This is a genomic window from Megasphaera cerevisiae DSM 20462 (assembly GCF_001045675.1).
GTDB classification, from domain to species: Bacteria; Bacillota; Negativicutes; order Veillonellales; family Megasphaeraceae; genus Megasphaera; species Megasphaera cerevisiae.
The window spans coordinates 1-49,680 of sequence record NZ_LEKT01000021.1 but is presented as its reverse complement, the minus strand read 5'-3'; the positions used below and the strand labels follow the sequence as shown (position 1 = coordinate 49,680).

42 protein-coding genes, 1 tRNA gene and 1 other annotated feature are annotated in these 49,680 nt (G+C 45.0%); of the genes, 39 read left to right on the top strand and 4 right to left on the bottom strand.

Annotated elements, in window-relative coordinates:
* Positions 1 to 653 precede the first annotated feature (653 nt).
* The 12 genes from AB840_RS07815 to rsmA all read left to right on the top strand — a co-directional run bounded on the left by AB840_RS07815 (position 654) and on the right by rsmA (position 16,393).
* Positions 654 to 2,084: an amino acid permease gene (locus AB840_RS07815; protein ID WP_048514279.1), complete on the top strand. Its 1,431-nt coding sequence runs from the start codon at positions 654 to 656 to the stop codon at positions 2,082 to 2,084.
* Positions 2,085 to 2,119: 35 nt separating this feature from the next.
* The gene (alr, locus tag AB840_RS07810) at positions 2,120 to 3,328 is read left to right on the top strand and encodes an alanine racemase (RefSeq protein ID WP_048514274.1); all 1,209 of its coding nucleotides are present in this window, start codon (positions 2,120 to 2,122) and stop codon (positions 3,326 to 3,328) included.
* Between the two features lie 116 nt (positions 3,329 to 3,444).
* The gene (locus tag AB840_RS07805; RefSeq protein WP_048514278.1) at positions 3,445 to 4,617 is read left to right on the top strand and encodes a pyridoxal phosphate-dependent aminotransferase; all 1,173 of its coding nucleotides are present in this window, start codon (positions 3,445 to 3,447) and stop codon (positions 4,615 to 4,617) included.
* A 270-nt stretch (positions 4,618 to 4,887) separates the two neighbouring features.
* Positions 4,888 to 5,877 (top strand): Gfo/Idh/MocA family protein, encoded by a 990-nt coding sequence (locus AB840_RS07800; protein ID WP_048514273.1) that lies wholly within the window; start codon positions 4,888 to 4,890, stop codon positions 5,875 to 5,877.
* A 209-nt stretch (positions 5,878 to 6,086) separates the two neighbouring features.
* Positions 6,087 to 7,415 carry a tRNA (N6-isopentenyl adenosine(37)-C2)-methylthiotransferase MiaB gene (gene miaB / locus AB840_RS07795; protein WP_048514272.1) on the top strand — a complete coding sequence of 443 codons (1,329 nt, stop codon included), beginning with the start codon at positions 6,087 to 6,089 and terminating at the stop codon, positions 7,413 to 7,415.
* A 38-nt stretch (positions 7,416 to 7,453) separates the two neighbouring features.
* Positions 7,454 to 10,024 carry a DNA mismatch repair protein MutS gene (mutS, locus tag AB840_RS07790; protein ID WP_048514277.1) on the top strand — a complete coding sequence of 857 codons (2,571 nt, stop codon included), beginning with the start codon at positions 7,454 to 7,456 and terminating at the stop codon, positions 10,022 to 10,024.
* Positions 10,021 to 11,976 (top strand): DNA mismatch repair endonuclease MutL, encoded by a 1,956-nt coding sequence (mutL, locus tag AB840_RS07785; RefSeq protein ID WP_048514271.1) that lies wholly within the window; start codon positions 10,021 to 10,023, stop codon positions 11,974 to 11,976. Before mutS ends, mutL begins: the two co-directional genes overlap by 4 nt.
* Before the next feature lie 6 nt (positions 11,977 to 11,982).
* Positions 11,983 to 12,771 carry a class I SAM-dependent methyltransferase gene (locus AB840_RS07780; protein WP_053078148.1) on the top strand — a complete coding sequence of 263 codons (789 nt, stop codon included), beginning with the start codon at positions 11,983 to 11,985 and terminating at the stop codon, positions 12,769 to 12,771.
* Positions 12,764 to 13,717 (top strand): tRNA (adenosine(37)-N6)-dimethylallyltransferase MiaA, encoded by a 954-nt coding sequence (gene miaA / locus AB840_RS07775; RefSeq protein ID WP_048514270.1) that lies wholly within the window; start codon positions 12,764 to 12,766, stop codon positions 13,715 to 13,717. The genes AB840_RS07780 and miaA overlap by 8 nt, the downstream gene beginning before the upstream one ends.
* A 22-nt stretch (positions 13,718 to 13,739) precedes the next feature.
* Complete coding sequence (locus AB840_RS07770; RefSeq protein ID WP_048514275.1) at positions 13,740 to 14,990, top strand: methionine gamma-lyase family protein; 1,251 nt, start codon at positions 13,740 to 13,742, stop codon at positions 14,988 to 14,990.
* Entirely contained in the window at positions 14,983 to 15,543 is a 561-nt protein-coding gene (gene rnmV / locus AB840_RS07765) for a ribonuclease M5 (RefSeq protein ID WP_048514269.1), read from the top strand. Before AB840_RS07770 ends, rnmV begins: the two co-directional genes overlap by 8 nt.
* On the top strand, positions 15,530 to 16,393 hold the full coding sequence (rsmA, locus tag AB840_RS07760) for a 16S rRNA (adenine(1518)-N(6)/adenine(1519)-N(6))-dimethyltransferase RsmA (RefSeq protein ID WP_048514268.1): 864 nt from the start codon (positions 15,530 to 15,532) through the stop codon (positions 16,391 to 16,393). Before rnmV ends, rsmA begins: the two co-directional genes overlap by 14 nt.
* A 96-nt stretch (positions 16,394 to 16,489) precedes the next feature.
* Here the strand turns inward: rsmA and AB840_RS07755 are convergent, their stop codons facing one another.
* Entirely contained in the window at positions 16,490 to 16,843 is a 354-nt protein-coding gene (locus tag AB840_RS07755; protein ID WP_048514267.1) for a MerR family transcriptional regulator, read from the bottom strand.
* A gap of 174 nt (positions 16,844 to 17,017) precedes the next feature.
* On the opposite strand from AB840_RS07755, the gene AB840_RS07750 reads away from it, so the two are divergent.
* The 6 genes from AB840_RS07750 (at position 17,018) to AB840_RS07725 (ending at position 22,791) form a co-directional block, all read left to right on the top strand.
* A complete protein-coding gene (locus tag AB840_RS07750) occupies positions 17,018 to 17,593 on the top strand; it encodes a TlpA family protein disulfide reductase (protein WP_048514266.1) in 576 nt (191 codons plus the stop codon).
* A gap of 304 nt (positions 17,594 to 17,897) precedes the next feature.
* Positions 17,898 to 19,301, top strand: a complete 1,404-nt coding sequence (locus AB840_RS07745) for a radical SAM protein (protein ID WP_048514265.1) — start codon at positions 17,898 to 17,900, stop codon at positions 19,299 to 19,301.
* A gap of 128 nt (positions 19,302 to 19,429) precedes the next feature.
* Positions 19,430 to 19,506: transfer RNA gene (locus AB840_RS07740), tRNA-Val, on the top strand.
* A gap of 699 nt (positions 19,507 to 20,205) precedes the next feature.
* Positions 20,206 to 20,712 carry a hypothetical protein gene (locus tag AB840_RS07735; protein ID WP_048514264.1) on the top strand — a complete coding sequence of 169 codons (507 nt, stop codon included), beginning with the start codon at positions 20,206 to 20,208 and terminating at the stop codon, positions 20,710 to 20,712.
* A 319-nt stretch (positions 20,713 to 21,031) separates the two neighbouring features.
* Positions 21,032 to 21,853 (top strand): transketolase, encoded by an 822-nt coding sequence (locus AB840_RS07730; protein ID WP_048514263.1) that lies wholly within the window; start codon positions 21,032 to 21,034, stop codon positions 21,851 to 21,853.
* A complete protein-coding gene (locus AB840_RS07725; protein ID WP_048514262.1) occupies positions 21,853 to 22,791 on the top strand; it encodes a transketolase family protein in 939 nt (312 codons plus the stop codon). Before AB840_RS07730 ends, AB840_RS07725 begins: the two co-directional genes overlap by 1 nt.
* 58 nt (positions 22,792 to 22,849) lie before the next feature.
* Here AB840_RS07725 and AB840_RS07720 read toward each other — a convergent pair whose 3' ends face one another.
* Positions 22,850 to 23,743 (bottom strand): DMT family transporter, encoded by an 894-nt coding sequence (locus AB840_RS07720; protein WP_048514261.1) that lies wholly within the window; start codon positions 23,741 to 23,743, stop codon positions 22,850 to 22,852.
* Positions 23,744 to 23,944: 201 nt separating this feature from the next.
* On the opposite strand from AB840_RS07720, the gene AB840_RS07715 reads away from it, so the two are divergent.
* The 12 genes from AB840_RS07715 to sufU all read left to right on the top strand — a co-directional run bounded on the left by AB840_RS07715 (position 23,945) and on the right by sufU (position 35,442).
* On the top strand, positions 23,945 to 25,396 hold the full coding sequence (locus AB840_RS07715) for a nicotinate phosphoribosyltransferase (protein ID WP_048514260.1): 1,452 nt from the start codon (positions 23,945 to 23,947) through the stop codon (positions 25,394 to 25,396).
* 180 nt (positions 25,397 to 25,576) lie between these two features.
* Positions 25,577 to 26,374: an ADP-ribosylglycohydrolase family protein gene (locus AB840_RS07710; protein ID WP_048514259.1), complete on the top strand. Its 798-nt coding sequence runs from the start codon at positions 25,577 to 25,579 to the stop codon at positions 26,372 to 26,374.
* 25 nt (positions 26,375 to 26,399) lie between these two features.
* A complete protein-coding gene (larE, locus tag AB840_RS07705) occupies positions 26,400 to 27,233 on the top strand; it encodes an ATP-dependent sacrificial sulfur transferase LarE (RefSeq protein ID WP_048514258.1) in 834 nt (277 codons plus the stop codon).
* Complete coding sequence (nth, locus tag AB840_RS07700; RefSeq protein ID WP_048514257.1) at positions 27,230 to 27,868, top strand: endonuclease III; 639 nt, start codon at positions 27,230 to 27,232, stop codon at positions 27,866 to 27,868. Before larE ends, nth begins: the two co-directional genes overlap by 4 nt.
* 182 nt (positions 27,869 to 28,050) lie before the next feature.
* Positions 28,051 to 28,446, top strand: coding sequence for a hypothetical protein (locus tag AB840_RS07695; RefSeq protein WP_048514256.1), 396 nt, complete (start codon positions 28,051 to 28,053; stop codon positions 28,444 to 28,446).
* Positions 28,447 to 28,510: 64 nt separating this feature from the next.
* Positions 28,511 to 28,651 carry a six-cysteine ranthipeptide SCIFF gene (gene scfA, locus AB840_RS16035; protein WP_072061798.1) on the top strand — a complete coding sequence of 47 codons (141 nt, stop codon included), beginning with the start codon at positions 28,511 to 28,513 and terminating at the stop codon, positions 28,649 to 28,651.
* 62 nt (positions 28,652 to 28,713) lie between these two features.
* Positions 28,714 to 30,108 carry a thioether cross-link-forming SCIFF peptide maturase gene (gene scfB, locus AB840_RS07690; protein ID WP_048514255.1) on the top strand — a complete coding sequence of 465 codons (1,395 nt, stop codon included), beginning with the start codon at positions 28,714 to 28,716 and terminating at the stop codon, positions 30,106 to 30,108.
* Between the two features lie 372 nt (positions 30,109 to 30,480).
* Entirely contained in the window at positions 30,481 to 31,227 is a 747-nt protein-coding gene (sufC, locus tag AB840_RS07680; RefSeq protein WP_048514253.1) for a Fe-S cluster assembly ATPase SufC, read from the top strand.
* 78 nt (positions 31,228 to 31,305) lie between these two features.
* Entirely contained in the window at positions 31,306 to 32,670 is a 1,365-nt protein-coding gene (sufB, locus tag AB840_RS07675; protein ID WP_407657342.1) for a Fe-S cluster assembly protein SufB, read from the top strand.
* Between the two features lie 11 nt (positions 32,671 to 32,681).
* Positions 32,682 to 33,806 carry a SufB/SufD family protein gene (locus AB840_RS07670; protein ID WP_048514251.1) on the top strand — a complete coding sequence of 375 codons (1,125 nt, stop codon included), beginning with the start codon at positions 32,682 to 32,684 and terminating at the stop codon, positions 33,804 to 33,806.
* The gene (locus tag AB840_RS07665; RefSeq protein WP_048514250.1) at positions 33,769 to 34,989 is read left to right on the top strand and encodes an aminotransferase class V-fold PLP-dependent enzyme; all 1,221 of its coding nucleotides are present in this window, start codon (positions 33,769 to 33,771) and stop codon (positions 34,987 to 34,989) included. The genes AB840_RS07670 and AB840_RS07665 overlap by 38 nt, the downstream gene beginning before the upstream one ends.
* Before the next feature lie 12 nt (positions 34,990 to 35,001).
* On the top strand, positions 35,002 to 35,442 hold the full coding sequence (gene sufU / locus AB840_RS07660) for a Fe-S cluster assembly sulfur transfer protein SufU (protein WP_048514249.1): 441 nt from the start codon (positions 35,002 to 35,004) through the stop codon (positions 35,440 to 35,442).
* A 157-nt stretch (positions 35,443 to 35,599) separates the two neighbouring features.
* Here the strand turns inward: sufU and lgt are convergent, their stop codons facing one another.
* Positions 35,600 to 36,394, bottom strand: a complete 795-nt coding sequence (lgt, locus tag AB840_RS07655) for a prolipoprotein diacylglyceryl transferase (RefSeq protein WP_048514248.1) — start codon at positions 36,392 to 36,394, stop codon at positions 35,600 to 35,602.
* Between the two features lie 129 nt (positions 36,395 to 36,523).
* On the opposite strand from lgt, the gene AB840_RS07650 reads away from it, so the two are divergent.
* From AB840_RS07650 to AB840_RS07610, 9 genes are all read left to right on the top strand, one after another.
* Complete coding sequence (locus tag AB840_RS07650; protein WP_048514247.1) at positions 36,524 to 38,212, top strand: glycosyl hydrolase family 18 protein; 1,689 nt, start codon at positions 36,524 to 36,526, stop codon at positions 38,210 to 38,212.
* Positions 38,213 to 38,300: 88 nt separating this feature from the next.
* The gene (gene leuS / locus AB840_RS07645) at positions 38,301 to 40,781 is read left to right on the top strand and encodes a leucine--tRNA ligase (RefSeq protein WP_048514246.1); all 2,481 of its coding nucleotides are present in this window, start codon (positions 38,301 to 38,303) and stop codon (positions 40,779 to 40,781) included.
* 59 nt (positions 40,782 to 40,840) lie between these two features.
* On the top strand, positions 40,841 to 41,482 hold the full coding sequence (locus AB840_RS07640) for an NUDIX hydrolase (protein ID WP_048514245.1): 642 nt from the start codon (positions 40,841 to 40,843) through the stop codon (positions 41,480 to 41,482).
* A gap of 503 nt (positions 41,483 to 41,985) precedes the next feature.
* On the top strand, positions 41,986 to 43,125 hold the full coding sequence (locus AB840_RS07635; RefSeq protein WP_048514244.1) for an acyl-CoA dehydrogenase: 1,140 nt from the start codon (positions 41,986 to 41,988) through the stop codon (positions 43,123 to 43,125).
* Between the two features lie 83 nt (positions 43,126 to 43,208).
* The gene (locus AB840_RS07630) at positions 43,209 to 44,012 is read left to right on the top strand and encodes an electron transfer flavoprotein subunit beta/FixA family protein (protein ID WP_048514243.1); all 804 of its coding nucleotides are present in this window, start codon (positions 43,209 to 43,211) and stop codon (positions 44,010 to 44,012) included.
* Positions 44,013 to 44,033: 21 nt separating this feature from the next.
* Positions 44,034 to 45,047 (top strand): electron transfer flavoprotein subunit alpha/FixB family protein, encoded by a 1,014-nt coding sequence (locus tag AB840_RS07625; RefSeq protein WP_048514242.1) that lies wholly within the window; start codon positions 44,034 to 44,036, stop codon positions 45,045 to 45,047.
* 151 nt (positions 45,048 to 45,198) lie between these two features.
* Positions 45,199 to 45,418 (top strand) — a binding site (T-box leader).
* A gap of 40 nt (positions 45,419 to 45,458) precedes the next feature.
* On the top strand, positions 45,459 to 47,366 hold the full coding sequence (gene thrS, locus AB840_RS07620) for a threonine--tRNA ligase (protein ID WP_048514241.1): 1,908 nt from the start codon (positions 45,459 to 45,461) through the stop codon (positions 47,364 to 47,366).
* Between the two features lie 114 nt (positions 47,367 to 47,480).
* Positions 47,481 to 48,350, top strand: a complete 870-nt coding sequence (gene ylqF / locus AB840_RS07615) for a ribosome biogenesis GTPase YlqF (protein ID WP_048514240.1) — start codon at positions 47,481 to 47,483, stop codon at positions 48,348 to 48,350.
* A complete protein-coding gene (locus tag AB840_RS07610) occupies positions 48,350 to 49,141 on the top strand; it encodes a ribonuclease HII (protein ID WP_048514239.1) in 792 nt (263 codons plus the stop codon). Before ylqF ends, AB840_RS07610 begins: the two co-directional genes overlap by 1 nt.
* Positions 49,142 to 49,222: 81 nt before the next feature.
* Here AB840_RS07610 and AB840_RS07605 read toward each other — a convergent pair whose 3' ends face one another.
* Positions 49,223 to 49,474: a CorA family divalent cation transporter gene (locus AB840_RS07605; protein ID WP_072061795.1), complete on the bottom strand. Its 252-nt coding sequence runs from the start codon at positions 49,472 to 49,474 to the stop codon at positions 49,223 to 49,225.
* Between the last annotated feature and the right edge of the window lie 206 nt (positions 49,475 to 49,680).

The following is a 49,680-nucleotide window of genomic DNA, read 5'->3' as shown; positions in this document are numbered from 1 at the left end:
AAGAAGGGCTCGTTCTCCAGCGAGGAATCTGTCTTCAAGGTTCTCTATCTCAGGGTAAAGGAACTCTATGCCAAGTGGGAAGGGCATCATATCCAGAACTGGGCGATGGTCAGAAACCAGTTGGCTATGGATGATAAGCTGCAAGCTCGTATCCTGAAATACGAGAAATTTTAAAGCCAGCAATCACTGGTAACGCATCTTCTTTTATGATACCTAAAAAAACTTACACACTTAACTTGACAAACCCAACGATGTAACGGTTTATCATGAAAATGAATTCTTAATATTGATACTGCGTATTTGATACTGTGAATATTGCTAAAACGTTTAAATAACGGTAGATAAATCATTTACATATATCAAATAATATGACAGTAATATTTATATGAATACAAATTATTTACTAATAATTTTATATTAAATTAAAATTAGATTAAAAATTACTAAAAAAATGGACTTATTTTAGAAAAGAGATTATAATTAAAATGCAAAAATAAATTACGTATAAATCATGTTTAAACTAACTATTAATTATTGAAAATGACTTTTTATGCACGAAGCGGCCGCTCGTGGTCATGCTTTATACGTCCTTGGAATATCGGAAAGAAATTGACAGTGCGTTAGATTATTTATATGGAAAGAGGTGCAAATTTATGAGTGACCAAGACACCACCAAGGTTGTACATGAAGAGTTGAATCGGGGATTGCAGGAACGCCATATTCAGTTAATTGCATTGGGCGGGGCTATTGGCGTTGGATTATTTTTAGGCTCTGCGTCCGCAATTGAAAAGGCTGGTCCCGCTGTTGTTGTTGCCTACATGGTTGCCGGTATTGCCATATTTTTTGTTATGCGTGCCATGGGTGAAATAACGATTGAATATCCTGTTTCAGGCTCGTTCAGTGCGCATGCGTACCAGTTTTTAAGTCCGTTGGCAGGATATGTGTCTGGTTGGAATTACTGGTATGTATGGGTCGTTACCTGCATGGCAGAAATTACCGCTGTAGGGGTATACGTTCATTTGTGGCTGCCGGATCTGCCGCAGTGGATTACCTGCCTGATTGCCCTGGCACTTATGACGTGTGCCAATATGATTTCCGTCAAAGCGTATGGCGAATTTGAATTTTGGTTTGCGTTGATCAAGATTGTTACTATTGTGTTCCTGATTATATCTGGTTGCGGTATGATTTTCTTCGGATTGGGGAACAACGGGGTGGCTATCGGTCTCAGTAATCTGACGGCCCATGGCGGCTTTTTCCCGAATGGGATCAGCGGGGTGTTCAGTACGCTGCTGATGGTGCTGTTTGCCTATGTTGGCATTGAAGTTATCGGGGTGACTGCCGGGGAAGCCCATAATCCGGAAAAAACCTTATCTGCGGCTATTGATAAGGTACTGTATCGAATTCTCTTATTCTATATTTTGGCATTGCTTGTTATTATGTCCTTATACCCCTGGGACCAGATCGGTCACCGCGGCAGTCCTTTTGTTATGGTCTTTGAAGAACTGGGGATTGGCAGTGCGGCTCATATTATAAACTTTGTAGTTATTACTGCGGCCTTGTCTTCCTGCAACTCTGGCGTGTACAGCACCGGACGGATGTTGTATAATCTGTCCCTGCTGGGAACGGCACCTAAATATTTCTCTGCCGTCAGTGCCAATAAGGTTCCCTATCGCGCGATTATCATTTCTGTCATGTTTATGCTGATAGGTGTTGCGCTGAATTACTTCCTGCCAGCAGCCGTGTTTGAAATTGTCACGTCTGTCAGTGCGTTTGCCTGCATGGTCACATGGATTATGATCCTGTTTTGTCAGATGAGCTATCGCAAATCTATTCCGGTTGATCAACGGGATAAAATTCGGTATAAAATGCCTTTCAGTCCGTATTCAAACTATTTTACGATTCTCTTTTTTGCAGTTGTTCTTGTGTCAGCTCTGTTTAGTGCTAATACACGAATTGGCATTATTGCAACCGGTATCTGGCTTATCGCATTGATTGCAGTATATTATATTGCAGGGATCAATAAACGGGACAGAGTAGAACTGGCTCACTATGAAGGAGATGCCACGGATCCTTCTAATCGCTGAAACAATGCGGGATAACTAAGCTCGGTAGAAAGAAGATGATACGTGTGGAGATTCATTTTATTGAAAATGATTTTAAAAGAAGGCCGGTTTGGGCGCAGATTGATCTGGATGCGGCCGGGTATAATATGCGGAATATACGAAAAATGACGGGCCCGGATATTTTGATTGCGGCTGTTGTTAAAGCAAACGCATATGGACACGGGGCTGTCGAAGTGGCGAAAACCTTTCTGCGGGAAGGCGCGGACCGTTTGGCGGTGGCGTGCCTGGATGAAGCAGTAGAACTCCGGCATGCAGGCATTACTTCCAGAATTATCATCTTAGGCCACACTGACGGCCGGCGTGCCGAAGAACTGATTACCTATGGCGTGGATGGGGCAGTATTCCGCTATGTGGATGCCAAGCAGTTTTCTGATGAAGCGGTCCGTCAGGGGCGTATTGTCAATCTGCATATTGCGGTAGACACCGGTATGGGGCGTATCGGGTACCGGCCTTGTGAAGATAGTGTCGAAGAAATCCAGAAAATATCTATGCTTTCAAATGTTGTTCTGGATGGTTTGTTTACTCACTTTGCCGTTTCCGACATGGCTGGCCGGGAGGATACTGATTTTACAAAAAAACAATATGAACAATTTTCCTGGTTCCGTAAACGACTTGCTGAACAGAAAGTACCTATTCATTATTTTCACTGCTGCAATAGTGCCGGTGTGGTAGAGTTTCCTGACTTGCGTAGTGATATGGTGCGGCCTGGAATCATTCAATATGGCTACGATCCCTCACATGAAGTCAGATGCAGAGACTTCATACCCCGTCCTGTCATGTCACTGCGCTGCTGTGTGACATATGTCAAAATAATTCATGCGGGAGATACCGTGAGTTATGGCAGGCATTTCAAAGCAGAAAAAACGACAAAAATCGCGACACTGCCTCTCGGATATTCTGATGGCTACCCAAGGCTTTTATCAAACCGGGCGGAAGTGCTCATTCATGGCAGACGGGCACGGCAGGTGGGAAATATTTGTATGGATCAGTGCATGATTGATGTCACGGATATTCCTGATGTCCAGTCAGGCGATGAAGTGGTTTTATTTGGCAGTCAGGATGGCGTGTCACTTCCGCTGGAGGAATTGGCCGATTTAATTGGGACAATAGACCATGAAATTATTTGTAATATTAATCGCAGGGTTCCCCGGGTATACGTAAAGGATGGCAAGATTGTACGAAGCTTGGAGTATCTGTTTGATTAAGCAAGTATACATACCGGCCAGTGCATGTAAAAAAGAGATGCATGCAGGCCCGCATGTCCATCAATCGTTTTGCAGACTATATAATAATCATTGAATTTAATAAGGCGGTGTATACTATGAATTGGGAAAGTAAAACGGCTTCAAACGTTACGCAAATCAAACCTTCTGGTATTCGTAAGTTTTTTGATATTGCGGCACAAGTCAAGGATGTGCTGTCATTGAGCATTGGTGAACCAGATTTTGCCGCTCCGGACAAGGTGCTGGAGGCAATGAAGACCAGTCTGGATCACAAGGAAACAAGTTATACAGCGAATTCGGGAATGATTGAGTTACGTGAAAGTATTGCGGCATATTTTTCCACTCATTATGGTGTTGATTATGATCCTAAAGATGAAATACTTGTTACTGTAGGGGTATCCGAAGGCTTAACGATGGCCTTGCTGGCATATACGGAGCCGGGCGATGAAGTCCTTATTCCTGATCCGGCATATGTGGCGTATCCTGCTGCCGTAGAGGTGGCAGGCGGAAAAGCCGTATTTGTTCCGACCTATGCGAAAGATGATTTTAAACTGACCGTGCAGTCACTGGAAAAAGTGGTTACGCCAAAAACCAAAGCCATTGTTATTGGATATCCCAACAATCCGACAGGTACGGCGATGACGGCTGAAGAATTACTGCCTATTGCCGAATTTGTGAAAAAACATGATCTTGTTGTTATGGCAGATGAAATTTATTGTGAATTAGTATATGGGGATGTGAAGTTTACTTCCTTTGCTAAATTGCCGGATATGCGGCAGCGGACTATTGTGTTTAACGGGTTTTCCAAGGCTTGGGCCATGACCGGCATGCGTCTTGGCTATATCTGCGCGCCTCGTGAAGGACTGGCCCCGATTCTCAAACTGCATCAATACGCAATCATGTGCGCAAATACACAGGCGCAGTTCGGTGGTATTACCGCGCTGAAGGAATGCGATGAGGAAGTACAAGAAATGCGGCAAGAATATGACCGCCGCCGCAAGGTTATTTATAAAGGCTTATGCGATATGGGGCTGCCTGTATTCGAACCCAAAGGGGCATTTTACATTTTCCCGGATATCCGTTCAACCGGAATGACGTCGTCTGAATTCTGTGAAAAGCTGGTGCAGGAGGAAGAAGTAGCGGTAGTGCCCGGTTCCGCGTTTGGTGATAACGGAGAAGGGTTTGTCCGCATCTCCTATGCTGCTAGTATGGAAACTATTGAAGAAGCGATCAAACGGATGGCACGGTTCGTTAAAAAATATCAAAAATAAGAGATGTGCTGATGGATCGGGTGTTTTTTGCCGGCCGGCATGATTCTTTTTACTTGTATAGCAGGGCAGATGCATATCATCATTTGTCCTGCTATTTTAATGTATTATAAGTATATAGTATGTGATGCACGGATGAGGGGACAGAAGGCAGTGACGGACACTTTGAGTGGGCTATGTATATTTTATGAGAAGGATTGACAAATTCAATACTGCCAGTATACAATAATTATGTTGAATTGGTTATACCATTTCGCTCTGGGAGGTATACAAATGAAAAATTACCGTTGGGCTACTTTGGGGTGTGGTGTCATTGCCAATCAATTGGCCGACGCGATGCATAAAAAAGGACGGCAGCTGTATGGCGTAGCAAACAGAACGCATGCAAATGCAGTTTCTTTTGCAGAACAACATGGAATTCCTGTTGTTTATGATACAATTCAAGACCTCTTTGCCGATAAAAATGTGGATGTTATTTATATTTCGACACCGCATAATACGCATTTTTCATATGTATGCGAAGCGCTGCGACAGGGAAAGCATGTATTATGTGAAAAGTCTATTATGTTGAATGCACAGGAACTGCAAACTGCGGCAGCCATAGCCGAAGCGAATCAGGTGGTTTTGGCGGAAGCCATGACTATTTATCACATGCCTTTGTATAAAAAGCTTCGTGAAATAATGGCAGACGGTATACTGGGACCGCTGCGCATGATTCAGATGAATTTCGGCAGCTACAAGGAATATGATATGACAAATCGATTCTTTAATCGGTCTCTGGCAGGCGGCGCCCTTTTAGATATCGGTGTGTATGCGCTTTCCTTCGTCAGGTGGTTCATGGCAGAGACTCCGGGGCAGATTGTGTCACAGGTGAAGTTTGCGTCCAGTGGCGTAGATGAACAGGCCGGTATTCTGCTGATGAATTCCCGACAGGAGATGGCTGCTGTCTCCCTGTCGCTTCATGCCAAACAACCTAAGCGCGGTATGATCGCATATGATAAGGGCTATATAGAAATTTATGAATATCCCCGGGCGGATAAGGCTGTGATTACCTATACAGAGGATGCCCGACAGGAAATTATTTCCAGTGGGAAACGTGATGATGCGTTATGGTATGAAATCCGGGATATGGAAACATCATTGTCGGGAGAAACCGATGAAATGCACCTGCAATATACGGCGGATGTTATGGACATCATGACGCAGATAAGAAGCTCATGGAGAATGACATATCCGGAAGAGCAGGGAAAAGACACTATGTAAAGAGAAAACGGCCCGGACTTTTTATAGGTTGCGTTCATTCTGCTGAATTGACCTTTTCAGAATGCATAAAAGACATGGATGAAAGATACCTTTTGAAAGATGAACCGGCCGGAGACGGTTCCTTTTTTATTGCTTATTTCCTTTACTATATGGTATTATATAATGTAAAACATTATTAAAGATATATATATAAACGGAGAGAATATACAATGGATGCAATGAAAAATAAATTCTGGTTTATTCAGACGTACGGGTGTCAAATGAACGAAAGCGACAGCGAACGCTATGCCGGCCAGCTTGAGGCGTTGGGATATCATAAGACTGAGGATATGGAATTAGCAGATGTCATTTTACTGAATACCTGCTGTGTCCGCGAAACGGCGGAGGGGAAAATTCTGGGAAAAATAGGTGAATTAAAGCATTTGAAAGAACGGAACCCCGCTTTACTTATTGCTGTTACCGGCTGCATGGCACAAGAGTGGCAGGATAGACTTTTTGACAGAGCGCCGCATGTCGATTTGGTCATTGGCACGCATAACATCCACCAGCTGATTACGCTTATTGAAGAGCGGCAGAAGGCTTCGGATCATTATTTGGCAGCTGATATGGATATACCGGCTTTTCATGATTTACCGGCAAAACGGTTTCAGAAATTTTTTGCCTGGGTGCCTATTATGAATGGCTGCAATAAGTTTTGTACATACTGTATTGTGCCATATGTACGGGGACGGGAGGTAAGCCGCCCTGTAGCTGACATTGTTAAGGAGATTCGTCAGATTGCTGCCGAGGGATATAAAGAAATCACTCTTCTGGGACAGAATGTAAATTCCTATGGAATGGATCTGAAGGATGGCACGGACTTTTCGTATCTTCTACAAGCCGTCGATGCTATCGATGGCATTGAACGGGTGCGATATATGACGAGTCATCCCAAGGATATGACGTTTGCCATGATTGATGCGATTGCTGCAAGCAAAAAAGTCGTGAATCATATGCATTTGCCTATTCAATGCGGGTCGGACGAGCTGTTGAAAAAAATGAACAGAGGATATACAACGGACCATTACTTGGAATTGGCAGCGTATGCGCGCAAACGGATACCTGATTTGGTACTTACGACAGATATTATTGTCGGATTTCCCGGTGAAACAGAAGCGATGTTTCAGGATACGCTGCATTTGCTGAAGCGTGTTCAATACGACATGGCGTATACCTTTATCTATTCGCCGCGGACCGGTACTCCCGCAGCTAAGATGCCGGATCAGATTCCGCAGGAAGAAAAAAGTCATCGCCTGCAGCGGCTTATGGATGTGCAAAATGTGTTTAGTTTGGAACATAATCAAAGCATGGAGCATCAGGTCTATGATGTGATTGTAGAAGGCCCGACAAAGAATGATGAAAATAATTGGTTTGGCAGGACGACAGGAAATAAGATGATTATTTGGGAAAATGACGGAACCGCAGCTGTCGGTGACACGGTTCCCGTTGCTGTCGACAAGGGCCAGACCTGGGTGTTGAAAGGACATTTAGTTCACTGAGGAGGCATATGTTGTCAGAAAAAGTAAAATTAACTCCTATGATGAAGCAGTATTTAGAAGTCAAAGAGCAATGCAGGGACGCCATACTATTTTTTCGGCTTGGAGATTTTTACGAAATGTTTTTTGATGATGCTCTTACGGCGTCGCGGGAACTGGATTTGACGCTGACCGGCAGGGCCGGCGGCGATAAGGAAAGAGTGCCGATGTGCGGTGTTCCCTTCCATTCGGCAGATGGGTATATCGAGCGCCTGGTCCATAAGGGGTATAAAGTAGCTATATGCGAACAGATGGAAGATCCTAAATTAGCCAAGGGAATTGTCAAGCGGAAAATCATCAAGGTGATTACGCCGGGGACGATTACGTTGGAAAATGCCGTGGCGTCAAAGAATAATAACTATATTGGCTGCTTGTGCGAAAAAGAGGATGTAATGGCGATTGCGCTGATGGACGTGACGACGGGAGAATGCGTATGGTCGGTTTGCGCTGCGTCAGTCAGCGAGGATACGATTCTTGATATTCTTTCCGTGTATGAGCCCAGTGAAATGATTTATTCCCGTAAGGGAGATCATATTAATTCGGTTATGGCGTATCTGCGCAATCGCATATCACAGTGCACGGTGACGGCTTTCGATGAGCAGACGGATGTTGATTATGAAGAAAAAGCGTCTGAATATTTTCAGCAGACGGACTTTGCCGCAGCCCGGCAGGCCGGGATGTGCATTGGAATTCTTCTGACGTACGTCCGTGAGGTTATGCAGTCAGACATATCCCATATTAATTCTCTGGAACCCATTGATAACGGGCGGCGTCTTGTCATGGATGCGTCGAGCTTGCGGCATTTAGAAATAACGCAGAATGTCCGTAATGGTGGGCGCAAGGGCACACTTCTGGATGTGCTGGACAAAACCAACACCGCTATGGGGGGACGTCTTCTGCGTAAATGGCTAGAGGCGCCGCTGGTGCGTATTTCCGATATCATATTGCGGCAGGATGCCGTCGAAGATATTCTCAGTCATGAAATCATGCGGCAGGATATGCATGATGCGCTGGATGGAATTTATGATTTTGAACGGATACTAACGCGTATCGAAACAGGTACGGCCAGTCCCAAGGATATGGTGGCCCTGCGGGAATCTCTGGCTAGTATTCCCCAATTAAAAACCGTGTTGGACGGCGGTGCCGCAGAGCTTTTGAAACGGCTGAACAGTCGTGTCAGCACACATCCGGAGGTATATGATATTTTATGTCAGGGTATCAAGGATGATCCGGGAGTTGTGATCCGTAACGGCGGTGTGATTCGGGATGGTTTTTCTGCTGAACTGGATGAGATTCGTTCGATTTCGGCTAACAGTCATGCGTATTTGCAGAATTTAGAGGAACGGGAAAAAGAAAAGACCGGTATCAAGCTGAAAATCGGCTATACTAAGGTGTTTGGTTATTATTTTGAAATTTCTCATGCCAATACCAAGGCCATACCGGATTATTATGTCCGTAAACAGACCTTAGTCAATGCAGAGCGATATATAACGCCGGAATTGAAGGAATTTGAGGTCAAGGTCCTGACGGCACAAGATCAGATGCTGGTGTTGGAATATAAATTATTTGCGCAGATACGACAGCAGATACAGGCGTATATTCCGGCTATGCAGGAAACTGCCAGGTCGATTGCGCGTGTGGACTGCTTATACAGTCTGGCCTGCGCAGCGCATGACAATCGATACATTCGGCCGGGCTTGAACAAGGATACTGTCATTTCTATTAAGGAAGGGCGGCATCCTATTATTGAAAGATATTTAAAGGATGAATTATTCGTACCGAATGATGTGACGTTGGATCATAATGACCATGAAGTTCTCGTTATTACAGGCCCCAATATGGCAGGCAAATCGACCTATATGCGGCAGGTTGCCGTATTGGTCCTGATGGCGCAGGCAGGGTCGTTTATTCCGGCACGTGAAGCTTCTATCTGCCCGGTGGATAGAATTTTTACCCGTATTGGTGCCAGTGATGATATATTGACTGGGCAAAGTACGTTTATGATGGAAATGAGAGAAGTTTCGTATATTTTGAAGCATGCGACATCTCACAGTCTGCTGATTCTTGATGAAATAGGTCGTGGCACCAGTACCTTTGATGGCATGTCTATTGCCAGAGCTGTTATTGAATATTGCTTGAAGCATATTCATGCGCTGACCTTGTTTGCGACGCATTACCATGAGCTCATCGCTATGGCCGACGATTCTCAAAAGATAAAAAATTATACCGTTGCCGTTAAAGAGCGCGGTAAAAACATTAAATTTCTGCGCCGCATTGTTCCCGGTGGAGCGGACCGCAGCTATGGGCTGCATGTCGCGCGGCTGGCTGGTTTGCCTGACGGTCTGCTGAAGCGGGCAGACGTTATTTTAGCTGATTTAGAAGCGCATGGCAATGCGGCTGTTCCCGCGATCAGGCCGGCGGCAGCGGCGGCTCCCGTGGCAGATAGTCTTTTTGTCAGCCCGGTGCTGGATAAACTGCTGCATGTCGATGTGACGAGTCTGACGCCGATTGAGGCAATTTCTTTCTTGTATTCTCTGCAAAATGAAGCAAAAGAAGGAAGTGGTATGAAGTGAGTTCTATCATCAACGTATTAGACGAAAAAACACGCAATAAAATTGCAGCCGGCGAGGTTGTGGAACGACCGGCCTCCTGCATCAAGGAATTGGTGGAAAATGCAATTGATGCCAGTGCGTCGGCTATTGAAATCGAAATAGCCGACGGCGGGCAATCCTATATGCGTATAACCGATAACGGCAGCGGCATGAGTGCGGAAGATGCTCATAAATGCATCATTCGTCATGCGACAAGTAAAATCAGCACGGTAGAGGATATCTTTGCTATCAGTTCGCTGGGCTTTCGCGGTGAAGCGGTGCCCAGCATCGCTGCCGTATCTCATATGCAGATTACAACACGACGTCCTGAAGACGACTTTGCAACGCATTTGATTTTAGAGGGTGGCACGATCAGCAGTGAAGATCAGGCAGGAGCTCCTGTCGGGACGACGATGGAAGTTAGTGATTTATTTTATAATACACCGGCGCGGCGGAAGTTCATGAAAAGTGAGCGAACCGAAAGCTCTAAAATCAGTGAAATGATTACCAAGCTGGCTTTGGCGCAGCCGGCCATTCAGTTTACCTTTACGAATAATGGCCGCACCTCTTTGCATACTGGCGGCAGTGGTGACCTGAAGGATACGATTGCCAATATCTACGGGGCGGATCTGGCCAGGGAAATATTTTCCATTACCTATGACAGTGAAGGCTTGCGTATTGAAGGATATGTGGGAAAGCCATCTGTGTTGAAAAGCTCGCGGGCTTGGCAGACCTGCATTGTCAATCACCGGATCGTCCATAATCCGGTGATGTTCAAGGCTGTCGAAAACGCATATCATGCCATGCTGCCTAAAGCCGGCTATCCGTTTGTTATGCTCCATCTCCATACAGATCCGGGAGCCATAGATGTCAATGTCCATCCTTCCAAGACAGAAATCAAGTTTGCAGATGAGCAGGTCATATACCGGGCGATTTATCATAGTATTATTTCGGCACTGGTAGCACAGGAAACACCGGAAAATATAGCGACGACAATGGATTTGCAGCCTCGTCAGGTGCGGCATATAGAAGCGGCAGAAACCGAATTGGAGCTGCGCGGCCAGTCGGAAAGACCGCAGGCGGAAGCACAGGTGCTTTCTTTTGAAGCGGGTCCTGCGCCGCATTCCGTTCCTGATGCGCCTGCCGAAACCGGATTCTACAGCCAGCAATCTGCAGACAGGATAAAAAATGATTCGTTGGGGGAATCATCGTCTCGGCCATATAGTGCGGCCCAAACGGATCTGCATACCCCGCTGGCGGTACCGACAGCTAGCCAGACGGCCCAATTTCATCAAGCGCTGGCACAAAACGAGGAGGAGGCAGCTGTACAGAAAGACCATCCGGGTATTACCTTTGAAGGGGATGAAGATGTATTTATTCCTTTGGGAGAAGTAGCTGATTGCTTTATTATTGCAAAAAAAGGGCAGGATCTGTACATCATTGATCAGCATGCGGCTCATGAACGGGTACGGTATGACCGGTTCTGCCAGCGTGTTGAACGCATGCCGGGCCAACAGCTTCTGACCGCAGAATTTATTGAAATGGATGCGGAGGATATGACGCTGCTTGCAGAACGAAAAGATGTATTTGCGGATTTGGGGTATACCTACTCTGAGGCAGGACCGACGACTTTGCGGATCGAAGAAGTGCCCTGCGACCTGCAGACAAGTGATATTGCCGGATCTATTCGGGATATCTGCCAGGCTCTTCATGAAAATGGGACGCCGGACAAGGCGGTGCTTCGTCATCGATCCTTGGCCTATTTATCCTGCCATGGTGCCATCAAGGCTGGCGATACTTTGAATATCCGGCAGATGAAGCAGCTTTTGGAAGAATTATTTCATACGGAAAAACCTTATGTATGCCCTCATGGCCGGCCGATTATCGTACGGTTTACACCGGATGAACTGGCAAAACTATTTAAACGGACGTAGGCTGTTATGATATATGTAGTACCTTCTTTGAAGGCCAATGCCGGATTGATCACAGAGGCAGCCCGATGGGCCGGCTCTATAGGAGCTGTTTTCGCGGCGAGGCAGGGTAGATCGGAAATCAGGCTGGCAAAGGATTATGGATCTTGCTTTCTCGTTTATACGTCGCGGGGACCGCAGATTGTCCGGGACGAGGGCACGCATTTTTTTAGTCTTAATATGGCCGAACTGCGGATTCAGCATATTCGTCAGGGTAAGCCGGATCATCTGTTGGAAGCCTTGGGAGCTGCCGGGCCGGTACGCCTGTTGGACTGTACCTGCGGGTTTGGCGCTGATTCTATCGTAGCATCCTTTGGATTGCCGCAGGGATCGGTCGTTCATGCCATGGAGGTCTCGCCTCTTTTAGCGGCAGTGACCTCCTGGGGCTTTTCTGATTTTGTGCATGCGCATCACGATGTGACAGCGGCGCTGCGGCGTATACAGCTTCGAACCGGCGATTATATGGCGTATCTCAGAAATGAGACGGCGCCAGTATATGATGTGTTGTATTTTGATCCTATGTTCGACCATCCCGTAGCTTCAAGCTGTCATTTTCAACCTGTTCGTGCCATTATGGATCATCATGCACTGACTTTAAAAACAATAGAATACGCCATGAAAAAAACACGGCGACGTGTCGTTATCAAGGGCCGATCCTTTCGGGAGCTGGTGCAGGCTTTTCCGGAGGCTAAATTATACGGAGGCAGATACAGCCGCATTGGCTATGCTGTTTTGGAGTGTGAGTCTACTAATGGATAAAGTAATTGCGATTATCGGGCCGACAGCCGTTGGCAAAACGGCCTTGAGCTTTGCTCTGGCCCAGTATTTTCATACCGATCTTGTATCCGGCGATGCGTATCAGATTTACCGGCGTATGAATATCGGAACGGCCAAGCCATCTTTAGAAGAGCTGCGGCGCTATAAGCACTATCTCATTGACGTGGCAGAGCCGAATGAACCCTACTCTGCCGCTTTATTCTGCCATATGGCAGAGCAGGCCGTGCAGGCTATTCATCAGGAAGGTAAGCTGCCTATCCTTGTCGGGGGAACCGGTCTCTACGTCCAGGCTCTGCTGGAAGGGTTTCAGTTTGATGGCTCAAAAGTCAGCGAGGCGCTGCGGCAGCAGGCGCGCCATCGTATTGCGTCTTTTTCAGATGGAGAACTGCAGGACTATATAAAAAAAAATACATCTTGGCAGCCGCCGGATTGGCATGAATTGTTTGCGAATACACATCGTCTGGTACGTTTGATGGCTGCTATTGAGCAGGGAGAAGGTTATGACTTTGTGCGGGCGGGAAAAGCCCCCCGGTTTGCATATGATGCGTTTGTGGTAGGCCTTACCCTTCCCAGGGAGATTTTATATGAGCGCATAGAACGCCGCGTCGATAGCATGCTGCAGTCCGGCTGGATCGAAGAGGTGCAGGGCCTTCTGGACAGCGGTGTTTCAAGAGAATGCCAGGCCATGCAGGCTATCGGATATGGTGAAATTGCGGCGTATCTGGATGGAAACAGCACCCTGCAGGAGGCGGCCTGCCAGATAAAAATACGGACCCGTCGTTTTGCCAAGAGACAGATCTCCTGGTATAAGCGCATGCCGTATATACATTGGTTTGAAAAAAATAGGTATGCCTCGGAGGATGCTTTGGCAGCGGCGGTCATCCGTCAGCTTCCCTGGCAGCAAGAAGGCGTGCATAGTGGATTATAGAAAGGATATGGATTTTTTGGCTATGGATTTGGAAACAATTAGAAAAGATGCGATGGCTTCTTGCGCCGGACAGTTTGAACGAATTGACACGATAAGCCTGCATAATACGCAAAAGGTATTGCAGGCTTATAAGGACGCGCGGCTTTCTTCGTATCAATTTGCAGGAACCTCCGGCTATGGCTATAGTGATATGGGCCGGGAAAAACTGGATGAAGTATTTGCCCGTGTATTTAAAGCGGAAAAGGCGCTGGTTCGTCCGCATTTTGTGTCAGGCACTCATGCTCTGGCAACGGTTCTCTGTGCCTTATTGCAGAAGGGGGATCGGATGCTTTCTCTTATCGGCGCTCCGTATGATACGATGCAGGGCGTTATAGGCTATGCCCGTCAAACACCCCGTTCTTTGATAGAAAAGGGGGTCGTATATGAGGAAGTGCCGTTAAAAGACAATGCCTTTGATTTGCAGGCAATTGAAGCCGCTGTATCTGCCAAGCAGCCCAAGCTTGTTCTTATCCAGCGGTCTCGTGGATACAGCACACGGGCGTCTTTGAATATTTCAGATATCCGCACTATTATTCGTGCTGTTAAACGGGCCAGCTCTAAAACAATTTGCTTTGTTGATAACTGTTACGGCGAATTTGCTGCCGAAGAAGAACCCATTGAGGCCGGTGCGGATATTATTGCGGGTTCTCTTATCAAAAATCCCGGCGGCGGGATTGCTCCCACCGGCGGATATATTGCCGGCCGGGAGGATTTGGTCGGCGCCGCCGCTGATTATTTGACGGCACCTGGGTTGGGCGGAGAGCTTGGCTCGTATGCTGCCGGATACCGTCTCTTTTTTCAGGGATTTTTTATGGCACCGCACGTTACCGCACAGGCGATTAAGGGCGCTGTCTTTGCGGCAGCCGTTTTTTCCAGGCTGGGTTTCCGTGTATCGCCAGATCAGGAAGAACCGCGCTATGACCTGATCCAGACTATTTATCTGAAAAATGAGAAAAATATGTGTCTTTTTTGTGAAGGAATACAGTCTTTTTCTCCCGTTGATGCTCATGTTACGCCGATTCCAGACGATATGCCCGGCTACGCTGATAAAATTATTATGGCGGCAGGTGATTTTGTACAAGGCTCATCTATTGAATTATCCGCTGACGGACCGATACGGGCCCCTTATATGATCTACCTTCAAGGGGGCATTGTTTTTGAACACAACGTGCTGGCTATATTGCGTGCGGCCGATTTCATTTTACAGCATGCGGAGGGATCTGACCATGATTAAAGAGGTTCTCGTCGTCGAAGGAAAATCAGATGTGGCTCGTATTCATGCCAGCCATATAGAAGTGGATATGATTACGACGGATGGATTTTGTCTGCGTCCGGAAACGCTTACGCAGATACGGTATGCCTACGAAAAGAGAGGTATTATCATACTGACCGATCCCGATAGGGCAGGAGAGCAGATCCGGGCGTATCTAACCGAACGATTCCCGAATGCCAAGCATGCCTTTATTCCCCGCAAAGATGCTATTGCCAACGATGATCTAGGCGTTGAACAGGCTTCGGAAGCGGCGATTCGTTTGGCCTTATCCAAGGTGCGTTGTGCCGTATATGAGCCGGCCGCGGATTTTACGATGGCAGATCTGCTGGCCGTCGGGCTGAACGGCACCCCAGAAGCCGCAGACAGGCGCGCCGCATTAGGAGCCATACTTGGTATCGGGTATGGCAACAGCAAACAGTTTTTAAAACGGCTCAATCATTTTGGGATTACCCGGGAAGAATGGGATCGGGCCGTTTGTCAAATAAATGAGGTGAATGATAGTGAAGGATGTTGATTTATCTAATCCTGAGGTAGTCCGCTATATTGTGAATCGATTTGGGCTGCGCATGAATAAAAAACTAGGTCAGAATTTTCTGGTCCGCCATTCCGTTGTTGATGATATTGCAGACGCGGCTGATCTTGCTGAAGGTGATCCGGTTTTGGAAATCGGACCGGGGATCGGAACCTTATCGCAGGCGTTGGCGGAAACCGGTGCGGAAGTCACGGCGGTGGAATTGGATGAACGCCTTTTGCCTGTACTCGATAAAACCTTGGAGCATTATCCCAATGTTCATATTATCCACGGCGATATTATGCGGATCGATATTGAAGAAGTCATGCACCACAAGCCGTTTACGGTATGCGCCAATTTGCCTTATTATATTACGACGCCCATTATTATGAAGCTCTTGGAGGAGCATTTACCGATTGAGAAAATTGTTGTCATGGTGCAGCGTGAAGTAGCTCAGCGTATGGTATCCGGTCCGGGAAGCAAAATTTATGGAGCTTTGTCTGTTTCTGTTCAGTATTATACGGAGCCGCACCTGCTGTTTGAAATTCCTCCCAAGGCTTTTATGCCGGCCCCTGAAGTAACCTCTGCAGTTGTTTCGCTGGATGTACGTAAGGTACCGCCCGTACAGGTCAAGGAAGAACAGCGATTTTTTCAGGTTGTCAAGGCAGCGTTTTCTCAGCGCCGCAAAACCTTTGCCAACACACTCAAAGCAGCTGGATTGTCCAAGGAACAGGTATGTATGATATTGGAAGCGAGTGAGATTGATGGCGGCCGCCGGGGAGAGACGTTTACGCTTGATGAATTTGCAAAAGTGGCCGATGCATGGACGGCATTAGCGGCTGGCAGCAAATAAGACAATAAAAAGCTGGTTTATAAAGAAAAAAGCAGCAATTCTGCAACAGATATACTGTCGGAATTGCTGCTTTGTATACGTTATCAGGAGGAAGGGTCAGGTATTCCATGTATCGTAGGTTTCTATTTTTCGATTTAAATGATCCAATGCGTTCTGCATGGTGTCCATGCGTTCCTTCAGATGATTTCGTTCTTTGATCAGAATTTCCTTGCGGGCTTTTCGTGTGTTGTCACCTTGACGATACAACGTGATATATTGGATGAGTCCGTCAATCGATACATTAGCTGCCCGCATGCATTTAATAAACGCAATAGTTGCGCAATTCTTTTCAGAATAGTTGCGAATCCCGTTTTTGTCGCGGGGGACTTCCTGAATCAGGCCGATTCGTTCGTAATAGCGCAGCGTATCTGACGTCAGCCCATACAATTCACTGACTTCTTTGATTTTCATTTTATCGCCTCCTCGTTTATCCTATACTATACAGGATGGAGTACACTCTAAGTCAAGAAGCGGCTACAATTTGCCACTTGTTATTAAAAAATTTGGAAAAGAGAGTACTAAAAAATAGTTAAATGGAAAAAATTGTGATATACTGATAAAAAATTAATCAGCAAGGAATTTTCTATGAAATATAAAGAGAATACCATAAGAAACAAGATCCTTTTTGTGATTGCCATACTTTGTGCTGCATGCATCCTGTTATATTGGCCCGGAAAAGATGTCAGTATAGCAGAAAAGGAAGACATAAAAAAAGCAGAAGAGGCTATGCTGTCTGAGACGGAAATGCTGGCTCCCGATTTTGTACTGACCGCAGCGGATGAACATACAGTCAACATGAGAAAGCTGTATAATGAGCAACCTGTGTATCTCTTGTTTTGGATGTCAGGAAGTGAGGCATGCAAAGAGCAGCTGGCGGCGGTACAGCGTGTTTGGAATACCTATGGGAAGAATATATATTTTGTTGTTGTATCGCTGGATGGGAACAAACAGGATGCAGCAGCTTTTATGCAGGATGTTCTCCCGGATAGGCCGTTTTATATGGCTTCCGTTTCTGTGGCTGACGATTATGGTGTTACAGCGGTTCCTTCTTCCGTATTGATTGCTAAAGGCGGACAAATTGCAAGGCAACATACCGGGGTGATGAGCGGCAGAGAATTGGCGTATTTCATTGAAAAGAGAATGCATGATGCTGCACCGTAACTTTTCTAGTATATTATATTTATACACATATTGTTATATGTACAGTAAAAAAGTATACTAATAACAACAGCAGTACCGTGCGAGTGTCGCATAGGAGAGCCAGATTCTTCTTTTGCGGCATATGCAGATAGAGATACTGAGCTTTTTTATAACTGATTTGTTTAATCCTTCATTTTTTACAGCATTTAACATGGCGTACAACGTGTTATTGGTTCTCTAACTCATATTCTTATGTCAAAATGTACTGCGACATACAGTACGAAGGGTTACTTGTAAGAGAAGAGGACAGATGGAGTGATGCGGTATGAATGCAATTAAAAGTAAAGTGACTCGTATGGTATTAAGCAAAAAATTAGAGTTGGCGATGCGGCATATGAGAGATGATCCTACAACTGGAATGCATAATGTGATGGCGTTGGCCAGTACCTATTTTAATTCTTCCTTTTATGACCGGAATTTGTTGGGGAAAAATGCTTTTTCATATATGAGGGAATACTTGCAAAAACCGCAGTCTAAATGGTGGAAATATGCCAGAAATTTATTACAAGATACAGATCTGCATGTGTTGAAAACATTTATTTTAAATATGGCATATGAAGCGGGGTATCGAGGAAATAATTTGCGTCATCAATTGATGGTTTCCCAAAAGTGCAATATTCCATGGGCTATTCTTTTTGATCCGACTTCTATGTGTAATATGAATTGTACAGGGTGTTGGGCTACTGAATATGAACACACAATGAATCTAAGTAATGAGGATATGAATAGTCTTGTGCGGCAGGGCGAAGCAGTAGGATGTCATTTTTATTTACTTACTGGTGGGGAACCTTTGATACGAAAAAACGATATTATTACCCTGGCCAAAAAACACCCTACCAGTGAATTTCATGTGTTTACGAATGGAACTTTAATTACGGATGCATTTTGCGAATCTGCAGTGACTGTTGGAAATCTATCCTTTTCATTGAGTGTAGAAGGCTTTGAAGCGGCAAATGATGAGCGGAGAGGACGGGGAAGTTTTCAGCGTACCATGAAGGCAATGGAAATCTTACGCCGGCATCGTCTGTTGTTCGGCATTTCAGTTTGCTATACTAGACTTAATTATAAAGATGTAACGTCAGATGATTTTTTTGATATGGTCATTCGTGCAGGCTGTAAATATGCATGTTTTTTTCATTATATGCCGGTAGGAAATGATGCTGCTACTGATTTATTGTTAACGCCGGAAGAACGAACCTATGTATATCATCGCGTTCGTGAGATCCGGTCAGAACAATGCCCTAAATTGTTTTTTACTATTGATTTTCAAAATGATGGGGAACTTATCAATGGCTGTATTGCCGGAGGACGATCTTATCTTCATGTCAACGCCAACGGAGATATTGAACCGTGTGTCTTTATTCATTATTCAGATACGAATATTCATACCGGCACATTGCTGCAAGCACTTCAAAATCCATTATGCATGGCGTATCATAAATGTCAGCCTTTTAATGATAATTTGTTGCGCCCTTGCCCTATGTTGGAAAATCCCGCTATACTGCCGAAAATCATTCATGAATCAAATGCGCCCTCGACAGATTTGCAGTCGCCGGAATCACTAGAACACTTATGCGAAAAATGTCAAAAATATGCTAAAAGATGGAAATCAGCAGCAGCTGTACTATGGCGAGATAGGGGCCATGAGACAAATCATAGATCGCACTAATCTAAAGGACGGGAACATACTTTTATGCGCATGGCAATGTATCACTTAGGATACAGGTGCCTTGGTAATAAAAATTCTTGACAGGGGTACCATATTCCGGTATACTTAAAAAGTCGCATGAATCGCATGGGGGTATAGCTCAGTTGGTTAGAGCGTTACGTTGACATCGTAAAGGTCAGTGGTTCGAATCCACTTATTCCCACCATATTGTGCATGTATAGTGCCGAGGTATTTCGAGAACAAATTTCCTCCAAAAATTCGTTCCAGTTTTATGATAAAAAGCGGGCTATGCACGGCGGCGGTTAAAGTCAGTCAGGATGACAGCAATGTCATTTTGACTGACTTTTTTTTTCTTTTGATAGACAGGCGTATTAAAAAAGGCTTGTATCCTGATGATTTGAATGAGGAATAGTATACGTTAAGGAACATCTGGCTATCATTCAAATCATTTGACCAGGTAAGAAGGAGGAGAGTATAATAATCATGAAAAATAAATGGCGGCATCATAGCTGCGGGGGGAGTTGAAAATATAACAGCGGTTTATTGTTGATGCGGATGTAATATGATGTAATATATAGATATAACAAAAAAAGGCGTGCCATAGTACCATAGACTCATGCATACGTACCCTTCGTGAGATGAGTATCGTTACCGTACAGCATTTTTTTCTTTTAACAGGATGGCGGATATTCGGTATACATGCCTTACTTTTAAAACATAGTGATTTGGAATCGGGTGATTAGTTTTGGAAAAGTGTCCTTATTGCGGCAAGTGTATGCGTTGAGAAGGTCTATAAAAATATATAAAAAAAAACCAATTCGGCAGTATCAGGAATCGTAGTGAGGACAAGATTTGCAGTATTGTTGTTTTTAGCTTTTGATTATTTATGAAGGGTGGCTACGCTATGCCATATGAAAAGCCTGATTCAGAACAGTTCCTCGACAGCAGATTTTATCCGAGTCATAAAGCGCCATCGGGGAAGCATGGGAAAAAGAAGTTCGTTGTGTTGCTTATCGTTATCCTATTGGGAGGCATTGGATTTTATGCATGGAATGTATTCCATGATGTGTCAGAAGAGACATTGTATGAAGAGGCAGTGACAGAGGCCAGGGCTGGGCAATGGAAGCAGGTTGTGTCAATGACAAGGGAATATATGAATGGGCCTGAAGGAAAACTGAAAGATTTACATATGTATGGAATGACAAAAGTTTTTATACAAAATGGGCAATTGGCGGCAGCCGAAAGGGCATTGGCCACTATTCCCGATGATTTTGACGATACGTTTACGGCGGATATTAAAAAGCTGAAAAATGATATTCCTGAAATGAAAAAGGAGCAGCAAGACAAAAGCGGCAATGCTGAGGATTCACAAAAGGGAATTTCTGGTGGGATGGATGATCAGATGAAATAATATAGAAAGCGATGCGTACGTATACAATAACGGCATATTTTGTTTGACTTACGTGTATAATCATTGTACAATAAACGTGACAAAGGAAGTGATTGTTATGTCAGGACTTATAGGCATTATCATCGCAGCTCTTGTTACGTTTACGATTTATATGCTGTATATCAAACTGACCAGACATTGAGTTGGCTGTTTGTTTTGTTCGTAAAAAACGCATTCGTATCGAAGCGAGCTATATACTGATACGGTGCGTTTTTTTTTGTGATATTATATTTTGTTTTATAATGCAGTATAAACGCTTTCATATAGGAGGCATGTATAGATGATGAATGAGCTTCAACAGTTATGCAGGCAGATCCGTAAGGATACGGTACGATCCATTTATCTGGCCGGTTCAGGTCATCCCGGCAGCTCGTTGTCGGCAGTGGAAATCTTAGTGACCTTGTATTTTACGGATGTATTTCACTGTTTTCCTGATCAGCCTCAGCAGCCGCAGCGGGATCGCTTTATCTTGTCCAAGGGGCATGCTGCGCCGGCGTATTACAGTGTGTTAGCGCACCGGGGCTTTTTTTCGGAATGTCAGCTAAGTACGCTGCGGGTGATAGGCAGCGCACTTCAGGGACATCCCAATATGGAAAAGCTGCCTTGTCTGGACTGTTCCGCCGGGTCTTTGGGACAAGGACTGTCCATTGCTAACGGCATGGCGTATGCCTTTAAATACCGGCACGAACCGCAGCGTGTATATTGTCTTATCGGAGATGGTGAGCAGCAGGAAGGACAGATTTGGGAAGCGGCGCTGTTTGCGCCACAGTATCAGTTGGATAATGTGTGTCTGATTGTTGACTGCAACGGCATGCAGCTGGTTGATGCTGTTGATGATATAAAAAATATGCATCCGATGGATAAAAAATGGCAAAGCTTCGGCTGGCATGTTATCAAAACGGATGGGCATGATATAGGGGCTCTTCATGACGCATTTATACGGGCAAAGAAGTGTAAAGGCCGTCCGACTGTGATTTTGGCGCATACGGTCAAGGGCAAGGGCGTTTCGTATATGGAAAATCAGGCCAAATGGCATGGAACCGCCCCTAATGAGGCGCAGTACAAGGAAGCTATGAGAGAATTATCCAGGGAGGTGCCATAATGGAGGGTGTACCAATGCGTGACGGCTATGGGCAGGCTCTGTTGGAGCTGTGCCGTCTCCACGAGAATGTTGTGGTTGTCGATGCCGATGTAGCCAAATCGACGCGGACAGAATGGATACGTGAAAAATATCCTCAAAAATATATCAATATGGGAATATCAGAGCAGGATTTAGTGGGTACAGCCGCAGGGATGTCTTTAGCAGGAATGGTTCCCTTTGTATCGACATACGGCGTGTTTCTGGCCGGCCGGGCGTGGGATCAGATTCGAAATACGGTCTGCTATAACAGCTTGAATGTCAAGCTGGGCGGTGCGCATGCCGGTATTTCTGTCGGACCGGACGGGGGGACGCATCAGGCCTTGGAGGATGTGGCACTTATGCGTGTTATTCCCAATATGATGGTAGTGGTTCCTTGTGATTACAAGGAAACGTTTAAAGCGACGATGGCTGTTTATGACAGGCAGGGCCCGTCGTATATCCGCTTTGGCCGCAGCGCCGTACCTGTTATCACAGCAGATGAAACGCCGTTTGAGCTGGGAAAGGCCGCTGTGTTTCGGGACGGGGCAGATGCCACTATTTTTGCAAACGGGATAATGGTGTATCAAAGCTTGAAGGCCGCCGCGGTATTGGAAAAAGAAGGGATATCCGTACAGGTTGTCAACGTCCATACTGTCAAACCGCTGGATGCAGAAATGATAGCGGCTTGTGCGGCTAAAACGCAGGCCGTGGTTGTATGTGAGGAGCATCAGTGCATAGGAGGCCTGGGAAGTGCCGTATGTGAAGTGTTGGCACAATGCTGCTGTGTTCCTGTTGAGCTTGTAGGCATAAAAGACCGATTTGGTGAATCGGGCAGTCCCGATGCACTGCTAAAAGCGTATGGCTTGAGTGATCTGGATGTGATAGCGGCAGTACAACGGGTGCTACGGCGAAAAAAGTAACATATAAAAATGCTTCAGCTGCGCAGATGCCCGGCTGAAGCATTTTGTAATATCTGATTTATGCTTTTTTTAGTTGAAAAATGACTTTGCTGGGGATCTGGGCCGTAAAAATACCGATTGCCATAAGACCGCAGCCTATGAGCTCCCGCGTTGTTAATAGTTCTCCTAAAAGAAGGAAGCCAGCGGCAGCGCTGAAGATCATTTCAAAGCTGCATAGCAGAGATGCTTCCGTAGGCGGAACTTTTTCTTGTCCTAAAATCTGCAGTGTAAAGCCGGCTCCGCTGGAAAGGATGCCGCAATATAATAATGGGATAGCGGAAGCAAGAACCGCGCCAAGAGTCAGTGTTTCATTGGTGATGAGCATCGCGGCAAGATTATACAGGCCGCAGGCAACAAACTGTCCTAGTGCCAAATCTATTCCGGAAAAATAACGGACGCACTGAGAAATGTATAAAATGTGAAGTGACCAGAACAATACGCCCGTGAGCTCCAGCAGGTCGCCAATGTTGATGGCCTGACCGTCACTATGAAAGGCCAATACGTACAGGCCGGCAAAGGAAACAACGCAGCCGCCCACATGAGACAGCCGCAGCGGCTGCTTTATCAGAAGGCCCAATAGCGGGACGGCAACAATGTACAGAGAAGTAATAAATCCGGCCTTACCGGCTGTTGTATATATCATGCCGATCTGCTGGCAGGAGGCGCCGGCAAAGAGCAGAAACCCTAAAAGCAGGCAGGCAGCCGGCAGTGGCAGTTTGCAAGAATGAATCGGCCGCTCCGTTTTGTTGATGTTATGATGCCAATACACTATGGGAAGAATTGCGGCTGCGCCAAGTAAAAATCGCAGGCCGTTAAAGGCAAAGGGGCCGATGGTATCTGTACTGACACGCTGTGCTACAAAGGCACCGCCCCAAAATAAGGAAGCTCCCAAAAGCATTAATCTGTATTTCATGTCTGTCCTCCTCTATGCATTTACGTATGTAGTATCATATGACATACAAAGACCATTATATCATGAATGCCTATTGAATGATAGAATGGCATTGCTGATATGACAGATGTAAAAGCATGGTAAGGAAAGTGTAAAATTTCATTGCTCGTACGTGTGAACATGATGTATAATAAAGCTAATATTTCTTTGGAGGCGAGTATATTGTATACGAAAGCGTTACTAACCGATTTGTATCAGCTGACGATGATGCAGGGATTGTATTTTGAAGGCCGGCATGAACAATCCTGTGTGTTTGATCGCTATTACCGCACGAATCCTTTCGATGGCGGTTATACAGTTGTTGCAGGATTGGAGCATCTGATTGACTATGTTCATCATATCCATTTCAGTGACGATGATCTGGCCTATTTAAAGAGTACCGGAATTTTTCAGGATGTATTTCTTGAATATTTGAAAGGAGTTTCTTTTACGGGTGATATTTATGCTATGCCGGAAGGAACTGTCGCGTTTCCGCAGGAGGTTCTGCTGCGGGTTCATGCAAAAAAAGATGAAGCCTTGCTGTTGGAAACCTGTATGTCCATGATCATGAATCATGAAAGCCTTATTGCTACAAAAGCCCGTCGTGTGCGCACGGTTGCCGGACACGATGCGCTTATGGAATTTGGCCTGCGGCGTGCGCAGGGCAAATCGGCAGGTATATACGGCGCCCGTTCTGCTATGATTGGGGGATTCAATGGCACAAGCAATGTCCTTGCCGGGGCACTGTTTGATATTCCCATTTTAGGCACCATGGCACATAGCTGGGTGATGAGCTTTACCTCGGAGCTGGAAGCATTTCGAGCGTATGCGCGTCAGTATCCGAATAATCTGATTCTTTTGGCGGATACGTATAATACACTAAAGCAAGGGGTGCCTGACGCAATTACGATTTTCAAGGAAATGAAAGAGGCCGGTACGCTGCCTACGGCCTACGGCATCCGTTTAGACAGCGGGGATTTGGCTTATTTGTCTAAAGAAGCGCATAAAATGTTTTCGGCTGCCGGTTTTGGCGATGCTGTTATTGCGGCTTCTAATGATTTGGATGAAAATTTGATTTCAGAGTTGAAAGCGCAGGGATGCGCTATTAACTCGTGGGGTGTCGGTACCCATTTGATTACGGCTAAAGATAGCCCGTCTTTGGGTGGTGTATTCAAGCTGGTCGGCCAGTACGATGGGGATCTGTTTGTACCAAAGATCAAAATGAGTGACAATGCTGAGAAAATTTCGAATCCGGGTATGAAAAATGTTCTTCGGATTTATGATAAAAAGAGCGGAAAAATGAAGGCCGATGTTATTATCCTTGAAGGAGAAGTCATTGATCCGGAAAAAGATCTTTACCTTTCGAGTGATAAGGCGCCGTGGCGTTCTCGTGTGCTGCGCGGCGGGTCCTTTACGGTTCGCAAGATGCTGCAGCCTATTTTTCTACAGGGAGAGTTAGTATATAAAAAGCCGGCGCTGCGGGAAATTATGGCGTACGCTGACGAGCAGGTTGATACGCTGTGGCCGGAATACCTTCGTTTGGTCAATCCAGAGGAAATGTGGGTGCAGCGCAGTCCCAAGCTGTCAGCACTTCGCGAAAAAATATTGAAGGAAGAATCGGCTCATTTCTTTTAAGCCGTATGTAACCGTGCTGCATGTCCAGAAGAATATTTCTTCATCATGCAGTGCTTTTTTTTATGTTGCACGATAGAATCCTATCCATGTCCTGTATGAAAATATGCTATAATAAATACGATTACAGGAAAGGGTATTTATTAGGTTTAGTTTGCGGATGAATGACAGGAAGGTGAATTCATGTTTGGCACAATTGTTGGAGATATTGCTGGTTCGTCATATGAAGGCTGTCTTCCACCTATCAAAACGAAAAAGTTTATGTGGTTTGATGCGAAGGCCCATTTTACGGATGATACGGTAACGACTATTGCCGTCGCAGCCGCGCTGATGGAAGGGAAAAAGACAAAATGCGGTTATACGGACGCATTGTGCCGTCAGCTGCGATATTGGTGCCGCATATATCCGGATGTCGGATTTGGGGGATATTTTAAGCAGTGGTTTTTGTCTGACATAGCGGGTCCATATAACAGCTATGGCAACGGTGCCGCTATGAGGGTATCTCCGGCAGCCTGGGTCGGTGAGTCACTGACTGAGGTACAGGAGCTGGCGGAGCTGACGGCTCTTGTCAGTCATAATCATCCGCAGGCTGTCAAAGGGGCCATTGCAGCAGCATCGACAGTTTATCTGGCACGGACCGGAGCTGACAAAGAGGCTATTCGTGCTTATTTGCGCCAGTATTTCTATCCCATGGATAAAACGCTGGCAGAGATACGGCCGGGATATACGTTTACGTCTGATACAGAAACGAGTGTCCCAGAGGCTCTCGAGGCTTTTTTGGAAAGTGAGAGTTTTGCAGATGCCATCTGCAATGCTGTGTCTTTAGGCGGTGATACGGATACACAGGCTGCTATTGCAGGCGCTGCAGCCGAGGCATATTATGGCGTTCCGGCAGCAGTATGGCAGCAGTCGGATACCTATTTGACGCCGGACTTAAGGAATATATTGCATGCTTTTAGCCGGCAATACATGAAAAACTGACTGTACGGGGGAGGGCATATAGCATATGGAAAACAAAGAATTAATGGGAAAATATGAAATGCTGCGGCGTATTTTAAGAGAGATGCGACGGGTTATTATCGGCTTTTCCGGCGGCGTGGACAGCACCTTTTTGACCTATGTGGCGCATGACGTTTTGGGCAAGGATGCGTTGGCGGTTACAGCTGTATCACCTACGTTGCCGCAGTGTGAAGAGGAAGAAGCACGCGATATGGCAGAACAAATCGGAATCCGTCATATGGTGGTGCATTCAACGGAATTTGATAATGAGGAATTTGTCCAAAATCCTCCGAACCGCTGCTATATATGTAAAAAAATAAGATTTAATGCCTTGGTCGAGTTGGCTGCCAAAGAAAAGTACGCTTGGGTAATAGATGGCGGCAATGTTGATGATTTGGGCGATTACCGCCCGGGCATGCAGGCTTTGAAGGAATTATCAGCTCATGTCCGGAGCCCGATGATCGAGGCAGGTATTGGCAAAGAAGACATTCGGTCTCTTTCTAAAATGGCGGGCTTGAAGACCTGGGATAAACAGAGCGCGGCCTGTCTGGCCAGCCGAATTCCATACGGGATTGCGCTGACTCCGCAGCGATTGGGACAGATTGATCAGGCAGAGGTTGCCATTGCACCATATATCAAAGGCTCATTACGCGTACGATATCATGGCGATGTGGCCCGTATTGAGGTAGCGTTGCAGGAAATGGGAGCTGTTATGGCACATCGCGAAGAGATTGTCCGGGCGCTCCGCAACTGCGGCTTTCCCTATGTGACGCTCGATTTAGGTGGATATGAAATGGGCAGCTTGAATGAAGTGATTGATACCAGCGAGGGAAATAAATGAAGGTGACAAAAAAAATAAAACAGGAAATGCTTGATCGATTTCAAAGCCAATATGGCATTATGAAATCAGCCCTGCATTATAAAACGCCGTTTGAGCTTATGATTGCCGTTGTTTTGTCGGCACAGTGTACCGATGAACGGGTAAATATCGTAACTGCCGGCATGTTCCCCGAATATAACACGCCGCAGAAAATTTTAGAGCTGGGTATTGCAGGTTTGGAGGATAAAATCAGAACCTGCGGCCTGTACCACAGCAAGGCGAAAAACATTATGGCTGCTTGCGCTATTTTATGCGAAACCTACGGTGGGGAGGTGCCGCGTACCTTTGATGAACTGGTAACCTTGCCGGGAGTGGGGAGAAAAACGGCTAATGTACTTATCAGTATTTTGTTTGATACGCCGGCAATTGCTGTCGACACGCATGTCTTTCGTGTGTCAAACCGTCTGCAGCTGGCAGTAGGAAAGAATCCTTTGGAGGTAGAGAAGGGGCTGCAGGCAGCGATCCCTAAGGAATGGTGGAGCCGGGCTCATCATTGGCTGATTTGGCATGGACGTCGCATATGCAAGGCGAGAAAACCTTTATGCGATCAGTGCTTTTTATCGGATTTGTGTCCGGGTAAAAGCAAAAATACATAGCATTGGGAGCCCGCATACGCGCCCGCTGTTTCGAGATATATGGTTTATGGGGCACGATGCCTGATGCGGCAAAATCACTTCATTCAACTTTATTGACAAATGACATAAAAGTGGGTAAGATAGAAGCTGTTTGGACAATAATCCTTTATCATTTTGAAATAGTGAGGGAGGGCTCATTCTATATGAACTTAAAGTATGTTAAGGGCAATTACATGGACGAAATCATGTTTGAAGACAAACCGGTTTTGTTTACTTTAGAAGGGCTTGAAGAAGGAAAAGAGGAAGAGGCCTACCGCTATAGTGAGGAAATTTGGAACTGGGTATTGGCTCATCGCTCACGTGTCATAGCGCATGCCCCCCTTATTGCTAATTTCAAAAACAAAAAATGGCGGTCTGATGAAGAGCCGGAGGTTACGGCAGAAGAAATTTGCGGATATCTTCAGCGTATCAATTCTGTTTATGTGACCTACAAGGGTGGATTCGATATTTTCTTTGATACTAATGATGTTTTTCATGAACGGTCTATTGTTGTCAGGGTAGGGAAAAACTTTATGTTTGAAGGGTTTAAGCTTCTTTAATATATTGTAGAAATACGTATGGTGTGGTAAAATAAGACTAATCTTGACAGTGAGGTGAAAGATGATGGCAAAGCACATTATTACGATCAACACAGAATCAATTCAGAAAACGACACAGCATGCTGGCTGCAGCGAATGTCAGACATCCTGCCAGTCTGCTTGCAAAACTTCTTGCACAGTAGGCAACCAGATTTGCAACAAATAATGATTATTAAGGGGATGCCCTTTACCGTGAGGTAAAGGGTCTTCTTTTTGTATGGAGGAACTATGGCTGAAAAAATAAAACCAATGATTCACAAGTATTGCCTGGACGGCACCTATATGCTTTTGGATGTCAATAGCGGCATCATGAATGTGATCGATAAAATGACGTACGATATTTTGGATGTGTACGATGGCACAAATAAACCGAAGGTATGGCAAACGTTTGAAAATACCTACTCGCGGTCGGATTTAAATGAAATAATGGCAGAACTGGACGAGCTTATTTCTCAGGAATTGCTTTTTGCGCCTATGTGTGAATCCTTTAAGGTGGTTGCCGAGGAGGAGCCGGTCATAAAATCTTTGTGTCTTAATATTGCCCATGACTGTAATTTACGCTGTCAATACTGCTTTGCTTCCCAGGGAGATTATGATACGCATAAACGAGAGCTTATGAGCTTTGACGTGGCCAAGCGCGCGGTAGATCTTCTCATCGCCAGTACAGAAGGCAAGCGGCAGCATTGTGAAATTGATTTCTTTGGCGGCGAGCCGCTTATGAATTTCGATGTAGTCAAGCAAACTATTTCATATATTCGGGAACAGGAAAAACTTCATGACAAGATTTTTAAATTATCGCTGACGACGAACGGCATGCTTCTGGATCCGAAGAAAGTAATCTATCTGACGGAGAATCATATCAGTCTTATTCTGAGTCTTGACGGACGTCCGGAGATACATAATCGTATGCGTCCGGACGCAGGCGGCCGCAATTCCTATGATACCTGCGCCCGGAATCTCGTTTATGCGGCACAGCACCGTAATGGTGAAGAATATTATGTTCGCGGAACGTATACAAAATATAATCTGGATTTTACTGCGGATGTGGCGCACATGGCAGATTTAGGCTTTGCAGGACTGTCTATGGAGCCGGTCGTGGGTGATGATTTGTCATATGCTATTACAGAGACCGATCTGCCGCGCATTTATCAGGAGTATGACAATCTGACCAGGCTATATTTGAAACGGTATGAAGAGGGAGATCCTTTTATTTATTATCATTTTATTATGGATTTATATAAAGGTCCTTGTATTGCCAAACGGCTTCGCGGCTGTGGGGCGGGACATGAATATATGTGTATTACGCCAAACGGCGATATATATCCGTGTCACCAGTTTGTCGGACAAGAGGGATATGTTATTGGTACGGTATATGATGGTATTACCAATCAAGATATTCCAAGAACGTTCCGCGATATGCATGTTTTGAATAAGCCGGAGTGCTGCCGGTGCTGGGCTAAATTTTTCTGCAGCGGCGGCTGTCATGCTAATAATATTACCTACGGCGGAGATATACAGACACCCTATTCTCTGAGCTGTCATATTCAGAAAAAACGTATAGAATGTGCAATGTATATTCAAGCTGTCCTGGCAATGCGGGACCGGAAGAAAGATCATATGTGAGGAAACGGATATGAAAAAGCTGACATATTTTCTGTGGGCTGTTGTTTTTATATACCTTATTTATGCAATGGTTATGGAAGGCCTTTCGGCGGCCGTAATAGGTCTTTTCCTTTTAGCTGTGCTTGTTTTGATTATGCAGATATGGATGAAAAGCGATATCCGCAGAAAATTGAGAAACAGATACAGGGATTCGTAAAAGATCATTTCTTTATTGTATACATGGTATGAATAAAATTGTATGCATAAATAAAATAGAAAAAGCACTAAAAAGGTTGACTTTGAAGTGAAGTTGGAGTACTCTAAGTGTAGTCAAAAGGTATACTTTATAATACGCATTCGAAAGGATGTTTGAATTATTAGGAGTGGATAAACATGGGAGAATTGTTAAGAGTGGAAGGATTGAAGGTTGCTGTTGAAGGCAAGGAAATCCTGAAAGGACTCGACTTACAAATAAATGCAGGAGAAACGCATGTTATTATGGGCTCAAATGGTGCCGGCAAATCGACATTGTTTAATGCTGTTATGGGCAACCCCAAATATGTTGTGACTGCCGGAAAAATTTATTTTGAGGGCAGGGATATTACGGAAGAGCCTGTCAATGAACGGGCAAAGTCCGGCATTTTTATGGCTTTTCAGGCACCTATTTCCGTACAGGGGATTACGGTGGAAAACTTTATACGGAATGCTAAGGGCACCATTACCGGACAGTCACAGCGCATTATGCCTTTTCGCAAAAAGCTGCGGCAGCAGATGGATCAGCTTTCCATGGATCGATCATATGCGGAACGGTATGTCAACGATGGGTTTTCCGGCGGCGAACGGAAAAAAGCGGAGATATTGCAGATGTGTATGCTGGAACCGAAATTGACGATGCTTGATGAAATTGATTCCGGCCTTGATGTGGATGCAGTTCGCATTGTTTCGGAAACAGTAGCGCAGTATCACAACGAAACCAATTCGATTTTGGTCATTACGCATCACAGTGAAATTTTGCAGAAACTCAAACCGGATTTTGTCCATATCCTTATTAACGGTAAAATCGTCAAGACGGGAGATGCTTCGCTGATTCAGGAAATTGAAGCTAACGGCTACGATGCGTTTAAAGAATTAGCAAGGTAGGAGGCAGGAAATATGGCTGATGAAAAGAAAGCGGCCAAAGAACGGGAAACGATAGATTCGTTTACCGATTTTGGCAACATGTATAATTTTAAAAAGAAATTCAGTTATTCCTATAAGACCGAGGCAGGTCTTACTCCGGATATAGTCAGAGAAATATCCGAAAAGAAACACGAACCGAAGTGGATGCTTGATTTTCGTTTGAAATCGCTGGATTTGTTTTATAAAATAGAGTATCCGAACTGGGCTCCTGACATCAGCGGTCTGGATATGGATAATATTGTTACCTATGTCCGGCCTAATACGCATATGAAAGCCAGCTGGGATGATATTCCCGATGATATAAAGGATACGTTTGACCGGCTGGGTATTCCGGAAGCGGAAAAAACGTCGCTGGCCGGTGTAGGTGCGCAGTATGATTCAGAAGTCGTCTATCACAGCATTCAGGATGAGCTTGTCCAGCAAGGGGTCATTTACACGGATTTTGATTCTGCCTTGGAAAAATATGAAGATATCGTTAAAGCTCATTTTATGAAACTGGTTCCGCCGACGGATCATAAATTTGCCGCGCTTCACGGTGCGGTATGGTCAGGCGGGTCTTATGTATATGTTCCGGAGGGGGTAGATGTTTCTATTCCGCTGCAGAGCTACTTTAGACTGAATGCGCCTGGCGCAGGTCAATTTGAACATACCATGATCATCGTGGAAAAAGGTGCCAAGGTGCATTTTATAGAAGGCTGCAGCGCACCAAAGTATAATGTGGCCAATCTCCATGCAGGATGTGTGGAATTATTTATTGGAGACGATGCGTCACTTACCTATTCAACGATTGAAAACTGGTCAAAGAATATGTACAATTTGAATACAAAACGGGCCATTGTTGGTAAAAACGGCACGATTAACTGGGTAACGGGGTCTTTTGGTTCCCATACGTCGTGTTTATATCCCATGAGTATTCTTCAAGGTGAAGGCGCGCATTGCGAATTTACGGGCGTTACGTTTGCCGGTAAGGGCCAATATCTCGATACGGGGTCTAAGGTTGTGCATAATGCACCTCATACGACAAGTAATATCAACTCCAAATCTATTTCTAAAAGCGGCGGTGTCTGTATTTACCGGGGCAGCGTTATTATCAATCCCAAGGCTGAAGGCGCTAAGGCCAACGTCAGCTGTGAATCTCTTATGCTTGATGAAATATCACAGTCGGACACGATTCCGGCTATCATTGTGAAAAACGATAACATTGATTTGGGGCATGAAGCTAAAATCGGCCGTATTTCTGATGAAGCGGTGTTTTATCTGATGAGCCGCGGCCTTAGTGAGGATGAAGCACGGGCTATGCTGGTACGGGGCTTTGTCGAACCTGTGTCCAAGGCGCTGCCTTTAGAATATGCCGTAGAAATGAATAATTTGATTAATTTGGAACTTAAAGGTTCTTTGAAATAGGGAGGAGAACGATGAATACAGTAAAATATAACCGACTCCCACGACCCACGTTTCGGTGGATGAAGGTCAATGAACTGGAAATAGATTCGTTACGGGAGGAAGCGGTGCAGGGAATGCGGCCGCAGGAACGGCATGAGGGAGATGTCTCCGTTACTTTTTATACGGGCAATCGGATCACGGACTTGGGAGATTTTGAAGGGGCTAATACGGAAGCCCTGCAGCAGACGTTAAGTGACAGCAGCAGCGGCTGTGCCGTGGAAATTGGCCCGCATGCACAGGGAGTGGTGTGGCTTACGTATACCTTGACAGAAACTGCGCCCCAATTGACGGGACAGTTGAAAATAAAAGCCGGTGCCGGCAGCCATCTGCAGATCTTTCTGGATTTTGAAGGCGGCGCGGAGCATGGCGCTGTCAATCTGCTGGATTACATTGAAACGGAAGAACAGGCTGTCGTAAAAATCAGCAAGGTTCAGCTTCATACGCAAAATGTACGGCATATAGAACACCGCTATGCCAAAGCAGGAGAAAAAAGCACGATTGATTATGTTACTGCAGAGCTGGGGGCTAAAACAGCCATTATATACTATAAAACGGATTTGACAGGAACAGAAGCTGTTTTTAACAGTCATTCCATGTATCTTGGCAATAATGACCAGATTTTTGACTTTTCGTATTGGGTTCCAACGCAAGGGGCAGCAACGAATACGGATATATTGACGACAGGTGCTTTGCTGGATACCTCGAAAAAATATTTCCGGGGCACGATTGATTTCCTGCGCGGCGGTAAGAAAGCTGTCGGGTCCGAATCGGATATATGTATTCTCCTGAGTCCAAACGTGCATTCCATTTCTGTGCCGCTTCTACTGTGCAAGGAAGATGATGTTGTGGGTAACCACGCATCCAGTGCGGGGCAGATAGATAAAGATAAGCTGTTCTATCTGATGAGCCGCGGCTTCAATGAAGCCGGTGCACAGCTGATTATCGTAGAATCTAACATCCGCCCGGTCATTGATAGGCTGGGTGATGCGGATTTAGAAAATAAGACATTGCAGGCTGTACGTGAAAAGATGCAGTTTTGCCAAAAGAAAGGTGATTGTCATGCTAAATGTACGCAAAGATTTCCCCATCTTAACTAAAGTCCATAATGGACATCCTCTTGTATATTTGGATAATGCAGCAACAACACAAAAACCATATCAGGTTATTCATGCTATTGTGGATTTGCTGGAACACCATAACGGCAATCCGCATCGGGGGGCTCATATTTTGAGTGTCGAAGCCTCTGTTGCATATGATGAAGCGCGCGAGGCAGTATGCCGCTTTATTAATGCTGCGCATACGGAAGAAGTCATTTTTGTCCGTAATGCGACGGAAGGCATGAATCTGATTACCCGGAGCTACGCAGAAACCCATTTGAAAAAAGGGGATAAGATCGTAATTCCTATTTCAGAACATCATGCGAACTTGGTTACGTGGCAGCGCGTGTGTCGTGTGACCGGAGCAGAATTGGTATACATGTACCTGGATGAAACGGGACATTTTACAGAGGACGATTTTGCTAAAATAGACGGCAAGACAAAGATTGTTTCTTTTGCCGGCATCAGCAATGTTTTGGGGATGAAGGTGCCAGCCAAAAAATTAATCGAAAAAGCGCATGCTGTCGGTGCCGTTGCAATTTATGACGGAGCGCAGTCTGTGCCCCATATGAAGGTCGATGTGCAGGATCTGGACTGTGACTTTATGGTATTTTCCGGGCATAAGATGATGGGGTCTGCAGGTACTGGCGTCATATACGGGAAACGTGATTTGCTCAATGATATGGAACCGTTCCTTTTGGGCGGGGATATGATCGAATACGTGCAGGAACAGACCACAACGTTTAATGTTCTGCCGTTTAAATTTGAAGCTGGCACCGAAAATGTAGAGGGCGCAGTGGCTCTTCATGCCGCTATCGACTATTTGAATACGCTGGGGTGGGATGCTATTGAGGCCCATGAGCATGAATTGGTCGTCCGGGCTTTGGCGGGAATGAAAAATGTTCCGCATCTTCATATTATCGGCAGTACGGATCCGGATGAAAAAACGGGTGTTATCGCGTTTACGCTGGACGGAGTGCATCCGCATGATGTAGCTACTATTTTGGACAGTTATGGAATTGCGATACGGTCAGGACATCATTGTGCCCAGCCTTTCGGCGCACACATTCATGCCGAAGCATCAAACCGCATCAGCTTCTACATCTATAATACAGTGGACGAAGTAGATTATTTTATTGAAAAGCTGAAACTTGTCCGTAAACAAATGGGCTATGCCGATTAAGGAGCTTGAACCATGGAAAATATGAGTGAATTGTACTCTGATATTATTTTAGAGCATAATCAGTGTCAGGAAAATAAACATACATTGCCAACATGCACCTTGGAGGAACGGGGGCATAATCCGAGCTGCGGCGACGATATTACGCTGCAGGCCGATATTGAAGACGGTATGATTAAAGATGCGGCTTATACTGGTCATGGCTGTGCTATCAGTCAGGCTTCCGCCGATATTATGATCGATCTGATAAAGGGGAAATCTGTGGAAGAGGCCCTGCGGTTAGTTGACTTGTTTTTGGAAATGATCAAACGCGAGGTCACGGATGATGATGCCTTAGAAGATTTAGAAGATGCCATTGCTTTGAAAAATATTTCCAATATGCCGGCGCGTGTAAAATGTGCCGTACTGGCATGGCATACACTGAAGGATGCTATTGAAAAAGGACGGAATAAATAATCACATACGGGCGGGCAATAAGAAAACAGCAATTTCTGTATAGCGTCATGAAAACAGAAATTGCTGTTTTTGCTGATATATGGAAAGAGAAATAAAAGAACAACCTGCACCGATAATACTGAGGGGGGCGCAGGTCGTGGATAGGCAGTAGCACGAACTACTGATGGGGCGTATCATGTGTATCCGGCGTACCTCTGAATTGCAGGTAAAGAAAGACGGCGGCTGCGATGCCGAAAGCGATCAGACTCGTCATTTGGGCTGATTTAAACCCCAGGGTCAGGCTGACATAATCGCCGCGGAGAAATTCCAGAAAGAAGCGTTCGATTGCGTACAGCATGATATAGAGGCAAAAGACCTGTCCTTTTTTGTGCGGGAATGAACTGTAGAAAAGCAGGGCGACAAAAACCAGTATATCGATTTGTCCCTCCCATACCTCCGCAGGCCACAGGGGCTGACTTCCATACGTATGGTGAGCCAGTGTCGTATCCGGATACACAATGCCGAAATTGCCGCCTGTAGGGTGGCCGAAGGCATCGCCATTCATCAGATTGGCCATGCGGCCTACGGATTGACCAAGAATAATCGCAGGTGCTAATAGATCTCCAAAGGCCCATGTATCAATTTTATAACGGCGAGTATACAAAATGCCTGCCGCAGCACCGAAAAGCAGCCCCCCCTGGATGGCCATGCCGCCCTGCCAGACGAAAGGGATTTCCGCAATATGATTATGATAGTAGGCCCAATCAAAAAAAAGTACATCCCACAAACGTCCTCCGACGATACCGGCAATGCCGCACCACATCGTAAAATCAAATATATGGATATGCCAGCCGCGTCCGTCACGTTTCATAATATAATATGCCGTTATCCCGGCAGAAATAATGCCAAGCATAAAAAGCAGTCCGTAGGCTCGGATTGGGAAGGAGCCGATAAAGAATAAATATTGATGCAATATAAAACCTCCTTTTTATGATATAATGATAATCGTGTCATATAGTATGACATGTGTTCATTATGTTTTATTTATTATACATGATTTCAAGGAAATTTCCAGTCATTCCATCATTAAGGGAGAGAAAAGATGAAATACAATAAATGGATCAGCATATTCTGTCTGACCGCATCCTTTTGTCTGACGATCAGTACGGCGGCATGGGCAATTTCTGCACGTGAACAGGAGGGGCGCCCTTCTGAAGAAACAAAGGCGGATGATCCGGTTTTTGTTGTGCCGAAAGTAGCCAATCCTATACCGGCTGAAGTCGTTAAGGACTTGCAGATCGTAGAAAGAAATGGCCGATGGCTGGTCTCGGATAAAGCATTGCAGCAATATGGTATTTTTTCGGCCGATGAAAAAAAAGGTACGTATTGGTTCCGGCTGCCGCCTTCTGATACGGGCTCGCATGAATGGCAAGATCAAAATGTACGGCTGCTGCTTCCTGGACAATCGGCAGGACAGGAACGGACGATCAATATCCGCCATGTGCGCAGGACGCTGGGAATTAGTTATGTCCTTGGTACTGATTATAACGAACTGCTGCCCCAGCCTGAGAGGACGCGGGCCGTGCTGCAGCTTCAGCAGGGGAGTGAACTGCCAAAACCGGTTTCCCCAAGCAGGACACAGGATGGAAGAATGGGGCTGGTTTTATTTTGGGATCCTGTTATGAAGGAGGATGAATCTCTTGCGCAGCTTAATACGCAGCAGCCGGTCATGTCACCCTGCGCTTTTCGTCTGACTCGACAGGGCATTGATCTGCGCAATCCTGATTTTGATATGCTGGAAGCCTCCTATAGAGACAAGGGGTATGCTATGTGGCCTCTTATTGATAATGATTTTGATCCGCAGCTGACTCATGAAATACTGATGAACGGATCCCTTCAGGATCAAATAGTCAGAGAGCTTATCGGATATGCTATATTATATGATTTTAAAGGGTATAATATTGACTTTGAAAATGTCAATTATGATGATACGGATAGACTTACTGCATTTGTGAAAAAAATCAGTGATGCCTGCCGGGCCTATAGATTGAAAATATCCATGGATGTAACTCCCTTATCAGATAGTCCGAACTGGTCACTGGTGTATGATCGCAAAGCATTAGCTCCGGCGTTAGATTATGTTATGGTCATGGCGTATGATCAGTTTGGCCGCATGAGTCCTGTGGCAGGTCCGGTAGCTTCCTATCCGTGGGTGGAACGATCCGTTCAAAATATGCTGACCCTGGTTCCGGCAGAAAAAATTGTTTTAGGCATGCCGCTGTATATGCGGATTTGGTATGATTCTAAAGACGGGCAGCCCTTGCCGCAGGAGATAGAGCAATGGCGCGTCGTAACAAATCATACCGCACAGACTGCAGCGGCAAGCTTGCTGCCGGGAGCTGTTAGCGTAAACCTGGAAATGCCTGCCGCGGTTCCGGAAAAGGGAATAGGGAGCAACCGTCCGGCATTGACCTTGGATACGGCTGTGAAACCAGGGAACGGCTTGCGTAATAAATCAAAGCTTCAAGTACGGACGCTTACGATGGCAGATAGTGAGGTCTTGATGAAGAAATTTAAAAATTATATCCGATGGGATGCCTCCCTGCATTTGTATAAGATGGAGCTGCCCCTGGAGACAGGGCGGGTAACCGTATGGTTTGAAGATGAAAAGTCACTGCAGGAGAAGATCAAGCTGGTGTCAGACTATCACTTAGGCGGCGCGGCTTTCTGGCGAAAGGGTTTTGAACCGTCCCGATTTTGGCAGGGATTTGCAAAACATGAATTGACTTGAAGACGCTGTAACACTATAATAATACCAACGACGCTACGACAGGATTCTCGTTTTTATTCTGAAAGTAGTAAATAGGAGGCCTAGTAAATTGGAAAAGTATATTCCTCAGGAAATAGAAAAAAAATGGCAAAAAAAATGGCAGGATGATAAGAGTGATCGCTGCCCTGATGATAATGGCAAACCGCCGTATTACGTTTTGGAAATGTTCCCGTATCCTTCGGGGAACCTCCATATGGGACATGTCCGCAATTATACGATAGGGGATGTTATTGCCCGGTATCGCCGCATGAATGGCTACAACGTTCTTCATCCCATGGGCTATGATGCGTTTGGCATGCCTGCAGAAAATGCCGCTATTAAACATAATATTCCGCCTAAGGATTGGACCTATAGCAATATTGAAAATATGACAAGACAGCAAAAAGAACTGGGACTTTCCTATGACTGGGATCGGGAAGTGGCTACTTGTCATGAAAAATATTATAAATGGACGCAGTGGATTTTTGAATTGCTGTATAAGCGGGGATTGGCATATCGTAAGGAAGCAAAGGTAAACTGGTGCGAAAAATGCAATACTGTTTTGGCCAATGAACAGGTTATCGACGGTAAATGCTGGCGCTGTGATACGCCGGTCGTAAAAAAAGATTTGAAACAGTGGTTTTTCAAGATTACAGATTATGCAGATCGTCTCCTGGATGATCTGAAGCTTCTGCCGGGATGGCCAGACCGAGTAAAAACCATGCAGAAAAATTGGATCGGGCGTAGTGAAGGGGCCGAATTTTCTTTTGATATTCCTGAAATCGGTAAAAAAATTCCTATGTTTTCTACGCGGGTCGATACCATTTTTGGTGTTACCTATATTGTACTTGCGCCGGAACATCCTTATGTGGAAGAGTTGATCAAAGGCAAGGAAAACGAAACTGAATTACGGTCTTTTATTACGCGCATGAAAAACATGAATGATATGGACCGAACTTCCAATGATGCTGAAAAGGAAGGTATGTTTACAGGTGCGTATGCCGTCAATCCTGTTAATAAGGAAAAGGTACCTGTTTGGATTGCCAACTATGTGCTGGTGGATTATGGTACTGGAGCTGTTATGGGCGTGCCTGGACATGATCAGCGTGACTGGGAATTTGCTAAAAAATTTAATCTTCCTATCCGCCTTGTTATTCAAAATAAAGAAAAGAATTTAGATTTGGATACGATGGAGGGCGCCTACCACGATGCGGGAACACTTGTTAATTCGGGAGAATTTGACGGTTTGACAGATGAAGAAGCCCGCAGCGCTATTACCAAGTGGCTGATCGACCGGCAGTTGGGGAAGGGAACAGTGAATTTCAAGCTTCGCGACTGGCTCATTTCCCGGCAGCGGTATTGGGGAGCGCCGATTCCTGTCATATATTGCGAAAAATGCGGTGAGCAGCTTGTGCCGGAAGAACAGCTTCCTGTCAGGCTGCCGGAGGATGTCAAGTTTACAGCGGGAGCCGTATCACCCTTGGCGACCAGCGAAAATTTTGTTCATTGTACGTGCCCGAAATGCGGTGGGCCGGCGGTACGCGAAACAGACACGATGGATACGTTTGTGTGCTCTTCATGGTACTATCTGCGGTATACGGATGCTCGCAATGATGAACAGCCGTGGGATGTGAAAAAGGCGAATCATTGGATGAACGTTGATCAGTATATCGGCGGTATAGAACATGCTATTTTGCATCTGATGTATTCCCGGTTCTTTATGAAGGTGTTCCATGATGCAGGTCTTGTGGAGGCATTAGAGCCATTTGAGCGTCTTTTGACTCAAGGCATGGTTTTGATGGACGGAAGCAAGATGTCTAAATCTAAGGGAAACGTTGTTTCGCCTGAAGAAATTCTTGCAAAATACGGGGCAGATACGGGGCGGCTGTTTATTTTATTTGCGGCACCGCCTGAACGAGATCTTGAATGGTCAGAACAGGGAGTAGAAGGCGCCTATCGTTTTCTCAACCGCGTATGGCGCGTCGTTCATCAATATATTGAACTAACGGCTAACGGTACCGCTGGCGGCAGTGACTATACTGAAGATGAAAAAGCACTGCGTTTTCAGGAATATAAATCTGTCGCTAAGGTTACGGAGGACGTGAAAGGTATTGCTGGCAGCTATGCTTTGAATACGGCGGTCAGCGCTATCATGGAATTTGTCAATGCCATGTCTGCGTATGCTGGCAAAAACCAGACGATTTGTAAGGCGGCGGCCATTGAGGCGAATACGAATCTTATCAAATTATTAGCGCCATTTACGCCGCATATTGCCGAAGAATTGTGGCAGATTGCCGGTTTTGCTGGCAGCGTCCATGATCAGAAATGGCCTGAAACAGATAGCCAGGCGCTGATTGTAGATGAAATTGAATTGCCTATCCAAATCAACGGAAAAGTACGTGAACGGATTACCATATCTGTTGATTGTGATGTGGAGGAATTGAAATCCAGGGTAATGGAGCTGCCTCGTGTTAAAGAATTTACAGAAGGCAAAACTATTTTCAAATTTATCGTTGTGCCGAAAAAAATCATTAATATTGTTGTAAAATAAATACAGGGGGTGTCCGCAGGGCATCCCTTTTTTTTAGCAATGCATGACGAGGAGAATATATGACGCGATATGAAGCCTGGCCGGAACGCGTTGTCCGGCAAAATTTATGCATGAATAACAAGCTTTGTGCTGTTGTTGTTCCTGTTATCTATATAGACGGGGCCGCACATTTGGTATTCGAAGTACGGAGCAGTACATTAGATTGGCAGCCTGGAGAGATATGCTTTCCCGGCGGTGCCATAGAGCCGTCAGATGACAGCGCGGAAGCAGCGGCTCTGCGGGAAACAGAAGAAGAATTAGGCATCCATTCCTCACGGATGTATGTGTGGGGGCCGCTGGATTATGTGGAATCACCGGTAGGCGTGACAGTGTGGCCTTTTGCGGCATATCTTGATACGACGGCTTTCAAGCTCAGTAAGAATGAAATTGATCATATTTTTACAGTCCCCGTAGGCTGGTTTGAGGATCATAAGCCCACGGAGGCAAAAATAGAGCTGGCGACACGGCCTGCCGATGGATTTCCCGTGGGATTGGAACTGTCAGGACAGACTGAATGGGAAAAACGGCAAACATATAATGTGTATATTTATCACTATAACGGATATAAGATATGGGGAATAACAGCCCATATTATTCGTAATTTTCTGGATATACAGCGTCAGATGGCAGGTAGTGCTGACGAGGCGGCTTTACAAAAATAAAGATAACGTCAATATATGGACAGCGGGATATTTTAGGCAGATTTGTCTTTTTTATTGCATTTATTTCATACTTGCATGACATAAGTGAAAATAGAATTAAACAAAAAAAGAGTCGGATGCGATACCGGCTTGCAGGTATCCGTATGGTACGTCAAAGTGGGGAAAGAATGTAATTTTTATACTTATGTCAAGCTGTTTTTTGACAAAATCCAACTTTCAGTACTAAAAGGTCTGAGAAAATAATACCCATTACTAAAAGGAATGATTAGATTGAACGATAGTTGGCATTTTCTATTGATTTAACTTGTGAAAAGATGTACAATTCAAATGTAAGCATTTTAGGTTGTGCATGTATACGCTGTAGGTTACACTGTGCAGGGTATATACACATAAGCAGGTGGGCTGTTTGCGGCCGGTCCGTGTAAACCGGCGGCAGACAACAATGAAGTAAGGCTTTGTCTCTAGTTTAACTATTTAACAATAATTAAGGAGAGTGGAAGAACATGGATTTTAATTTAACTGATGACCAGAAAATGTTTGTGAAATTGGCAAAAGATTTTGGCGAAAAAAGATTGGCACCAACAGTTACTGAACGTGACCATCATGGCATTTATGATGAAGAAATTATTGCAGAAATGCTTGAAATGGGCTTGAGCGGCACCTATTTCCCGGAAGAATACGGCGGTGCTGGCGCTGACGTATTGAGCTATATCCTCACTGTTGAAGAATTGGCTAAATACGATGCAGGCGTATCCATCACATTGTCCGGTACAGTGTCTCTTTGCGCTAACCCGATTTGGCAGTTTGGTACAGAAGAACAGAAGAAAAAATATCTTGTTCCTCTTGCTGAAGGAACAAAACTGGGTGCCTTCGGTTTGACAGAACCTAATGCTGGTACAGACGCTTCCGGTCAGCAGACTGTTGCTGTAAAAGATGGCGATCACTATATTTTGAATGGTTCCAAAATCTTCATCACCAATGCTGGTGCAGCTGATATTTATATCGTATTTGCTATGACGGATAAATCCAAAGGCAATCACGGTATTACGGCGTTTATCGTTGAAAAGGGCTGGGAAGGCTTTACATTTGGTAAGAAAGAAGATAAATTAGGCATTCATACTTCTCAGACAATGGAATTGGTATTCCAGGATGTCAAGGTTCCTGCTGAAAACCTGTTGGGTCAGGAAGGCAAGGGCTTTAAAGTTGCTATGATGACGTTGGACGGCGGCCGTATTGGCGTTGCTGCTCAGGCGCTTGGTATTGCGGAAGCTGCTTTAGCTGATGCTGTTGAATATTCCAAACAGCGTGTACAGTTTGGCAAACCTCTCTGCAAATTCCAGTCTATTTCCTTCAAACTCGCTGATATGAAGATGAAGATTGAAGCTGCTCGTAACCTCGTTTATAAAGCTGCATGCAAAAAGCAGGCAGGCGAACCGTTTACGGTTGATGCTGCTATAGCAAAGAGAGTTGCTTCTGACGTGGCAATGGAAGTCAGTGTGGAAGCAGTTCAGATCTTTGGCGGTTATGGATATAGTGAAGAATATCCGGTTGCACGTCATATGCGCGATGCAAAGATCACTCAGATTTACGAAGGCACAAACGAAGTACAGCTCATGGTTACAGCTGGTGCTTTGTTGCAGTAAGTTGCAGTACGTTGTTTACGATGCAAGCTTGGTCTCATGACCAAGCTTGTTGAATAAAATGATAATTTAGGAGGCAAACGTAAATGGAAATATTGGTATGTGTCAAACAAGTTCCGGACACAGCAGAAGTTAAAATTGATCCAGTAAAACATACCGTCATTCGTGCTGGTGTTCCTAACATTTTTAATCCTTTTGACCAGAACGCTTTGGAAGCGGCTCTTCAGTTAAAGGATAATCAGGGTGCAAAGGTTACTTTGCTTTCCATGGGGCCCCCGCAAGCGACTGAAGTTTTACGTGAAGGCCTGGCTATGGGTGCTGATGATGCATATCTGCTCACAGATAGAAAAGTCGGCGGTTCTGATACATTGGCTACAGGCTATTGCCTCGCACAGGCTGTTAAAAAAGTTGCCGAAATGAAAGGTATCGCACAGTTCGATATCGTTTTGTGCGGCAAGCAAGCTATTGATGGCGATACAGCACAAGTAGGTCCGCAGATTGCCTGCGAATTAGGTATTCCTCAGATTACATACGCAGCAAAACTTGATGTTGATGGTGACAAAGTTACAGTTAAGCAGCAGAATGAAGAAGGCTACATCGTAACAGAAGCGCACTTCCCTGTTTTGCTTACTGCTGTCAAAGAATTGAACGAACCGCGCTTCCCGACCATTCGTGGTACGATGAAGGCAAAACGTCGTGAAATTCCCCAGTTATCTGCTGCTGATATCAACGTGGATGAAAGCCGCATCGGATTGAGCGGTTCTCCGACAAAAGTTCGTAAAATTTTCACTCCGCCTCAGAGAACACAGGGTCTTGTTATCAACGAAGAAGATCCTCAGGTAGCAGTAGATACGTTGATAGAAAAATTGACTGCACAGAAGATCATTTAATTCTAAGGAGGAACAGTGAAAATGGATTTAGCAGAATACAAAGGCGTATATGTAATCGCTGAACAATTTGAAGGCAAATTACGTAACGTATCTTTCGAACTGTTGGGTCAGGGCCGTAAATTGGCTGATACCATTGGTGACGAAGTTGGTGCGGTGCTGATTGGTCATAATGTAAAACCGTTGGCGCAGGAATTGATTGCTCACGGTGCACATAAAGTATATGTATATGATGATCCGCAGTTGGAACAATACAATACAACCGCTTATTCTAAAGTTTTGTGCGATTTCTTCAATGAAATTAAGCCAAATGTTTTCTTGGTTGGTGCAACTAATATTGGCCGGGATCTTGGCCCTCGTGTTGCAAACTCTTTGAAAACTGGTTTAACAGCAGATTGCACAGGTCTTTCTGTTGATGATGACAAGAAAACTATCGTTTGGACTCGTCCTGCTTTGGGCGGTAATATTATGGCTGAAATCATTTGCCCGGATAATCGTCCGCAGATGGGGACAGTTCGTCCGAATGTATTTAAAAAACCAGAAGCAGATGCCAGCGCAACCGGCGAAATAATTGATATGAAGGTTGATTTGACGGATGCAGATTTCCTGACGAAGTTTGTTGAACTCATTAAAATGGGCGGCGGCGGAATTAAGATTGAAGAAGCTGACGTTATCGTTTCTGGCGGACGTGGCATGAATGGCTCTGAACCGTTTGAAGGTATGCTGAAAGAATTAGCTACTGTTCTTGGCGGGGCTGTTGGTGCGTCGCGTGCGGCTGTAGATGCTGGCTGGATTGATGCCTTGCATCAAGTAGGCCAGACAGGTAAAACTGTAGGTCCTAAAATTTATGTTGCTTGCGCTATTTCTGGCGCTATTCAGCATTTGGCTGGTATGACCGGCTCTGACTGCATCATTGCAATCAATAAAGATGAAGATGCTCCTATCTTCAAGGTTTGCGATTATGGTATTGTTGGGGATGTATTCCAGGTTGTTCCTAAGCTGACAGAAGCAATTAAGAAACATAAAGGGTTAGCATAATTTATATGCTATTCCTTTTTAGGGCTGTCCATTGGACAGCCCTTTTTTTGTGATCAATTTGTAGTTTTAAAGAATTTTTTTATAGGAATTTCAACTTTTCCTTGACAACTTTTACACTGCGACGTATAATTTACGCATACACAGAGATATGTGAAAGACTTTGAAAAGGACATGATGATCCGGGTGCTTTATTCAGAGAGGAATATGATTGGTGCGAGTATTCCTGAAGCATGGATGCATTACCGCCTTGGAGTTGGTCATTAGAATCAAGTATAGTGATCCGGTCGTTCCGTTATAACGTTCGAGTACATCAGAATTAAGCGTTTTGGTGAACTAGGGTGGAACCACGTGAGCAAGCTCTCGTCCCTTGAGGATGAGAGCTTTTTTTTATTTTAGAGGAGGATGTTTGGTATGGCAGAATTACTTTTAAAAAACGGAAATAAAAAGACATTTCCTGACGGCATTTCCCTGTTTGAAGCTGTAAAACAGTTGAGCAACAGTTTGGCAAAAAAAGTATTGGTTGCAAAGGTCAATGGAGAAGTAACGGATTTACGGGAACCAATTGTCGACGGTACTACTGTGGATTTTCTGACCTTTGATGATCAAGCGGGCAAGGATACGCTTCGTCATACTGCATCCCATATTATGGCGCAGGCTATACAGCATCTTTTTAAAGACGTAAAATTTGCTATTGGGCCGTCTATTGAAAATGGGTTTTATTATGATATTGATACAGAACATCGCTTTACGCAGGATGATTTTGCAGCTATTGAAGCAGAAATGGCTAAGATTGTCAAAGAAAATCTTCCGCTTACAAGGGAAGTTGTATCCAGAGCCGATGCGTTAAAGCTGTTTAAAGAAGCAGGTCAGGATTATAAAGTGGAATTGATTGAGGAGTTACCGGAAGAGGAAGAAATTTCCTTATATCGGCAGGGTGATTTTGTGGATCTTTGCGCGGGTCCGCATTGTGCCAAAACCGGGCAGGTCAAATCTTTCAAATTGCAAACCGTTGCAGGTGCGTATTGGCGCGGTGATGAACACAATAAAATGCTTCAGCGTATTTACGGTACAGCATTTGAAAAGAAAGAAGATTTGGACGCATATTTGACTATGCTTGCCGAAGCTGAAAAACGTGATCATCGCAAATTAGGCAAGCAATTGGATTTGTTTAGTTTTCATGAAGAAGGGCCGGGATTCCCTTTCTTTCATCCCAAGGGAATGATTTTACGCAACAATTTACTGGCGTTTTGGCATGAACTTCATAATAATGCAGATTATGATGAAATCAGCACTCCTTTGATTTTGAATCGGCAGTTATGGGAACAATCCGGACATTGGGATCACTATCGGGATAATATGTATTTTACGACTATTGATGATCAGCCGTATGCCATTAAACCGATGAATTGCCCGGGCGGCATTCTCGTGTATAAGAGCAATGTTCACAGTTATCGTGATTTTCCAATGCGAATGGCGGAATTAGGTATTGTTCACCGGCATGAATTACACGGTGCGCTCCATGGTTTATTCAGGGTTCGCTGCTTTACGCAGGATGATGCGCATATTTTCATGCTGCCAAGTCAGATGAAACAGGAAATATCCGGTGTAATGGATTTATTTGACAAAGCGTATCGTCAGTTCGGATTGGAATATCATGTGGAATTATCTACTCGCCCGAAGGATTCTATGGGATCCGATGAAATTTGGGAATTAGCTACGAAAACATTGCATGATGTGGTGGAAGAACGGCATATACCATATGTTATCAATGAAGGCGATGGAGCTTTTTACGGACCGAAGCTTGATTTCCATTTAAAGGATTCCATTGGCCGTACATGGCAATGTGGCACGATTCAATTAGATATGCTGATGCCGGAACGGTTTGATATGACATATGTCGGCGAAGATGGACAAAAGCATCGTCCTGTTATGGTCCATCGTGCTTGTTTTGGCAGTATTGAACGGTTTATTGGTATTATTACTGAAAACTATGCGGGTGCGTTTCCCGTATGGCTCGCACCGGTCCAGATCAAATTCCTTCCCATTTCCGATAAGCATTTGACATATGCCAAAGATTTGGCTAAAAAATTCAAAAAGCTTGGTATCCGTGCTGAAGTGGATGAAAGCAACGAAAAAATTGGCTATAAGATCCGTAAAGCACAAATGGAAAAGGTTCCGTACATGGCGGTTTTGGGTGATAAAGAAATTGAAAATAAAACGGTATCGCTGCGTGACCGTTCTCAGGGCGATTTAGGCGCTAAACCGATAGATGAGGTAATCGCACATATTCAGGAACTAACAGCAAGCCGCAAGGGATAATGGGCGTATGTAATGATATCAGCAGACAAGACATGCCTTTCATAGACATGTCTTGTTTTTTGGTGTGCAATCCTCTACAATGAGAGAGAAAAGAAAATGAAAAGAGGTATAATGATGATAATTAACTGGTATCCCGGTCATATGGCGAAGGCTCGTCGTTTGATCGAAGAAAATCTGAAAATTATAGATGTCGTTATTGAATTGGTTGATGCCCGTATTCCTATGAGCAGTACGAATCCAATGATCAGCAAACTGATTGGCTCAAAGCCATCCGTGATCGTCATGAATAAAGCAGATCTGGCGGATCCGGCTGTATTGGATGAATGGGTACGTTATTATAAGCAGAAGGGGCGCCATGTTATTGTTATGGATAGCAAGGGGGGCAGGGATATCAAACCGCTTATTGCGCTCCTGCGCAGTCTGGCAGCACCCCGACTGGAACACTGGAAGGCTCGCGGACTTAAAAACCGATCAATCAGAACCATGATTCTGGGGATACCAAACGTGGGGAAATCGACGCTTATTAATAAATTGGCACGTCGTAATGCTGCTAAAACAGCAGATAAGCCCGGTGAAACCAAGGGAAAGCAGTGGGTTCATATTGGCACGCAGCTTGATTTACTGGACATGCCGGGTGTACTGTGGCCCAAACTGGAAAATCAGCTCTGCGCATATCGGCTGGCTGCCACAGGAGCTATATCGGATACGGTATTCGACATGGAGACGGTGATTACCCAATTAGTCAGAGAATTGGGGCAATGGTATCCCGATGAATTGAAAAAAAGATATAAGTTAGAGAACATAGGCGCAAAGCCTCTTGAAACGATTGATATGATAGGGCGGAGACGGGGGTGTCTGGTTGCCGGCGGCATGGTGGATTTAGAAAAAACATATAAATTGATTTTAAAGGAATATCGGGAAGGGATTATGGGAGCTATATCTTTAGATCGTGTGGCGGATTTTTCGAAAGGAGCTGACGTGTAATGGATATCTCTCATATAAAAACAGAGGATCTGAAAGAACGGCTCAACTGCGGAGAATCCGGAATAACAGACCTCCTTCATGCGATGAAGGAGGATACGCGTGTCTCTGTCAGAAAGGCAGCCGATATATATATAAAACACAGGATAAGGGAAGAAAAGGAAAGAGAACGTGTTCTCCACCTGTATGAGCTGGAAACTGCATATTATAATCAAGGTATATATCATGTTGCCGGAATTGATGAAGCGGGCCGGGGACCGGCTGCCGGTCCGGTTATGGTTGCGGCTGTCATTTTGCCGCCTTTTTGGGAATGTCCGGGAATTAATGATAGTAAAAAATTATCTCCGGCAAAAAGGGAGGCATTGTATGATAAAATTATGACGGAAGCCGTTTCCGTGTCTTGCGTATCGAAGTCGGAGAAAGAAATTGACAGGCTGAATATATATCATGCTACACGGCAGGGGATGTATGACGCGGTTGCCGGGCTGGAGACACCGGCCGCGGCAGTGCTTATTGATGCTATGCCTTTATATGACTTGACCGTGCCGCATGAATCGATTATTCATGGTGACGGACGAAGTGCCTCTATTGCGGCGGCATCTATTATTGCAAAGGTAACGCGGGATCGTTTGATGATTGAATATGATGTACAATATCCGCAGTATGGTTTTGCTATACATAAAGGGTATTTGACACAGAAACATATGGATGCGATTTACCAATATGGCCCTTGTCCTATTCACCGGAAAAGTTTTGAACCGATTAAAAGCTTAGTGAAGGGGCGGCCAGAATAAAAAAACGGCATAGACAGCATATTCATAATATATATGAATATGCTGTCTATGCCGTTCCTGTTTTTCAATCATTACCATAGTTCAGAATAAATCCTTCCGCCAAAGCATGACAATAGCTCCGATAGCGCAAATAAACGCAATACCAATAATATAGATAAAGCCCATCTCACTGGTGGAAAAAGGAAGCGGTACGTTTACGCCCCATAAGCTGAAAATAATGGTTGGTACAGCCAAAATAATCGTGATAGATGCCAAAAATTTCATGACCATGTTCAAATTATTGGAAATGATGGGGTTTGTCAAGTTAAGTGTGTAAGTTTTTTTAGGTATCATAAAAGAAGATGCGTTACCAGTGATTGCTGGCTTTAAAATTTCTCGTATTTCAGGATACGAGCTTGCAGCTTATCATCCATAGCCAACTGGTTTCTGACCATCGCCCAGTTCTGGATATGATGCCCTTCCCACTTGGCATAGAGTTCCTTTACCCTGAGATAGAGAACCTTGAAGACAGATTCCTCGCTGGAGAACGAGCCCTTCTT

What these genes read in the sequence shown, in the direction of transcription:
- AB840_RS07815 (WP_048514279.1), top strand. Translation starts at nt 654, where the DNA reads ATGAGTGACCAAGACACCACCAAGGTTGTACATGAAGAGTTGAATCGG.
- alr (WP_048514274.1), top strand. Translation starts at nt 2,120, where the DNA reads ATGATACGTGTGGAGATTCATTTTATTGAAAATGATTTTAAAAGAAGG.
- AB840_RS07805 (WP_048514278.1), top strand. Translation starts at nt 3,445, where the DNA reads ATGAATTGGGAAAGTAAAACGGCTTCAAACGTTACGCAAATCAAACCT.
- AB840_RS07800 (WP_048514273.1), top strand. Translation starts at nt 4,888, where the DNA reads ATGAAAAATTACCGTTGGGCTACTTTGGGGTGTGGTGTCATTGCCAAT.
- miaB (WP_048514272.1), top strand. Translation starts at nt 6,087, where the DNA reads ATGGATGCAATGAAAAATAAATTCTGGTTTATTCAGACGTACGGGTGT.
- mutS (WP_048514277.1), top strand. Translation starts at nt 7,454, where the DNA reads ATGATGAAGCAGTATTTAGAAGTCAAAGAGCAATGCAGGGACGCCATA.
- AB840_RS07780 (WP_053078148.1), top strand. Translation starts at nt 11,983, where the DNA reads ATGATATATGTAGTACCTTCTTTGAAGGCCAATGCCGGATTGATCACA.
- miaA (WP_048514270.1), top strand. Translation starts at nt 12,764, where the DNA reads ATGGATAAAGTAATTGCGATTATCGGGCCGACAGCCGTTGGCAAAACG.
- AB840_RS07770 (WP_048514275.1), top strand. Translation starts at nt 13,740, where the DNA reads ATGGATTTGGAAACAATTAGAAAAGATGCGATGGCTTCTTGCGCCGGA.
- rnmV (WP_048514269.1), top strand. Translation starts at nt 14,983, where the DNA reads ATGATTAAAGAGGTTCTCGTCGTCGAAGGAAAATCAGATGTGGCTCGT.
- AB840_RS07755 (WP_048514267.1), bottom strand. Translation starts at nt 16,843, where the DNA reads ATGAAAATCAAAGAAGTCAGTGAATTGTATGGGCTGACGTCAGATACG.
- AB840_RS07750 (WP_048514266.1), top strand. Translation starts at nt 17,018, where the DNA reads ATGAAATATAAAGAGAATACCATAAGAAACAAGATCCTTTTTGTGATT.
- AB840_RS07745 (WP_048514265.1), top strand. Translation starts at nt 17,898, where the DNA reads ATGAATGCAATTAAAAGTAAAGTGACTCGTATGGTATTAAGCAAAAAA.
- AB840_RS07735 (WP_048514264.1), top strand. Translation starts at nt 20,206, where the DNA reads ATGCCATATGAAAAGCCTGATTCAGAACAGTTCCTCGACAGCAGATTT.
- AB840_RS07730 (WP_048514263.1), top strand. Translation starts at nt 21,032, where the DNA reads ATGATGAATGAGCTTCAACAGTTATGCAGGCAGATCCGTAAGGATACG.
- AB840_RS07725 (WP_048514262.1), top strand. Translation starts at nt 21,853, where the DNA reads ATGGAGGGTGTACCAATGCGTGACGGCTATGGGCAGGCTCTGTTGGAG.
- AB840_RS07720 (WP_048514261.1), bottom strand. Translation starts at nt 23,743, where the DNA reads ATGAAATACAGATTAATGCTTTTGGGAGCTTCCTTATTTTGGGGCGGT.
- AB840_RS07710 (WP_048514259.1), top strand. Translation starts at nt 25,577, where the DNA reads ATGTTTGGCACAATTGTTGGAGATATTGCTGGTTCGTCATATGAAGGC.
- larE (WP_048514258.1), top strand. Translation starts at nt 26,400, where the DNA reads ATGGAAAACAAAGAATTAATGGGAAAATATGAAATGCTGCGGCGTATT.
- nth (WP_048514257.1), top strand. Translation starts at nt 27,230, where the DNA reads ATGAAGGTGACAAAAAAAATAAAACAGGAAATGCTTGATCGATTTCAA.
- AB840_RS07695 (WP_048514256.1), top strand. Translation starts at nt 28,051, where the DNA reads ATGAACTTAAAGTATGTTAAGGGCAATTACATGGACGAAATCATGTTT.
- scfA (WP_072061798.1), top strand. Translation starts at nt 28,511, where the DNA reads ATGGCAAAGCACATTATTACGATCAACACAGAATCAATTCAGAAAACG.
- scfB (WP_048514255.1), top strand. Translation starts at nt 28,714, where the DNA reads ATGGCTGAAAAAATAAAACCAATGATTCACAAGTATTGCCTGGACGGC.
- sufC (WP_048514253.1), top strand. Translation starts at nt 30,481, where the DNA reads ATGGGAGAATTGTTAAGAGTGGAAGGATTGAAGGTTGCTGTTGAAGGC.
- sufB (WP_407657342.1), top strand. Translation starts at nt 31,306, where the DNA reads ATGTATAATTTTAAAAAGAAATTCAGTTATTCCTATAAGACCGAGGCA.
- AB840_RS07670 (WP_048514251.1), top strand. Translation starts at nt 32,682, where the DNA reads ATGAATACAGTAAAATATAACCGACTCCCACGACCCACGTTTCGGTGG.
- AB840_RS07665 (WP_048514250.1), top strand. Translation starts at nt 33,769, where the DNA reads ATGCTAAATGTACGCAAAGATTTCCCCATCTTAACTAAAGTCCATAAT.
- sufU (WP_048514249.1), top strand. Translation starts at nt 35,002, where the DNA reads ATGGAAAATATGAGTGAATTGTACTCTGATATTATTTTAGAGCATAAT.
- AB840_RS07650 (WP_048514247.1), top strand. Translation starts at nt 36,524, where the DNA reads ATGAAATACAATAAATGGATCAGCATATTCTGTCTGACCGCATCCTTT.
- AB840_RS07640 (WP_048514245.1), top strand. Translation starts at nt 40,841, where the DNA reads ATGACGCGATATGAAGCCTGGCCGGAACGCGTTGTCCGGCAAAATTTA.
- AB840_RS07635 (WP_048514244.1), top strand. Translation starts at nt 41,986, where the DNA reads ATGGATTTTAATTTAACTGATGACCAGAAAATGTTTGTGAAATTGGCA.
- AB840_RS07630 (WP_048514243.1), top strand. Translation starts at nt 43,209, where the DNA reads ATGGAAATATTGGTATGTGTCAAACAAGTTCCGGACACAGCAGAAGTT.
- AB840_RS07625 (WP_048514242.1), top strand. Translation starts at nt 44,034, where the DNA reads ATGGATTTAGCAGAATACAAAGGCGTATATGTAATCGCTGAACAATTT.
- thrS (WP_048514241.1), top strand. Translation starts at nt 45,459, where the DNA reads ATGGCAGAATTACTTTTAAAAAACGGAAATAAAAAGACATTTCCTGAC.
- ylqF (WP_048514240.1), top strand. Translation starts at nt 47,481, where the DNA reads ATGATAATTAACTGGTATCCCGGTCATATGGCGAAGGCTCGTCGTTTG.
- AB840_RS07610 (WP_048514239.1), top strand. Translation starts at nt 48,350, where the DNA reads ATGGATATCTCTCATATAAAAACAGAGGATCTGAAAGAACGGCTCAAC.
- AB840_RS07605 (WP_072061795.1), bottom strand. Translation starts at nt 49,474, where the DNA reads ATGATACCTAAAAAAACTTACACACTTAACTTGACAAACCCCATCATT.